At 41.3% G+C, this 57,671-nt stretch carries 35 protein-coding genes and 1 tRNA gene (2 of these 36 only partly in view); 12 read left to right on the plus strand and 24 right to left on the minus strand.

Annotated features, from left to right (window positions below):
* From HWV58_RS06505 to HWV58_RS06580, 16 genes are all read right to left on the minus strand, one after another.
* A protein-coding gene (locus HWV58_RS06505) for an alpha-L-rhamnosidase (RefSeq protein ID WP_175633312.1) crosses the window boundary here: on the minus strand, positions 1-326 show its beginning. Its footprint begins 2,416 nt before the window's first position; only the first 326 of its 2,742 coding nucleotides appear in the window; it begins with the start codon at positions 324-326; its stop codon lies off the left edge, out of view.
* A 140-nt stretch (positions 327-466) separates the two neighbouring features.
* Positions 467-3,277, minus strand: a complete 2,811-nt coding sequence (locus HWV58_RS06510) for a glycoside hydrolase family 2 protein (protein ID WP_175633313.1) — start codon at positions 3,275-3,277, stop codon at positions 467-469.
* Positions 3,277-4,698, minus strand: a complete 1,422-nt coding sequence (locus HWV58_RS06515) for a sialate O-acetylesterase (protein ID WP_235972669.1) — start codon at positions 4,696-4,698, stop codon at positions 3,277-3,279. Before HWV58_RS06515 ends, HWV58_RS06510 begins: the two co-directional genes overlap by 1 nt.
* A 116-nt stretch (positions 4,699-4,814) precedes the next feature.
* Positions 4,815-6,647: a sialidase/neuraminidase family protein gene (locus HWV58_RS06520; protein WP_175633314.1), complete on the minus strand. Its 1,833-nt coding sequence runs from the start codon at positions 6,645-6,647 to the stop codon at positions 4,815-4,817.
* A gap of 69 nt (positions 6,648-6,716) precedes the next feature.
* A complete protein-coding gene (locus HWV58_RS06525; protein WP_235972670.1) occupies positions 6,717-7,649 on the minus strand; it encodes a glycoside hydrolase family 43 protein in 933 nt (310 codons plus the stop codon).
* Positions 7,650-7,766: 117 nt separating this feature from the next.
* The gene (locus HWV58_RS06530) at positions 7,767-9,134 is read right to left on the minus strand and encodes a glycoside hydrolase family 140 protein (protein WP_235972671.1); all 1,368 of its coding nucleotides are present in this window, start codon (positions 9,132-9,134) and stop codon (positions 7,767-7,769) included.
* A gap of 35 nt (positions 9,135-9,169) precedes the next feature.
* On the minus strand, positions 9,170-12,331 hold the full coding sequence (locus HWV58_RS06535) for a DUF6298 domain-containing protein (RefSeq protein WP_175633316.1): 3,162 nt from the start codon (positions 12,329-12,331) through the stop codon (positions 9,170-9,172).
* A 101-nt stretch (positions 12,332-12,432) separates the two neighbouring features.
* Positions 12,433-14,064, minus strand: a complete 1,632-nt coding sequence (locus tag HWV58_RS06540; protein ID WP_175633317.1) for a pectate lyase family protein — start codon at positions 14,062-14,064, stop codon at positions 12,433-12,435.
* A gap of 1 nt (position 14,065) precedes the next feature.
* Positions 14,066-15,727 (minus strand): pectate lyase family protein, encoded by a 1,662-nt coding sequence (locus HWV58_RS06545; RefSeq protein WP_175633318.1) that lies wholly within the window; start codon positions 15,725-15,727, stop codon positions 14,066-14,068.
* A 396-nt stretch (positions 15,728-16,123) separates the two neighbouring features.
* Positions 16,124-17,950, minus strand: coding sequence for a RagB/SusD family nutrient uptake outer membrane protein (locus HWV58_RS06550; protein ID WP_175633319.1), 1,827 nt, complete (start codon positions 17,948-17,950; stop codon positions 16,124-16,126).
* Positions 17,951-17,962: 12 nt separating this feature from the next.
* A complete protein-coding gene (locus HWV58_RS06555) occupies positions 17,963-21,214 on the minus strand; it encodes a SusC/RagA family TonB-linked outer membrane protein (protein WP_175633320.1) in 3,252 nt (1,083 codons plus the stop codon).
* Between the two features lie 765 nt (positions 21,215-21,979).
* Positions 21,980-22,957 carry a hypothetical protein gene (locus HWV58_RS06560; protein WP_175633321.1) on the minus strand — a complete coding sequence of 326 codons (978 nt, stop codon included), beginning with the start codon at positions 22,955-22,957 and terminating at the stop codon, positions 21,980-21,982.
* 45 nt (positions 22,958-23,002) lie between these two features.
* On the minus strand, positions 23,003-24,874 hold the full coding sequence (locus tag HWV58_RS06565; protein WP_175633322.1) for a RagB/SusD family nutrient uptake outer membrane protein: 1,872 nt from the start codon (positions 24,872-24,874) through the stop codon (positions 23,003-23,005).
* 11 nt (positions 24,875-24,885) lie between these two features.
* The gene (locus HWV58_RS06570; RefSeq protein ID WP_175633323.1) at positions 24,886-28,056 is read right to left on the minus strand and encodes a SusC/RagA family TonB-linked outer membrane protein; all 3,171 of its coding nucleotides are present in this window, start codon (positions 28,054-28,056) and stop codon (positions 24,886-24,888) included.
* Between the two features lie 496 nt (positions 28,057-28,552).
* On the minus strand, positions 28,553-29,221 hold the full coding sequence (locus tag HWV58_RS06575) for a DUF3826 domain-containing protein (protein WP_175633324.1): 669 nt from the start codon (positions 29,219-29,221) through the stop codon (positions 28,553-28,555).
* 13 nt (positions 29,222-29,234) lie between these two features.
* Positions 29,235-30,872 (minus strand): fucose isomerase, encoded by a 1,638-nt coding sequence (locus HWV58_RS06580; RefSeq protein WP_175633325.1) that lies wholly within the window; start codon positions 30,870-30,872, stop codon positions 29,235-29,237.
* A gap of 227 nt (positions 30,873-31,099) precedes the next feature.
* Between HWV58_RS06580 and HWV58_RS06585 the strand changes: the two genes are divergently transcribed.
* A complete protein-coding gene (locus HWV58_RS06585; protein WP_039479064.1) occupies positions 31,100-31,969 on the plus strand; it encodes an AraC family transcriptional regulator in 870 nt (289 codons plus the stop codon).
* A gap of 51 nt (positions 31,970-32,020) precedes the next feature.
* Here HWV58_RS06585 and HWV58_RS06590 read toward each other — a convergent pair whose 3' ends face one another.
* The 7 genes from HWV58_RS06590 to HWV58_RS06620 form a co-directional block, all read right to left on the minus strand.
* Positions 32,021-32,953 carry a dihydrodipicolinate synthase family protein gene (locus HWV58_RS06590; protein ID WP_175633326.1) on the minus strand — a complete coding sequence of 311 codons (933 nt, stop codon included), beginning with the start codon at positions 32,951-32,953 and terminating at the stop codon, positions 32,021-32,023.
* Between the two features lie 41 nt (positions 32,954-32,994).
* Positions 32,995-34,581: a sodium:solute symporter gene (locus HWV58_RS06595; protein ID WP_175633327.1), complete on the minus strand. Its 1,587-nt coding sequence runs from the start codon at positions 34,579-34,581 to the stop codon at positions 32,995-32,997.
* Between the two features lie 98 nt (positions 34,582-34,679).
* Complete coding sequence (locus tag HWV58_RS06600) at positions 34,680-38,129, minus strand: malectin domain-containing carbohydrate-binding protein (protein ID WP_235972672.1); 3,450 nt, start codon at positions 38,127-38,129, stop codon at positions 34,680-34,682.
* Between the two features lie 155 nt (positions 38,130-38,284).
* Complete coding sequence (locus HWV58_RS06605; protein WP_175633329.1) at positions 38,285-41,095, minus strand: glycoside hydrolase family 95 protein; 2,811 nt, start codon at positions 41,093-41,095, stop codon at positions 38,285-38,287.
* A 1-nt stretch (position 41,096) separates the two neighbouring features.
* Entirely contained in the window at positions 41,097-42,674 is a 1,578-nt protein-coding gene (locus tag HWV58_RS06610; RefSeq protein WP_235972673.1) for a glycoside hydrolase family 28 protein, read from the minus strand.
* 241 nt (positions 42,675-42,915) lie between these two features.
* On the minus strand, positions 42,916-44,469 hold the full coding sequence (locus HWV58_RS06615) for an MGH1-like glycoside hydrolase domain-containing protein (RefSeq protein ID WP_175633331.1): 1,554 nt from the start codon (positions 44,467-44,469) through the stop codon (positions 42,916-42,918).
* On the minus strand, positions 44,469-47,204 hold the full coding sequence (locus HWV58_RS06620) for an alpha-d-galacturonidase (protein ID WP_175633332.1): 2,736 nt from the start codon (positions 47,202-47,204) through the stop codon (positions 44,469-44,471). The genes HWV58_RS06615 and HWV58_RS06620 overlap by 1 nt, the downstream gene beginning before the upstream one ends.
* Before the next feature lie 354 nt (positions 47,205-47,558).
* Here HWV58_RS06620 and HWV58_RS06625 point away from each other — a divergent pair, with 354 nt between their 5' ends.
* The 5 genes from HWV58_RS06625 (at position 47,559) to HWV58_RS06645 (ending at position 51,690) form a co-directional block, all read left to right on the plus strand.
* Entirely contained in the window at positions 47,559-48,323 is a 765-nt protein-coding gene (locus HWV58_RS06625; RefSeq protein ID WP_175633333.1) for an SDR family NAD(P)-dependent oxidoreductase, read from the plus strand.
* A 35-nt stretch (positions 48,324-48,358) separates the two neighbouring features.
* Positions 48,359-49,213, plus strand: a complete 855-nt coding sequence (locus tag HWV58_RS06630) for a fumarylacetoacetate hydrolase family protein (RefSeq protein WP_175633334.1) — start codon at positions 48,359-48,361, stop codon at positions 49,211-49,213.
* A gap of 1 nt (position 49,214) precedes the next feature.
* On the plus strand, positions 49,215-49,544 hold the full coding sequence (locus tag HWV58_RS06635; protein WP_175633335.1) for an L-rhamnose mutarotase: 330 nt from the start codon (positions 49,215-49,217) through the stop codon (positions 49,542-49,544).
* Between the two features lie 12 nt (positions 49,545-49,556).
* Positions 49,557-50,378: an amidohydrolase family protein gene (locus HWV58_RS06640; RefSeq protein WP_175633336.1), complete on the plus strand. Its 822-nt coding sequence runs from the start codon at positions 49,557-49,559 to the stop codon at positions 50,376-50,378.
* Between the two features lie 148 nt (positions 50,379-50,526).
* On the plus strand, positions 50,527-51,690 hold the full coding sequence (locus HWV58_RS06645; RefSeq protein WP_175633337.1) for an alpha-hydroxy acid oxidase: 1,164 nt from the start codon (positions 50,527-50,529) through the stop codon (positions 51,688-51,690).
* 312 nt (positions 51,691-52,002) lie between these two features.
* On the opposite strand, the gene HWV58_RS06650 is transcribed toward HWV58_RS06645, so the two are convergent.
* Complete coding sequence (locus HWV58_RS06650; RefSeq protein ID WP_175633338.1) at positions 52,003-53,154, minus strand: aldose epimerase family protein; 1,152 nt, start codon at positions 53,152-53,154, stop codon at positions 52,003-52,005.
* A gap of 200 nt (positions 53,155-53,354) precedes the next feature.
* Here HWV58_RS06650 and HWV58_RS06655 point away from each other — a divergent pair, with 200 nt between their 5' ends.
* The 6 genes from HWV58_RS06655 to HWV58_RS06680 all read left to right on the plus strand — a co-directional run.
* Positions 53,355-54,026: an HAD family hydrolase gene (locus tag HWV58_RS06655; RefSeq protein WP_175633339.1), complete on the plus strand. Its 672-nt coding sequence runs from the start codon at positions 53,355-53,357 to the stop codon at positions 54,024-54,026.
* Positions 54,027-54,028: 2 nt separating this feature from the next.
* Positions 54,029-54,730, plus strand: a complete 702-nt coding sequence (locus tag HWV58_RS06660; protein WP_175633340.1) for an NUDIX hydrolase — start codon at positions 54,029-54,031, stop codon at positions 54,728-54,730.
* Positions 54,731-54,936: 206 nt separating this feature from the next.
* A tRNA-Lys gene (locus tag HWV58_RS06665) sits at positions 54,937-55,009 on the plus strand.
* Positions 55,010-55,256: 247 nt separating this feature from the next.
* On the plus strand, positions 55,257-56,468 hold the full coding sequence (locus HWV58_RS06670; RefSeq protein WP_175633341.1) for a site-specific integrase: 1,212 nt from the start codon (positions 55,257-55,259) through the stop codon (positions 56,466-56,468).
* 68 nt (positions 56,469-56,536) lie between these two features.
* Positions 56,537-57,040 carry a DUF6922 domain-containing protein gene (locus HWV58_RS06675; RefSeq protein ID WP_175633342.1) on the plus strand — a complete coding sequence of 168 codons (504 nt, stop codon included), beginning with the start codon at positions 56,537-56,539 and terminating at the stop codon, positions 57,038-57,040.
* An 11-nt stretch (positions 57,041-57,051) separates the two neighbouring features.
* Positions 57,052-57,671: the 5' portion of a nucleotidyl transferase AbiEii/AbiGii toxin family protein gene (locus HWV58_RS06680; RefSeq protein ID WP_175633343.1), read on the plus strand. Its footprint extends 31 nt past the window's final position; the window shows 620 of its 651 coding nt (coding positions 1-620); its start codon is at positions 57,052-57,054; its stop codon lies off the right edge, out of view.

A 57,671-nucleotide genomic window follows, 5' to 3' on the forward strand; every position in this document is an offset into this window, starting at 1 on the left:
CAGCGCATTCTGCTATTCAGTACCTGTCCGTTGTATTTAACGTGGATCGATTCTTCGTTATTTACCTTCCCCGAATTCCAGAGATCACCTTCATTTTGTGCCAGTTTTTCGGCTGTTGAAGCCACCAGGACCTGATAAGCTTTTTGCGTAACATTACGTTTTGATGAAAGGATTTCCCAGCTTAACCGGGGTTGTGTTACATCAATACCTAATGGATTAACCAACATCTCGCATTTCAGGTTTTGCAGGCTTACCTGAGCCACAAGTTTCTGGAATGGCAGCAACAGCAGCAGCATGATTATCGATATGTAGGTTTTAATGTTCATTTTTTTTTGTGGTGATTACACTGATTTATGGATTACTCCGATTGTTATCTTTTATTGTAATGTTTAAAGGTTGTAATGTTCTAACGACTAACGTTTCAACATTCAAACTTTGCAACCTTTTAACTTTTTTAGTTTTATCATTAATTAGATTGCTTCGTCGTACCTCCTCGCAATGACGTGTTTCTGTCAGAAAAATCAAAATACAAGGTCATATCCAACGCCCTTGCCGGTTCTTTTTCAAAATCGTAAAACACATGCTTCATGCCCATCGGGCCGGTGGTTTCTGGTTTTTGCGTTTTGGTACCAATAGCAGATATTCCATTCATGAACGAAATATCCCCGTTAGGAAAAGTTGGGCTCATGTTATCATATTCTGTATCTTTCGATTTTTTTGGCGTAAATAACCTTAAGAAAACATCTTCCCGATCGGTTACTACCTTGAAATTTTGTGTTTTGCCAATAAAATCGCACCAGTACATGTTTGAATAATAACCTTTAAATTCAGGATACTGCCATGGCGGTTCTCCGGTTGCCGAATCGTTATAATCTTTTTTCCAGATACCCAGCTGCGTGCCTTTCATGCGGTTTTTCCAAACCCGGTAAGGGCCATTGCCTTTATAAGTTACGCCTTTAATTTCGGTTTCGGGGTAAGAAAAGTTTAGACCGACGAAAGTGGTAAAATAAGCGGCTGGGAAATATTTTACCTGCATTTTTAACCAGCCCGATGGATAAATGGTCCACTCTAAGGTGTTGTAACTCTCTTTGCGGTCAAAAGTAGAAGCAATAACCAGGTTTTGTCCGTCCATTCTGGTTGTGAAATTTTTGAAGTTATTTACACCTTCCTGTAAAACCGGACCGTTGTTAAAGGGGATAATTCCTTTGGCATTTTCGGCTTTCTGCAACAGGCCGGTAGTTTTATCAAAAGTGAGTTGGATGCCATTAGCCGAAACCTGGAAAAGCGTTGCTGATTCTTTCAGGTTCACTTTAGATGTGCCGGTAGTTACTACTAGCTTAGCGGCATCATCTTTCGGCAGGCTGATTGGGAAGCTCCAGGTAAATAATTCCTGACCGTAAACATCTTTTGCAGTTAAATATAAGGCATCGAAATTCTTCCAGTCGGCAGGAAGGTTAATTTGTAGTTTTCCTTTTTGAAAGGGTTTAATATCGGGCGCATCAGCTTTGCCTGCTTTGAAATACGTTTCGGTACCATCGCTTTTCAGGCTTTTCAGTTTCCATTCAAAGCTGCATTGATTCAGATTGGTAAAGGCATATCTGTTCTCCAGGCAAAACGCTCCGTCAAATGCTGCTGTGATTTCTCTTTTTTCGACAAACACAGGACTCCAAACTTCCTTGATCGTAAAAAAACTACCTTCTTTTTCGTGGTAAGGGCCAACAATACCATCTGGGCCATGATTGCCATCGGTATCTAAAATGCCGTTTTTATCTGTGCGTACTACAGCCTGGTCGGCAAAGTCCCAGAGAAAGCCTCCGGCCGAAAGCGGATTGTTCCACATCGCGTTCCAGTAATCCTCAATACCCGCACCGTGGCCACCATCCCACATGCCATGAAGGAATTCGGTAGGCATTAAAATGCTATGGCCATGATCGTAATTGCCAATGCCATAATTAAATTCGCGGTAATGCGTGGTTTCAAAACCACCAAAAACTTCCCAGGGATGGATTAACGGTCTTTTTTGAATGTCGTTTTCAGGGAAAAGGTGATCGAGCTCGCGGTTATGGCCACCTTCGTTTCCATTGGCCCAAAATATAATAGACGGATGGTTTTCATCATTAGCCATCATTTCTTTAAATAATTTGGTGCCGGTTGGGGTATCGTATGTGCCGTGCCAGCCTGCCAGTTCATCCATCACAAATAAGCCTAATGAATCGCAAACGTCTAAAAAGTGGCCATCAGGCGGGTAATGCGACATGCGAACGGCATTCATGTTCATTTCTTTCATTAACTTCACATCGGCAATGCTGATTTTTTTACTGGTGGTACGGCCAGATGATGGGTAAAAGGAATGCCGGTTTACCCCTTTGAATTTTATTTTTACACCGTTAACATAAACGCCATCGCGCTCGAGTAGTTCTACCGTTCTGAAACCTATTTTTTTGGTAAGCGTATGAAGTGTTTTTCCATTCTTGCTTAGCTTAAAAGTAGCGGTATATAAACTCGGGAACTCTGACGACCAAAGTGCAGGGTTTTTAAACGCCTGGTTGATCCTGGTGCTAGCCCCTGTAATTTTAAAAGCGGCACTGCTACCGAATCTATTTCCTTTTACATCGGTTAATTGCACAGAAATTTGATCAGCATCACCTGTGGTAAAAATGTGTGCATCCAATAATCCATTGGCCTGCGCATTAATCTGAACCCTATCGATATGGATTTGGGGCAAAGCTTCCAGGTAAACCGGACGGAAAATACCGCCGAAAATCCAGAAATCAGCCTTGCGTTCTGCATTGTTAACCGATTCATTGGCAGAATGCTTAGCTACTTTTACTTCAAGTAAATTATCGCTTCCAAATTTAATCAGTTTGGAAATGTTGTATTTAAAAACATAAAATGAACCTTGGTGGATCGCTCCCGCCAGCTGACCATTTATTTTGACTTCAGTATCGGTCATCGAGCCTTCAAAAACGATATTGATTTCCTTATTTTTCCAGGCAGTGGGAACATTGAATTTATACTTGTAAAGGCCTTGCTCCTTACCTTTATTTTCTTCTTTATTGAAACCGTAATTGTATTTGCCAAAGCCCTGCAGCTCCCAGTTTGAAGGAACCGGGATGCTTGTCCATTTGCCCGAATTCATGCCTTCGGTACAAAAGAATTCCCAGTTTACTGTATTGTCGTTACCCGTACCCGATAGATATAATTTCTCTGTTTGTTGTGCCTTGGTCAGGCAAAACAGTAAAATAAAGCAAAGAAATAGTGATGCTCGTTTTAACATTAATTGGTTTTAAATTGCTGGGTTAATGGATTATCGGTTCGAAAAGGCAAAGCGGGTAAACCATTGCCGTAAAAATTTCCGGTTGGGTTTTCTGTCCAGTTATAGCGCACCGCTTTAGGCAGCGCTACATCTTTAGCAGAAACCCATACCTTGCCCGCTTTGATAACTGCATTGGCTGGTACAAATTTGCCATCAGCGCCTGCCAGTGTAAAGCCGGTAACAGTGCCAGAAGCGTTTGCTTTTAAATATTCGAAATCTAGTATGGCTTTATCGCCTTTAAAGGCGACCGTTTTATAAACAGGACCAGAAAAGTCTGTTTTTTGCCTGTAAGTTTTGGCTAAAGCCCAAAGTGCTAAACGCCTGCCTACCTCCCATTTATAAGTGGGGTGTAAATCACCACCGTTATCGTTTAAATCGGAAGTTGAAACCAATCCGGTATTGGGCAAGCGTAAGATCTGATCCTGTGCCTCCCAAAAAGCAGGCTCTGTATCAGCGGTCAATACCACTTTATCGCTTTTTTGCTTGCTGTAATCGAAAGGCGCAATCTGCACATAATAAAAAGGCAAATTACTTTCGCCCCAGGCTTTGCGCCAGAGGTTTATCAGCGTTTTCATTTTATAACTGTAGCTGATCTTTTCGTTCAGAAAGCAATTGGTTTCTCCCTGATACCATAAAAATCCAGCGATTTTAAACTTTGAAAGCGGTTCAATCATCGGTGTATAAAACTTACCCGGATCGTTACCCACTTTTTCGTTTTTGAAATAGGGTTCTGCAGCAAATGCTTCCTGACTAATCCAGGGCTCGATGGCACTGCCGGGTACTGCTGAAGAAATTACACCCACCGGAACGCCGAGCTTTTGCTGTAATTCCTTCGCAAAGAAATAACCTACAGCCGAAAAGGCGCGTAAGGCAGAATCCTCGGCTACACCCCAGCTTTTATGAATAGAATCGGGTTTAATCAACGTTTTTCTATTCACCAGGAAAATTCTAATCTGTTTGTTTTTGGCCTGTGCAACTTCATCAGCCGGAAAACCCAATTTGTCGTTTTTAGGTTTCGGGATTTTGGCAAGTTTACGCATGGCATATTCCATGTTCGACTGGCCAGAGCAAAGCCACACCTCGCCAATCAGGATATTACTGAGTTCGATTGTATTGGAACCAGCAATGACCATACTTTGTGGCTCTGCCGATGTTTTTAGTGGATTTAATACCACTGCCCAGTTTCCGTTTTGGCTGGTAATCGCTTCTTTTTTCTGGCCTGCAAAAGTAACCGTTACTTTTTCGCCAACAGCTGCGAAGCCCCAGATCGTGATGGGTTTATCGCGTTGCAAAACCATATTGCTGGATAAGATTTGAGGCAACAGGATTTTGGCATTGGCGTTAAGTGAGAAAAGCGATAAGAGCGTAATGATTATCGTCATTGCGAGGAGGTACGACGAAGCAATCTTTTTAGCCTTGCACAAAGATTGCTTCGCTTCGATGAAAAATCGAAAGCTCGCAATGACGGATATCGTTGAACTGTAAACTGTCAACTGCTTCATAATCCCTCCGTTTTTAAATATTTAATCAGGTAAACAGCTTCTTTTTTCTCGGCTTCGCCCGCATTTTTTAAATCGTAGGTCTGATCGGCAGGCGTATCAACATCCGGGAAACGGCGAACATCGCCTGTGCGCAACACAATGCGCGAAACATTGGCTACGGGTTGAAAGGCCAGGCTGGTGAGCACATCTTTGCCGTTAACCGTTATGGTGTAAAAACGATTCGCGGTGGTTAGTTTTAGTTTAATATCGTAAGTTTCGCCAGCTTTATATTTTAGGAAGTTTTTGTAACGTGCACCTGCTTTCGCACTTAACACGCCTGCAGTATCGAAAGTTAAACGAACGGTAGCCATGCCTTTCTCGTCCTGCAGCTCAATTTCCAATAAGCCAAAATTATCCTGTTTCGGAGTGACTGAGAACGAAGTACTTAGCTTAGCCGATGCAGGAAATACGCGTTCAGCTTTGGCATAATCAAAGGGATCTTTGTCTTTTAAAACCAGATTGCCGTTTTCTACCTTTACTGGAGCCCACAGCGGACTGTAAATATTCCAAGATGCTAAAGCCTGTTCGGCCGGCATTTTACTAAAATCATCGTTTACATGCGTTTTTGCCGTGGTGCTTACAGGTACCGGAATACCAGAAACCCAGATATCTTCTTTATTCATGCTGTAGGTAACCCAAAGTTTCCCGTCGGCAGGTTTTCCGTTGCCTTCTTCAATGCCGCGCACATATTGTGGACCATAGGATTTGTAATTGCCGCCATAGCGCATCGGAGAGATTTCGCCGTTAACTAAGGACAGGTCGGTATAGTCTAAGCCATTTTTGCTGGTAGAGATGGCCAGCGGCCAGCGGTATTCGGATGGATTATATACTGTTGCATAATTACCATCGCTTGTTTTCTGTCCCCATATTTTGGCGTTGCTGTTTACAAAACCGGGTGCACGGAAAGCACTTTCGGGCCAGCTTTTACCATTGTCGGTACTGATAGCAGTTAATGCATTTTTCCATAAGCCTACTACGCGGCCATCAGGCAAATGGTAATAGCTAAACGCTTTGTATTGCTTCTGCAAGGTGATAAGCGGATCTTTTCGGTCTGCCTCTTCGTTCCATTGCTGGGTCATTAATTTATTAGCTAACAACTCATTACAGGCTTCAACAAAAGCTTTGCTTTTACTTTTTGTATAATAAGGATATCGGGTGTTTTTTTCTGAATAACCTGGATTGTAGTGAATGAAATAAATCGGTCCGTACTTGCCGTCTGCCTGAATTTCGCGCACTGCCCGGCCAATTCCATGTCCGTCGTTCGGATCGTCTTTGGCATCGAAACTAATGGCATAAAAGCCCAAAACCAGGAATACGTTTTTGGTGGATACATAAAAACCCATCCGTTGGTGCATCACCGCATCGAGATCTTTAGCTACATCGCTACGTCCTTCTTTTGTAGTGCCATCAGGAATCCGGTAAACCGGAAAAATTACATCGGGCTTGGTCCAGGTATAACCATCTTTTGACGATTGCAGTAAAGTTTGTCCCGGCGGGATGCTTTCTCCCACTTTATCGCTTAAATATTCTACATAAAAACGATTATTCCAGTAAGCCAGCATGGGTGCGTGGTTGTAAGTCCAGCCAAAGTTTTCGGCCAGTTCGGGGTGTTCTCTGTTCGCCCTGAAAGTTTGAATATTGTGCACGCCCACTACCGGTGTTAACTGACCATGATTATAATCGGCATTAACCAGTGTTTTGCCCGTGTAACGCACGGTATCTTGCGCTTGCGCGTTCGATATCGCCAATGCAAACAAGAGGAATAAACTAATTATTTTAAATATTTTCATTTTTATTGTTTTAACCACTAAGGCACAAAGGCACTGAGTTCTTATCTAAACCTTACAGGTTTGTACGAATTATCTATTCTTTAATAAAGCCTCAATTACTTTCTTTTTCACTTTTATAATTGTTCCGTGTTTATGCCCTTCGGGTATCGAAACTTCGGAAGTCACATCTTTAAAGGATTTAAAATCAGCTGTTTTATAAGCCGAATAAATCTTTTGTCCATAGGCATCAAAATAAATCAGCCAGTCTTTTCCGGTTTTTACAACCGTAGGGCCTTCGGTTAATTTCGGGCTAAAAGTTTCAGACACATTTTTGTAAGGCCCCAAAGCTGAGCTGGCAAAAGCTACCTTTAAATTGCGGTTCGGACGGGTATTGTCTTTCAGTACCAGTACATAATCTTTAGTTGCGCGTTTCACAATCACGGCATCGATAACACTAAAACCGGGATCGAGAAATAATTTCGGCTGAGAAAAAGTTATAAAGTCTTTAGTGCTAACCGAGTACATGCGGTGGTTATTTTCCTCTTCTTCTATTCCTTTGGCAAAGCGGAATGGTATGGTTGATGCCCAAATAATTACAAATTCTCTTTTTTCATCATCGTAAAAAATTTCGGGAGCCCAAACATTGACGGTTTTAGGTTCGTTCTCCATTACCGGTATAAATTGCTGAGCACTCCAGTGGACGAGATCTTTGGAGCTGGCATAACCAAAACCTTTATCGCCTTTCCAGCTGCAGGTCCAAACTAAATGGAAAGTGCCATCCGGACCCTGAACAATTGATGGATCACGCAATACTTTCTGAGTGCCAACTGCCGGTTTTAAGAACGTTTTGTTTAAATCGGTCCAGTGATAGGCATCATAACTATACAACAGGCGCAAGCCTTCTGTGGCCGGTTCGTGGAACGAAGTAAATAAATATGCCTGTTTGGAGCAGGAAGTTAACGCACAGCAAAGCAAACCAATTATGGCTAACCGAAATGATGATATGAACTTTGATTTTAACACGCTTTTTTATTTGTTATTTCTTTACTTCCCTGATCGTCATTCCCGCGCAGGCGGGAACCTCACATCCTTTAAATAGATTTCTCCATTCCGTTTCACTCCAGTCGAAATGACGATTATCTATAAGTTATCTAAAATCAACACCCAGTCGTTACCATTTGCAGGGGTTCCCGGAGGATTAAACTCATGAATCCCTTTGTTTTCAAATTCACCAATCGGCGTTATTTTTCCTGTTCGTGGGTCAAACCACGATGCCTTTACATCATCACCATCAATCTTACCCATTTGCACTTTGAAATTTTGGCCTGTATAGGTATAAAAGAAGGCATAGTCTTCGCCTCGTGTAGCGAGTACACGCTCGTACTTTTCTCTGTTTTTACCGGCAACCAGTGTCTGGTCGGGTACACGATCAAAATAATTATGCGATAGCATCAGCTGTTTTAAATATTGCATTTGAGTTGCCCCTTTGGCATTCAGTGCGGTAATCCACTGGTCTTTTGGACCGTAAGCAGGTTTTTTATCCGTAAACTTGTACATCTGCATTACCGAATTATGGCCGTATGTGTAGCCAAAAGCCCCCGCAAAAACCGACCAGTAACCATACCTTCTCACATCAGCATCCTGCCAGCGTGGTTGTGTAGTATCGTGCAAACCCTGAGGAATATCCTCATACGAGGGTTCGCCATCGATAGTAGGTTTAACAGGTTTTAGCTTATAATCGGCTTCAATGTATTTCCAGTTGTCTTCGCCGTAGTGCAACTTTTCGTTTTTAGAAGTATCCTGCTCGTAACGGCGGTGGCCCGATTGTACCATGTCGAAATCGCTCCACGGCGAATTGTGGAACCATTGCGAAGAGGCTGTTCTACCTCTTGGGTGAAAAGTAATTAGGTGATTCGGATCGTTGGTCCTTAGGGTCTGACCGATTGTATTCCATACTTTCAGGCCGTCAGAACCTTTAATGTCGCCACCATTTAGCCAGATGATATTCCACCTGTCACGGTATCTTTTAGCTAAGAATTCAGCATATTTTTTGGCTTGCGCTTCCTTTACTTTTCCAGCCTTAACATTGGTTCCCCAAACGGGTACTAAAGCCATGTAAAGCCCTTTTTCGGCCGCCTTGTCTACAATGTAATCTACGTGGTCCCAATAATCGTAAGCAACAGAATCTTTGGGGTTATTGCCTGGTGTAACCATTGGCCTGGCTACATCGGCATGCACTACCGACGAATCTAAATACACATTGCGCGAGGGCACATCATGCAAAACCATTACCTGGATAACATTAAAGCCTTTTTGCTTTCTATCTTCGAGGTAGGTATTGGCCTCTTCGCGCGTTAGCCTGCCAAACAGTAACCAGCCTGTATCGCCCAGCCAGAAAAAAGGTTTTCCGTCGCCGGTAGTTAAATATCTGCCGTTTTCGGAAACCAGTAAGCTCTTATCGCCAAAATGCGGCTTTTTCTTACAGCCAAAGGCGAGTAAGGATATCATTGATAAAAGAAATATTTTAGATTTAAGCGTCATAACTAAATTTTATTGATGATAATTACCTCGTCGCCTGCACCGGTTTTAGTGATTTTGGCAACTGTATTTCCGTTTATTTTCTCTTCTTTCAGTACTTTTCCGGTTTTAGGGTTCAATACTTTCAAACTGAATTTACCGCTGGTTTTAGTCAGGTCTACACTTATGGCTTCTGCAGTGGCGTTGTATAAGACATAGGTTTTTCCCACATTTTCCAAACCATATTGCTTCGTGTTTTTTCCTGCCGGAAGAAAGGCTTTGGTACCTGCAATTAGGTTAAGTGTAGCTTTATCAATATGATCTACGTTAGAAAGTGAACCGCCTGCCATCAAAATGGCCCAGCCGAAACTATCGTAGCTATCGCCCGAATAGATTACCGCTTTTTCAGGGAATTTGGTTTTATATTCAGAAACAGCATGATAAACCTCTTCAAAAGATGTTTTCTTAGGTTTTAATAAGCGTGCGTGCTGACGTGGGGCAAGGCTTAAACCTCCTTGCGGTGCATAGGCAGTACCATCGGCCTGATAGTGCCAATAGCGGATATCGATTAAATCGATTACGTTTGCGCGTTCTGGATCGGCTAAAATGGCATCCTGTACGTCTTTCGTTACGCTTAGCCCAATAATCGGGTGTTTGCCGGTTTCCTTTTCCCATTCTTTAATGGTGTCGATCCAGAATTGTACAAAATGCAGAGGGCCTGTAAATTCGGCACCAATAAGCTGGATTACGCCTGAGTTTCCGTCGAAATTTTCCAAACATTTCCGGATATAAGCTTTATGGATTTCCCTGCGGTGCGCATTGCTGATATCGTAAAACTGCTCGGCCATAAAAATGCGTTTATCGCCTGCATAAGGGACTGGCTCGGGAAAACCTGTACTGTTGATGTTGTTTGCGGTACGCCATGGGAAATCGGCATAGTGCGCACCAGCTTCAATAATGTTATGCTGAAAATAGTTCTCGTGAATGAGTACGAGACCTTTCTGATCGGCCAGGTTAGCGAAGGTTTTTAAACGGTCCCAATACCAGAGGTTGTATTTGGTGATGTCATATTTACTCAAACCATCCCAGGCTTTATCCTGGCCGCTACGGGCAAAAGGAAGTTCGTAAAATGGTGCCCAAACTTCTCCGTCCATACGGCGGATACGCTCGTGGTCGTCTCTTCTCCTATCGTACCAAAGGCCGTAATTGTGATCGATGATTTTAACCTGACCATTTTTCATCGAATCGGTTATTTCCTCTAAATTATCGGTTAAGCCATTGCCTTCACGGCCTGGTACAAAACGGGTAATGTGGAATTTAGTGTTTTTTAAGCCATGCGGACGGGCGCTGCCATTCCACCAGGGTACTTCCTGCCTGTCGCCGAGCACAATTTCGTTGCCACGGGCAATCCAGCCATTCTTAATACTCATTATACCAGCTGTTTGCACGGTGCTGCTGCTGTGAAATCCTGAGCTGGTAACAGATTTAGCCTGACCTTTATCGGTTGGGATTTTATTTCTTTCTGTTGCCGAATCGATATATTCGGATAAAGTTAACGCAGGTTTATAAGCCAGTTTGGTGAGTTTAAGGGCAACATCAACAGGCGGACTGCTCGATGCTTCGGTTTCAACCGGGAGTACAAAGGTTCGGGCATCAACGCTGTTGCCTAACCTGTCTTTTAACTGGGCATAATACAAACTACGGGGCTGGATCTGCTCGTTCGACATGTCCCAGTAACCGTTACCTGCAAATTGTGCCCAGGTACCAAAAGCCCAGTTTTGCGCAGTGGGTGGCTGGTAATTGTCGACCCTTGCTGCACTACATTGCCAAAAAACACTGTTTGCAGCACTCCAGCCTGCTCCCTGGCCATCCTGACCACGGTTGAGATAACTTAATGCCTGCCCATCAATATTGACGATATCGAACAACACTCCTGAAGCCCAGCTATCGTAAGCGCCGCTAAAACTAAATGGTAAATACGATTGGCATTGTACAAAAACATTAGGTCCGGGTGCGCAAAAACCAACCGCGAAATCGTGGTAGCCATATTCTGAATATAATCTTTGGAAAAGCGTTTGCTGGCCTGTAGTTAAAAAGGTATTGCGTCGTTCGCCACCAATTTCAGAAACCGGAGCTAAGGATTTACAATCCTCAACAGTGATTCTTTTGGCCGTTGCCAGAACATTCACTGCAGAACCTACAAAATGCTCGAAAACAACCTGGCGTACCCAGGCATCTTCTGCGTTTTCGATGCAGATAGCCGTCCAGCGATGATATTCGTCTTTAATATTGTCTTTGTGGTAATCTGATTCGAGTTTTAGGTGCTCAATACCAACCTGTGCAATCCGGCCATCCCATTTGTATTTAGCAACAGTTGCACCACCAAATTTAGCATCGAGTGCAGTAGTAATGGGCGCATCGAAAGTAATTGTTGATCCGTTGATGGCGGTAATTTTACGGTCCCAGAAAATATCTCTAGTACCGGGTTTCCAGCCGAGCGCACTTTCGCCACCACCAAATTCTACCGTTTTTAAGGTTTCGATCCACTCTTTTGTGGATGGACGTTGTATTGTAATTCTATCGCCTACTTTAAAGCCATTTGCATCGGCCAGCGTAAGTTGCATGGCATTAACAGGCACATACGTATCGGTAATGGCAACTGCCGCTTGTTGAATTTTATTGTTTTTGCCCAGGATCCTGATCAGGCCAATACGATCTAAACCGGTAGCGAAAATCCTGGTGCCATTCTCCCCCATTCCGCTCCCCCTGATGATTACACCAGAAGCCGAAATTTTTAAGGTTCCGGCAACCTGATAAGTTCCTTTTTCTAATAAAACTGCACCACGTAAACCATCCTTGCCCGGTTGCAGCGCAGAAACCATATCAATAGCACGCTGAATATACGGAGTCGCATCGCCCTCAACCACCGGAACCACAATTTTAACTGTAGCCGTGGGAATAACTTTTTCGCCAGCCATGTAACCGGCATAAGAAAAATCGGGAATGCGGTTTCCCTGGGCATCAGCAGTGTACGCCATTTTACCATCTTTACCCTTAAATATGGGCTTTGGTGGCTCAACTGGCTTGGTTTTCTGACCAAAGGATACCTGGCTCACTAAAAACGCAATCACCAGAATGGAGATGGTTTTAAGTGGTGGTGCCTTTAATATGTGGTTAGTTTTTGGCATTTATGTTTTTGTTATCGTTTACGTCATTGCGAGGCACGAAGCAATCTTAAAGCAAGCGCTATCGTAGTAGAATTGCTTCGTGCCTCGCAATGACGATTTAACTATGGCCTAACTTTACTAATATCAACTAAACTATTCAAATACACTTCAATATTGGCATAACCCGATTTTGTAATGCTTGCGGCATCTTTTCCATCTTTCGGGTTGAGGCCATGCTTAGTTTCCCAGGCATCCGGAATACCATCCTGATCGGTATCCAAATAAGGTTTTCCATTGTATTCAGGATAACCGCCAACCTGGGCAATATCCGAAATGATGCCTTGTTTATACGAATCGGCTGGTAAGCGTCGTTTAACATAACTTTGTTTAGCCGGCAGTTTCCCATCTTCTACGTGTTCTATTTTGCCTGTGCTAACCTGTTTTACAATGCGTTGGTCAACAGCATCACGAACCGGCAAGCTTGCTCCGGCATTAGCCAGTACATAATCGTAAGCTTTTTTAGTGTCGATGATTGAAATTTTCGCCATTGGCAAAGGTTTATCAACACGCATCGAATCGAGCAGTTTTTGTTTGTCGCGCTTAGTTTCTGGTTGTACACCACCATCCCAGTTGTTTTGGGTTACTTTTGGATTGCCCTCAGTAATATTTCCGGTAACGTAGGCTTTACCAAATTCGTTGGCAAATTTCTTGTCTCTCCCCGATTCTGGCTTTAAGATACGATAAGAAATCGGTTCGCCGGCAGGTGTAATAGGTCCTGGTTTGTAGTAGTTGTTAACGAAACTATAAAAAGAAGCATTATCTCCTCCATCTGCACTGCGGTTCCACCAGTTGAAGATTACATTATTGGCAAAGCCAAAGTCACCATACATACCAACTGATGGATTACGGCTGATATTGGATGCCCAGAGATTACGCATAAAAGTACTGTTCAAACCGCCGATGGTACTGCCAAAAGCATGGTTGTAAGTATCTAAAGCCTCCGAAAAAATAGAGTTTTGAATGGTTACGTTCACAGTAGGTAGCTTTTCGGGCTTAGAACCATCTTTTTTATCATAAACATGGCGGTAAATCGACATGTTTTCATCCAGTCCCCAGCTTGCCGAAACGTGGTCGATCATGATATTCCCTACCGGATTGCCCCCAATGGCATCATCCCTGCGGGTTACATCTGTAGCACCTCTGCGGAAACGCATGTAGCGGATTACTACATCATGTGTATTGATCCAAACCGATTCGCCGGCAATACAAACGCCATCACCCGGGGCACTCTGGCCTGCAATGGTAATGTACGGTGCGCGGATAATCAATGGTGTTTTAAGTTTGATGATCCCTGATACGTTAAAAACGATAATCCTGGCACCGCCCTGTTCGCAGGCTTCGCGCAGGCTGCCCTTGCCCGAATCGTTTAAATTGCTTACAACGTAAACTTTACCCCCGCGACCGCCAAATGAATAAGCGCCGCCACCCTCGGCACCCGGAAAGGCAACTAGTTTGGATTGAGGTAAATCGCTGGGTTTGGCTGCCCATGGAATATAGGGTTTGCCATGTTTGGCCTCCTCATCGATAATTGATTTTACCTTCAGGAACTGAAGATCCGATTTCTCTTCTATGCTGTTTAAAAGCGAATCGGCTTTCTTTTCCATCGCCTCAGGTATTACCGGATATTGTGCAAATGCTACATTTCCTACGGCACAAAGGGCCAGTACGCTAAAAATTGAGCTCCAGGTGCGCATATTATTTAGTGTTAGGTTTTACAATTGAAACCGGAACCACGCTATTTAAGTATACTTCGATGTTCGAATAACCACTTTTGGTGATTTTAGTGGCATCGGTAGCATCCTTAGGGTTCAAGCCGTTTTTGATTTCGTAAGCATCTGGCATACCATCATCATCAGTATCTTTGTAAGGTGTTCCTTTATATTCAGGATAACCACCTACCTGCGAAATTTCGGTAATAATGCCCTGTTTGTAAGAATCTTTAGCTAAACGGCGGTGTTCGAACTGAAAAGCTGAAGGTTTGGCTTCAGGATGAACTTCGATTTTACCGGTAGCCACCTGTTTAATTACACGGGTATCAACCGGATCGCGTTTAGGTAAAGTAGCACCAGCGTTGGCCAGTACATAATCTTTAGCCTGTAGTGTTGGGATAATGCTGATTTTAGGCATTGGGAAAGGTTTTTGTGCTTTCATGGCCGGAAAATATTTGCTTGCCGTTTCGAAAGACATTAAGCCTCCTTTTTTATCTTCCATTTGTACACCGCCATTCCAGTTATCGCGGGTTACTTTTTCGTTTCCTTCGATGATGTTGCCATTAACATAAGCCCTGCCAAATACCACATAAGGTAATTTACTACGGCCCGATTCTGGCTTTAAAATGCGGTAGCTGATTGGATCGCCAAGTTCGGTAACCGGACCTGGTTTATAAAAGTTGTTGATGATATTATATTGTGCAGTATAATCGCCGCCATCAGTTGAGCGGTTGTTCCAGTTAAATACCACATTATTGGCGAAGTTGAAAATACCGTTCCAGCCGATTGAAGGGTTACGCGCACCGTTATCGGCCCAAAGGTTACGAACAAAGGCACAGTTCTCGCCACCTAAAGTGCTACCAAAGGCGTGATTCCAGTAATCTAAGGCTTCAGAAAAGATCGAGTTTTGGATGGTGATATTTACAGTGCCCAGTTTTTCTTCGGTTTTACCAGTACTATCATTGTACATATGGCGGTACATCGACATGTTCTCGTCTAAACCCCAGCTGGCCGAAACGTGGTCGATCATGATATTACCCACCGGGTTACCACCTATGGCGTCATCCCTGCGGCCCACAAAAGTTTCGCCCCTTCTGAAACGCATGAAGCGTACAATTACGTCGTGTGTATTTAACCAAACCGATTCGCCGGCAACACAAACGCCATCGCCAGGTGCAGTTTGACCGGCAATGGTAATATAAGGTGCACGAATAATCAGCGGTGTTTTTAAGCGGATGATACCTGCTACATTGAAAACTACAATGCGGGCACCTCCCTGTTCGCAGGCATCGCGCAAAGAACCAGGCCCCTTATCGTTTAAGTTTTTTACCACAATAACCCTACCGCCATGACCGCCAAAACTATAGGCACCACCACCTTCAGCACCCGGGAAAGCCAAAAGCTCTGATTGTGGTAAATCAGTGGGACGGCCTGCCCATGGAATATAAGGTTTGCCCATTTTGGCCTCTTTCTCCATAATTGGCTTAGCTTTTTCCCAGGCAATATCCGATTGATGATAGGCCTCTTTCATCATAGAATCTGATGATTTTTTAATGTCGGCCGGGATGTTTGGATATTGCGCAAATGCATAATTTACCGGGAGCGTTAATGCTGTTGCAACCAACAGATTTAAAAGGTTCTTTTTCATTTGTGTTTTGCTTGTTTGGGAAGCGAAAGAATTTACGCAAATATTTTTGGTTAGCAGGAATGCCTGAACAAATTTATTAAAAATTGCGGCTCATTTCTTTGTTTATCCTTTGTTAGTATTTTGGTTAGAAAGTATATTATATTTCAAAGTTGCATGCAAATTGGGGTGGTTTACTGTATAATTTTGGCTATGTTTTGTATAATATTACCAATTGATAATATTAGCTGTAACAAATCAAATTCATTCTCTCAACCCTGTTACAAGATATAAATAAAATTCATATATAAATGTAACATTCTTAAATGAAAAAAGGAAACAGATTAATGTTTCCTTTTCCAAACCAATTATAAAAAAACCGGGGCGATGAGCAAACCGCCCCAAAAAAACTATCAGCGTTTACTTTAGCGGGTCGAATGCTCCACCCCAGGTATTGTTTTGCTGCAGGTTAACGTTGTTGTTTAGCGATACCGTAGGGATACCAAAAAAGTATACGCCTGATTGATAGGCAATATTATAAGTATCAAGCTGTTTTGTGCTTACCGTAAAGCTTGCGGTGTATAATGCATCCAGGTTAGTATTTGCTGAAGCATCTCTTGTACCAGAAATATAGTCTGTTTTGGTACCTGTGTTTTTGAGTACTATGGTTACACCCAATCTTCTTTTTCCATTTAAGGTGCTTTCCAATAGTTTACGTCTTCTTAAATCCCAAAAGCGTTTACCTTCAAAGGCAAGTTCAATTTGTCTTTCTTTAATAATTGCATTCACCAAATCATTTCCGCTTAAACCGGCTGTTAATCCATATAATCCATCCGCTCCTGCTTCTATACCTGCCCTTTTTCTGATATTCACCAAATTGGTATAAGCTTCCTGGCTCTGGCCGGTTTCTGCTGCGCACTCTGCCAGGTTTAGCATTACTTCTGCATACCTGATCTCTATCCAATCTGTTCCGGCATTTTGAAAAGTGGCCAGTGTTAAAGCCGGATCTATTCCTTTTCTTAAATATAAACCCGAAGAGGTAGCGCCAGAAGGTTCTGTAGTGGCCAGTACATTTTTATCGTTTGTATAATAATAGGTCCACAACCTGTATGATGAATTACCTGCAAGCGGCCAGTTACAACCATTATAAGCTATGGTTTGATCGAACCTTGGATCGCGGTCTTTGTAAAATGTAGCGAGGTTGTATGCGTATTTTGTAGAACTGCCTGCATCCTTTCCATCTTTCATTGGAAAAGCCAGGGCCATATCCCAGGTAGGTAAATTTGAACCACCTGTACTACCAATGTATTTTGGAACAGTTGCATTTGGATAGGTATTGTTGTTCTGCCCAATATCAGTTGTACCGGTATTATAAAGTGTAGCAAAAACGGCTTCCGGATTACGTGGTGTACTTCCTCCGGCGCTGCCTTCGGTGGTCCACATGCTGGCATCAAATTTATTATAAAGACCAAAACCGTTGGTAGAAAGTGTAGCTATAGCCTGTGTATTGGCGGTATAAGCATCCTGCCATCTCGAAGCCAGGTTACCCGGGTTAAATTCGGGCGAAGCAAATGTTAATAATACACGGCCTTTGAAAGCTTGTGCTGCACCTTTTGTTACACGGCCATAGTCATCATTTTTTGGCCATTTTACCGGAATGTATTTGATACATGAATCAAGGTCTCTGGCAATCTGAGCAAATGTTTCGGAAGTGGTATTGCGGGGCAAAAGTGCTGCTTTTTTTGCTTCTTCGCCAACGGCATCAAGTGGAGTTAATACCACAGGTACGCCTCCGTATAGTTTTACCAACTCAAAATACCTGAAAGCTCTCCAAAAATAGGCTTGCGCAATAAATCTTTTCTTTACAGCCGGATCCAGTGTACCAGCATTCACATCTCTGATGAACATGTTTATGGTTCTGATTTTGACATAATTACCAGCTGTATTGGTATTGCCTAAATCGGTAACGGATTCAATTGTAGCTGTTCCTTTTACAAAAACATTATCACCATATTGCTCATCGGAAAGTGAATTAACCGAGGCACTTAAACCACCAACATTACCAAACCACGAAGGTTGGTTCTGGCTGTAAATGTAATCGATACTTAATTTTGTTGTGGTAGAATCGTTGTAAACCTGATCGGCTGTAAAACTACCTAAATCTTGCTTTTCGAGCACTTTTTTACAGCTGGTAAACATGAATGATGCTGAGCAGGCTGCAACTATTAATATATAAATCTTTTTCATGACAATTAATGATTAAAGGCCAACATTTAAACCGAATGAATATGTTTTAAGCGTTGGGTAAGTACCCACCGGACTGGCAAAATCTCTGTATTTACCAGGGAAAGGATTAATAAACTGAACCGGATTGGTAGCTTGTGCAAATACCCTTATGCTTGCAATACCGAATTTTTCGGTAAACCTGGTTGGAATGGTGTAAGCCAGATTGGCATTGGTAATGCTAAGTTGTGTAGCAGAAACCAGCCAAAAATCTGTTGTTTCGTAAATACTCGAAAAATATGGATTTGGATAAGCTGCATTGGTATTGGTCGGAGTCCAGTGGTCGGTCCAGTAAGATGGCCTGTTGCCGTAAGCCGAAGCACTTGTTCCACTAGGTTTTAAACCGCCAATACTGGTTTTGCCACCCCACGACATGCCCATTACCACATTTAAGCTTAAACCATTATAGCCAAGGTTAAAATTCAAACCTAAGTTATTGTGGTTGTTTTGTCTGGTGGTAACAAACTGTCTGTCTTTCGTATCAATAACGCCGTCGCCGTTAACATCCTCGTAGTTAATCATACCAGGCTGCAAAATGTCGTTCAGGATTTTAACTTTTTTGGGATCATTTTGTACTGCCGAGCCGTTAATTCTTTGTGCAATAATGGCATCAGCTTCTGCCTGTGTGCGGATAATGCCCAAAGATTTGTAACCAATTATACCTCTGTCGCTCGAATATCCTGTATTGTCATCAATAGTGCCCAACTGCGCTGCAGAAACATCATACTTAATGTTTCTATTGTCGTTCCAGGTGTAAAATGGTGTAACACTGTAGTTAAATTTACCTGCCTGATCGCGGTATGTAGCACTAAACTCGTAACCAAACATATTGGCTTTGGCAAAGTTTTCGGTAGGCACTGCAGCACCAATTAGCGCAGGTACTGAGGAAGTTAGCGTAGAGAGTAAGTTGTAACCATGTGTCCAGAAATAATCTCCGGAAATGGTTAGTTTATTTTTAAGGAAACCCAGGTCAAAACCGTAATTGGTTTTCAGGTATTTGTCCCACACTACCAGTTCGTTCGGAATGGCAATGTTGGTTTTGATGGCAATACTTCTATCGATTTCGTTAAAAACAGCGCCCCCACTGCTTCCTGTACCTAAATTATACGAAGCAAGGTATTGATAAGCTTTAGTTGCATCAGTACCGGTTAAGCCTACCGAAGCCCTTAATTTAAAGAGATCGATAAATTTAACGTTGTCTTTGAAGAATTTTTCCTGCGATACTACCCATCCAGCTGATGCTGCCGGGAAGCCGCCCCAATTATGCCCTGGTGCAAACCTCGAACTACCGTCTCTGCGATATACCAGTTGCAACAGGTATTTATTATCGTAATCGTAGTTTAAGCGGGTAATTAGCGATTGGAAACCTGTTTCGCTAACCTGACCAGACTGATTTGAGGTTTGCGTACCCACGGTGAAATTTTGGTATGGTAAGCCACCGGTTACAATACCTTCGGCCATTGCAGCAACACCTTCTGATGAAAGTTCGCGTTGCTCGAAAAGCGCAAGGGCAGATATATTGTGTTTACCAAAAGACCGGTTGTAGTTTAGGCCCGCGTTTAACTGATAATTGTCAGAGAAAACCGGATTAAGTCTGATCCTATCGCCATTTTTAATTGGGAATACCCCCTGAAGTGTTCCGCCCGGGATGTGGTTATTGGCACCTAAGCCCGAGTATTTATAATAGTTAAAAGTTGTACCGTACTGTTTGCCATTAGTACTGTTGATGTTTTTATTCAATGTAGCTGTAGCGGTTAAGCCTTTAACGCCAGGAATTTCATAATTAACCTTACCCAGCATATTCATTACATACGATTTGGAACTCGTAAAGTTGTCTGAATTCTGGATCAGGAAGAAATTAATGTTCTCTAAACCACCGGTATTACTAGCCCCCAGGATTACCGGATTTCCATTGATGAAATATTCAGACCATGGGTTAACATTTTGCAAGGTAGCCACATCGTTATCTAAACTTTCTGAAGTACTGTTTAATTTGTAATAATAACTGCGTGAAGATGAAACGTCGGCACTGATTGAGGTCGATACGGTTAAACGTTTCGATAGTTTAGCATCAATGCTTGCCCTTAAACCATATTTGCTCGAATTAACACCTTTGAAGTTCGAATTTTGAGTAATATAATCGCCACCAACAAAATAGGTAACCTTATCGGTACCGCCGCTGATGTTTAATGCCTGGCGATACATATTTGAAGTTTGAAAGGCCTCTTGTAACCAGTTGTGGTTGTTTTGGGCATAATAGTCAAGTTCATCCGGTGTATTCCATTGTGTAAGGGTTCTTGTTGGCTCGGCAACACCTGCTGTTTCGATATAACCGTTGGCATTTACAATTTTATTGGTTAATACCCCGGCGCTGGTTTGCTGATAAACCTGGGCATTTAGGTAATCGTTTACGAAATTACCCAATTGTAAACCGGTCATCATGGTAGGGAGTTTGGTGGCATCAGAAAAACCTACAGAGCTACTGAAGTTAATGCGTGGCGCACCCATTTTCCCTCTTTTGGTTCTTACAATTACCACACCATTTGCACCCGAAACCCCATAAATGGCTGCCTCAGCATCTTTCAATACCGAAACGCTTTCTACCACGTTTTGATCCAAAAGGTCGAAATCGGCCTGGGTTCTGATTACATCATCAATTACAAAGATGGGATTAGTACCTTGCTGACTATCTTTAGAATATACCACAGGATTACGAACCTGAATGGAAGTTCCCTGCCCCGGACGCTGCGTACCACCAGAAATAGATAAGCCGGGAACAGTTCCACGCAGTGCAGCACTCAAAGATAAGGCCGGCACATCTTCTATCGTTTTCATGTTTACGGTTGAAACAGCACCGGTTAAAGTAACTTTTTTCTGTGTGCCGTAACCTACAACAACAACATCTTCGAGATTTTTATTGTCGGATACCAGTTTAACGTTAAAATTGGTTTGGGTGCCAACGGTAATTTGCTGGCGTACGTAACCAATGTAAGAGAAAACCAATACATCGCTGTTTGATTTTACCTGTATCGTAAATACACCATCAGAGTTGGTGCTCACGTTGCTCGGTACTCCTTTTAAGCTTACGTTTACGCCGGGAATCCCCTGCCCGTCTGCCTGATCAACAACCTTACCGGTAACCTTTCGGTCTTGTGCAAAGAGTATTGTGCTTGCCAGCAACGTAAATAGCAAGGACAAAGAAATTTTTTGCAAAAATTTTAAGTTCATCTTATTATTTGGTTAGTTTTTAATTCTTTTACACGATTTGTTCCGATCAACATACCGGTGTATTTCTTCGTTTAATTTTGCTTGTTAATTGGAGTGCGCTAATCTGAGATAGAGAAAATAATGTTTGCTTTTTCTTGTCTTATTTGATTTTAACAAAGCATCAGAAATAATCAGATTTTTTAGTTCTTCGCAAAAACGGCTAAAAACAGAATTGATGATTTGGCTCATGTTTTGTTTTGATCTCAGTATTTAATTTTTGGTTAGAAAGTATATTTAATTCAAATTTGCTGACAGATTATACTCTTTTTCGACAGAATGTTATCTAATTGTTATAAGATATTATCAGTCGCTAGTTACTGGTATAAGCTGTACTCAACAATATTAAATGCTAAGTACAAGGTAAGTATTAAATTCATATATAAATTTAATATTTAAATAAAAAAGTGTTAAATCGATAAATTTAACATTTAGAGTGTTTAAAAACGTTGTTTGGACGTTTATTTTGAAGTTTTGGTAAAGAAAGATTTACAAAGGAAAAGCAGGTATTTTTTAATCTATTCCGGAGAATTGATCTTCAATGCATTGTTTTTGCATCGCAGAAATGCTATTGCTGCCTGAACTGGCTGTAGCTAAAGGGCTTTTGCTAAGCGCATATTATTTTTTAATATCGGTAACAAACAAAAAAAGAGAGCACTCGCTGCTCCCTTTTTCTTCTAACCAAATATATAAAATTGTGGCGGTGCTAACCGCCGTGATAAAGCTTGTCTACCGTTGTACTTTTATGCTCACGTTAATGTATGGCCGTTTTTCATAATCGGAAGTAACGGAATTAATTAACAACATGCCGTATTTACCCTCTGGAGTCAAGAAAAAGACGGCATTGCCCGCTGCCAAACCTGCAGCTGCAGTAGTAGCAACTGTTGCATTTAAATTAATGGTTCGTGCCTTTGCAAGTGTTTCTATAGTTGATCCGGAAATGGCACTTGTTAAAAATATTGTTCCCTGACTGGTAACCGGAGCACTAAATTTGGTCAAGCGTTTTTGCCAGGTACTTACATCATAAATGGGGAATGTTGTTGCCGGTGCGCTGGTGTTATATAAATTTACGGCATACAATGTATTTCCCTGCGCATCTTTATACATCGTCCTGTAGATGCCAAAATCTATTTTTGCTGAATTAGCGGATCCATTACTATAACTGTATGTAGAAGCATCGTTCAGTGAAATGAAAGATGGGAGCACTTTACCAACTGTATCTGGTAAATAGATATCTCTGTTAGCATAAATCATATAACTCGGATTTACATCAATGGTTACTTTTTTATAACCATCTCCAATATATATTCCCTTCTCATTTAAGGCATAAATTCTGAAACTTTGCTTTCCGTCGCGTAGAGCTGGATAAGAAGTGTTTGGAATTTTATAAATGAATGAAAAACTTCTGCGTTTAGTTGCATCTGTAATCGGATAGGTAATACGTGACGGTTGCGCTGTTCCGGCGGAAGTTTCTACCACATAAGAATACATATCTTCATTTGCTGAATTGATGGTGAAATCAATCCATACCTCTTCTTTATCATTTACCACTTTATAATCGGTAACACAGCGTGGATCGCTGTTATTAAAAGTTACAGTTACATCCGTAAACATGGTAAATATGTTTTCTGCTTCCTTTTTGCAAGATGCGAATAGGAACGCACTTAATACAATCAGGAATAGCTTTTGAATATTTTTAGTTTTCATTTTTAATCTTTTTAAATCAGATATCTGAGTTGATTATTTCCTGGTTTAATCTAATGGATCGAAAGTACCTCCAGGCCATCCAATTGTTGGAAGGATGTTAGCTCCGAAATTCACAAAATCATTATGAAAAGTATAGAAATAGTGAAATTCCGGAATGCTGTATGCCCCAAAATTTGGCGTGGTAGTAATGTTTCTGAAATATTTTTGATAAGTAGTTTTATCGTTGATATTTAAGGTTTCTCTAAACATTACACCATTGGTTACGGCTTCTAAAACACCTTTGTCTTTCAGGTCAGCGCCTGCCGGCGGATTAACCAATGCTACTTCTAACTTAGACATGTTTCCAGTTAATAAATGGAAGGTACGCGATCTTCTCAGATCAGCATTCCGTTTATTTTCGAACGCAAATTCGATTTGACGTTCGCCTAAAATCAAAGTGCGTAAATCAGCTGTACTACCTGCCAGTCCTAAACCGTAATCAGCATCACCTTGTACAATTCCTGCCCTCACTCTGATCTGTCTAACCAGATCTTTTGCCCCTGATATATTCCCGGTTTCATTCAGGCAGTCTGCATAATTTAGCATCACTTCTGCAAATCTTAAATCAATCCAATCCATGCCACTTCCCCCTACACCATTTGAATAACTTACTGCACCTGCTGTTAATGCCGGGCTAGTGAAGCGTTTTACGTAAACTGCATTTCCGTTTGATTCATTTATAGCAGTATTGTAAGTCCATTGTTTTCTGGTTGTATTGCCACTTAGCGGGTATAAGCTTCCATTTGTAGCAAAAGTTGCGTCAAATCTTGGATCGCGATTTTGCCAGAACATTACAGCATCGTAAGGATAGGTTGCAGATGTTCCTCTTGGTTTACCATCTTTCATCGGATAGGCATCGAGCATTTTTGTTGTTGGCGTATACAAGGCGCTATAAGAACCTTGCTCTGATGTAGGTCGGTTGCGAGACTCGCCGTTATGCCCCCTATTCGCAATCGTATTCGAATAGGTTCTTACCAGAATAGCTTCTGTGTTGGCAGTTCCTTCTACTCTGAAAATATCAATGTAATTAGGCATTAGCTTTTTTCCGGCAGCTATACATAAATCATAAGCTTCCTTATTAGCTGTTAATGCATCAGTCCATCTCGATGCCTGATAAGGATGCTTCCCATCATTAGTAGGATTGAATTGTGGACTAGCCCAGTAAAATAAAACCTTAGCCTTTAGACAAGCAGCAATGAGTTTGGTGATTTTACCTCTTCCATCACCATCTGCCGGGTTAAATCCTTCTAGCATTTGCATGGAGGTATTTAGGTCTGAAATAATTGCTGCAAAGCATTCTCTGGCACTTTTTCTACCGCCAGCGTAAACATTATCTGCAAGCTGTTGCTCTAAAATTAACGGAACACCACCATACACTTTTACCAATTCAAAATAGGTCATTGCCCTTAAAGCATAATATTGACCTAATAAGATGCGCTGCCTGTCGGCTGCCATGGTTCCTTTTGGAATGTTGGTAATGGCATCATTACATCTGGCAATATCCCAATACTTATTGTCTCCTGGGTTACCACGGTATTGGTTTCCCACAAATCTAACGTCATTAACGCCAACTACACCTTCCATACCCAATGCAGCACGTTCGTTAGCATCTCCATTTGGAAAATAATTTTCATCACTGGCCAAATGCACTGCATATCGGTCTGGAATCACCTGTAAGGGAAATGCAGGAATAACGACATCATATACCCTATTGAGGTGTAATTGTACAGATCCTTCGTTATCCCATATCGCCTGGTCTATGCCTTCGGTATCAGGTAAAAGGAAAAATTCATCTTTGTTTACACAAGCTTGCAAACATGCGGCAAGCGTTAGTACAATTGCTGCCCTTTTTATGTTATTTTTAATTTGCTTAATCATTACTCAAAAAATTATAAGTTAACACTCAAACCCAGCGATAGCGTCCTCAATATTGGATAATCCCATGCACTCGAAGTATATGGATCCTTATAAGGGAGCGGGTTAACAATTGTCCATAAGTTATTTCCAGTTAGCATGATACGTACACTGCCAATACCTAATTTATTGGTAAACGAGGTCGGTGCTTTGTAACTTAATGTCATGGTATTAATCCGAATCATTGTTCCATCTACCGCCCAGAAATCAGAGTTTTTAGATAAAGAAGGGTCGTCAAAACGTGGATATTTACCAGCCATTGGATTTTCTGATGTCCAGCGATCCTGCCAGATAGTTAACGTATTTCTATTGGCTGCAGGTGCTGTTCTCGCTCTGCTGTCATAAAATGCCTTCCCGCCAAATTGTGCGTTAATATTGGTGCTTAAAGCAAAATTCTTATAGGTTAAATTAAGCGAGATGCCTGTTGCCAGAAATGGATTAGTGCTCTTGTAAATCGGTAACATATCGCTGTCAGAAATTACGCCATCACCATTTGTATCTTCGTAATACAACCAGCCTGGCTGAGGTACGCGATCGTATAATCTGTAATTAGGATATTTGGCCATCCATGAATCAACTTCAGCCTGGGTTCTGAACATTCCGATTGATTTTAAACCAATGTTGTTAGAGTTGTATACCCGTGGATCCGTGCCAAACCCGATCAGCCAATCGTTAGCTATGTTATTAAATAAGTTACCTGGAGCGTATAATGTTCTGGTGACAACTGAATTGCCATAGCTAAAATTCACATTGGTACTCAGTTTAAGATCTGATGTGAGATTTGCTTTGTATCCAATGCTGAATTCTGATCCCCAGTTGTAAGTTTCTCTGTAGTTAATAATTGGTGCCGCAGTACCAAACCATAACGGATAACTGTTATTGCCTCCCAAATCAAAGGCATCGTAATTTCTGTTTTGGAATACCTCAACACTAAAATCAAGTTTATTATCAAACATCGATGTTTCTAAACCAATATTAATGGTTCTTTTCTTCTCCCAGGTAATATCAGGATTAGCCAAACGTGAACGGTTTAAACTGTTTTGAGTAGAGTTGCCATATAAATAACCGTTGGTTACATCGATTAAGAACCTATCCTGCCATAAACGGTTTCCAATCCTGTCATCACCGGTAAGTCCAACATTTGCCTTAATTTTTAAGAAATTAATGAAACTTAGTGCTTTACTGTTTTTAAAGAATTCTTCCTGACTAACTACCCAGCCCAAACCTGCGTTTGGAGAAACGCCCCAGCGATTTCCAGTCGCAAATTGAGATGATGCATCAACACGCGCAATAACCTCTAATAAATACTTTTTGTTGAAATCATAATCAAAACGACCAAAAAATGAACGTTTTGATGTCGCTGTTCTTGAAAAATCCTGACGGGTTAAAGTTGAAGCGTCAAATGCCCAGTATTGATCTGTTCCAGGAATTAATTGGTTCGTATAACGAACAGTAGATGCCTGCGAATTACCTTCGCTCTGTTCACCACCTACCAGCAAATTTGCCGTGTGTTTGCCAAAGGTTCTTCCGTATTGCAATGTTAAAAATCCCTGATAACTATTGTTTTCTGAAACACCTGGGGTGATTGTTGCGCTAGCTGCATTTGTTGGCTCAACATAAAAAGATGTTGGAGAGGTATTAACCAGCTGATCAGTGAACAATTCATTATTATTCCCCATTCTAGCATAGTTATATAGCCTATATGGAGGAATATACTGCGTGCTCTTAGCAGATCCACTTGCCTGAGAGATCTGAAATTTAGCAACAAATCCTTTTAAGAAAGTCGGTTCATACGTTAAACTCGTATTAATGCGATATCCTTTATTGCTCCGGTTATTGTAATAGCCTGACTCAGCTACTGCTTGTGGGTTTAAATTATTATTATTAACCCCGTTATAATTGACAAAGTTTCCATTAATACTAATAGGTACCCACATTGGGGTGGTTATAATTTTCTCGAAAAAGTTGTTATCCTGATCGTTTGCGTTATGATGTTGCTCTCTTGTGCCATAGTCAACATTAAAATTCACATCTGCCTTTAAGCCTTTGGCTACCGTAGCCACCACACCACTTCTGAAACTATATTTATCAAATTTCATTCCTGCGTAGTTAGCATTTTCACTTTGATAACTACCTCCTGCAAAAAAAGTAATTTTATCACTTCCACCAGAAATACTCACATTATGCCGTTGAGTAGCTGCTGCCTGCCAAACTTCATCGTACCAGCTTTTGTAATTTAATGTTTTAAGGTATTCCAAATCTGCAGGGGCAAAAAACAGTGATTGAGAAGCACTCTGCATTCTGTAAGTGTCGTTTAAAAGTACAGCCTGATCGTATGCGGATAACATTTCTGGTACTTTTGCCGCATCCGAAACACCTAAGTAGCCATTGTAGGTAATACTTGGTTTGCCAATTCTGCCTTTCTTCGTGGTAACCAAAATTACACCCTTTGCACCAGAAGCACCATAGATTGAGGCCGAAGCATCTTTCAGAAAGGTTAGATTTTCTACCATCGAAGCATCAATGTTATCAAAGGCGTCGCGGCTAACTATTATTCCATCTACCACATACAAGGGCTCTGCTGTAGCGCCATTCAATCCTGCTTGCTCTGAAACGGTTGAATTTCTGATATTAAAGGTAATTGGTGCACCAGGTCTGCCTGATGCTTGACTAACGCCAACACCCGCAATTCTGTTTCGCATAGCACCTGCTAAATTTGGGGCCGGAACATCTTGAATTTCAGCTCCGGTTATAGTTGCTACTGCTCCTAATACTTCGCTCCTTTTTTTTGTTCCATAACCAATAACCACAACTGCGTCTTCATCTAAACTTTGTGCATCTTCTACAAAGCTTACCATTATATTGGTTTTGCCGGCCAGCGGAATTACCTGTCTCACGTAGCCCACATAAGAAAAAACTAGTGCATCAGTTGATGGATCGGCTACCAACGCGAATTCGCCTTTATCGTTGGTGCTTACATTATTGGTTTTACCGCGTATACCAACGGTTACGCCGGGGACAGGCTGGCCGTCTTTCTTGTCGACAACCTTACCCGTAATTTGCCGTTGCTGTGCAAACAACGAAATACTGATAATTGTCAGGAGCGCTAACACCCAAGATAATTTACGTAGAAATTTTAAGTTCATATTAGTTATTTGGTTAGTTTTTTAGTATTAATTATATCCATATCAATGAAGCCGCGCATAGCATGCAACATTTTAGCTGGTAGTGATAAATGTGCTGAGCAGGATCTGAAGCTGCTGAGTACTGTTTAATTAATAATGTTTTCCGGTAAAGGTGGGTGTTTGTTTTTTGCTTTTTACGGCTTGCTAGTTAGGCAATTTTTCAGATTGCGTTAAACAGATCTTTCCTAATGTGAGTTTTTGTAAAATTGGCTCATAGTTTTTGATTTTGCGTTAAAAATTTGGTTAGGAATACGCCTTATCGCCAAGGAGTATAGTTATTGTTTTAAACTTAAAGCGATGGAATACTAAGCCGTTTTATGCTTCCGAACTAATCTCCTCGCTTCAAGTTGTTTAATCAATTATTAGTTGATACAATATAAGGATAAATTCATATATAAATGAAATATTCTTAAATAAAAAATGATAAAAAATTTTCAGGCACCGGGCCTGATTAAAATTAGTTGCCCTGAGCCTTTAATTTACGCCTTTTTTCCCATTCAATACCTTCTTTTTTAAGGTCGTAACCTGCTGCCGAAAGGTAATTATTGATGCGGCCTTTGTACTTTCCGAACCAGGCATGTTTTTTATCCGACGATTCTGCATCCATGGCGCGCTCGCGGGCTTCGGTTAACCAAACCAGAATTTGTTTTTTCTGCTCGTCGGTTAATGTAAGTATCTCTTCCTGATAAGCTTTGTAGGTAAGCGGCAGTACGCCATAAGTCATTCCGTTTTTAACACCTTCAATTTGCTCGCTGTTTAATTGCGCAGATAGTTTACTGATGTATTTTTTATGAAGTTTGGCCAACGATGCCTCTACTGCACGGTTTTGTTTGGCTAGCGCCGAATCCCTCAATACTTTATTGTCTTTGTTCTTTTCTTTAATTTCTTTAACCTCAAGATCTCTCGCGGTATAAATATCATTCAGGTTACTGTATTGATCTCTGATGATTACCGTAACTTTCTCTGCTTTTTTAGTATCGGTAATACCCAGGGGTACTACAATTTTAGCAGCACGCTCGGTAATGGTTTTGGTATAGGCGGTCTTATCGGCAACGGCATTGTTTTGAGCAAAAACCGTGGTTGCAGCTAAGCACGTTAACAACAGGGCTAAAATCTGTGATTTCATTTCTTTATATTTTTTAATTAGCATTTCTTTTTTTTTCAAGGTTTACATCTCCGCAAAAATGCACTTTTATGCCCAGTTCGTCCATTGCAGCAGCTTTAATTCTGCAGGCTTCGTGTGCCCCGGCTTCGTAATTGGTATACACAACCTGTATGTGGTTGGCTTTGTGGCGGGCCATTAGCTGGTCGCGACTTACCCCCTTTAAAATGGCTTGCATAATTGGCCACTCGGGTGTGGTTCCCTCCCATCGTCTTTTCGTTTCGGCTTCTGGTAAAGATACTACTTCGCCTACACCTAAATCGCAATGTAATTCATTATCCTTTATATATACGCGGCTCCATACAATAAAACCGGGTTTGCTAATGCCTTTTAACGAGCCACCACCCAAACGGAAATACATGGCCGGTTGCCTCTCGCTGCTTGCGCCGGCATAACCATTTATAAAATGTGCAGGCGGTGCTGCCCCCGAAATGAGAAACAGCCATACGAAGCCGTCAATTTCGCCATCTTTGTAATATTCGCCCCAGCGGATATCGTGCAGGGTATTTTCGCCTGTAATACCCAGTTCTTGCCAAAGCTGGTAGGTTAGCAAAGCGTCCAGGCCGGCACATTCATCTACTTCATTAAAATGAGGCAAAGCCTTTTTGGCATAAAGTTCTTTGCCGTTTAACGCATATACAGGCGGACGATCTTCATTGTTTAATAATCCTTCAACCAGATCACTTGAAACAGTTAAATCTTTTAATCCCTGCTGGTATTGTATGCCTATAGTATCGCAACTAAATTCATCAGCAATGCGCAGTGCTGCAATATACATGCGGCATTGTTCGAGGGTTTGCCTTTTCGTTAACTGTGTAGCTTCTTCATTGCCCCAGTTAAAAGTCATTCCTTTTTGCAAAAGCCAGTTTAAAACACCTTCAGCTTCCTGATCAGTTACCTGAAGCATAGCCGCGTATAATGCCGACTGGCTAAGGCGCTCTTTAAAGAAACCAGTGCGGTGCAGCAGTTCATCGGGAATGATAGCATTGTACATACCCATACACCCTTCATCAAACACACCCATAATTACTTTTCGTTCTTTCAGGCTTTTGGCAAAGTCGCGACCTTTTTTATCATCGCTTGATGGAATTTTATTTAGCGCAAAACTTTTAACGTGACTTTGGTCATAACTAACTTTGCCGGTAGTGAGCCATTCCTGTAAACCGTCGTTAAAAAAATCGTCGGTAAAATTCTCGCTCCATAAAGTGCTGTACGGAATTTGTGCTTTGGTTAAGCAGCCGTTCAGGTTTAGCATACCCACCAATCCGGGCCATTGTCCGCTCCAGTTGGCAACCGTTAATATCGGGCCGCGATGGGTAGTTAAGCCGGCCAATACATGGTGTGAGTATTGCCAAACGCTTTCTGCAACGATTAAAGGCTGCTCAGGATCTATTTTCCTGAAGATATCCATACCCATTCTTTGCGAATCGATAAAGCCATGTTTTTTATCCGGATCGTAAGGGTGTGCACGTTTAACCGTCCAGCCAAATTTCTCAATTGCGGCAGTTAATTTTTGCTCCATTTCGGCTTGTGCTTCCCAGCAACTCTGGTTTGCCGAAAGGCGTAAGTCTCCGCTGGAAACGATAAGAATTTCGCTTGGTTTATCTGGTCTCATATTTTATTAATGAACATAAAATTTACAGGAAAATAATTTGTTCGTTTGTAATTTGGTTATGACATTGTGCCTCTATACAAAACTCAGCAATGAAATACAGCATTTTATAATGTTTTTTATCAAATTAATATAGGATATTATCATTTATCTCCCTAAATTAGGCTCTTGCAATTGGTGTAAGCACAAACATCAAATGGCAGACCTAACCAAATTTTTTAATTAAAATCATGAAACCTCATTTTCATAAAGTTCCCATTACCCTGCAAAGTTCTTTCAGTATCCGTCACGATATTAAACCCGATTTCGGCAACATCTGGCACTACCATCCGGAGCTGGAATTACACTATGTGATTAAGGGTGAAGGTGTGCGTTTTATCGGCGATAACATCAGTAATTTTGTGCCTGATGAAATGGTATTGCTGGGTGAAAACCTGCCACATACCTGGCGCTGCAAGGATGAGTATTTTCAGGGTAACCCCGATTTAACTACCGAGGCAATGGTGATCCACTTTCTCCCCGATTGTTTGGGCAAGTACATGCTCACTTTGCCAGAGGCTTACCTGATTCCAAAACTATTTGAAAAGGCAAAAAGCGGAATGGTGATTAAAGGAAAGGCGAAGGATAAACTGATTGATTTAATGCGGGCTGCAGTGGATGCTACTAATCTCGACCGGATTATTATCCTGTTATCGATTTTAAAAACATTGGCCGAAACTGATGAATATTCGACCATTGTAACGAGTAAAAATACTTTTTACCAGAGCAATGAGTCTGAAACATTGCGCATTAATAAGATTTGCAATTATACTTTGAGTAATTATAAAAAGGATATCACTTTAGAAGAAGTGGCTTCCTTAAGCAATTTGAGCGTGACTTCTTTTTGTCGTTACTTTAAGCTGATGACGAAAAAGACTTTCTACGATTTTCTGATCGAAATCAGGGTGAGTCATGCCTGCCGCTTCTTAATCGAAAATAAATTGCCAACTGAGATGATTTGCTTCGATTGCGGTTTCAATAATGTTTCTAATTTTTACAGGCACTTTAAAAAAGTAACCGGAATGACCCCGCTGGATTATAAAAGGAAGTATTTGAATTAAAATTTTAAAACCTTACAGGTTTTAAAAACCTGTAAGGTTTAACTATTTCTTTTATATAAACACCTCAATATTTAAATCACTTCTTAAGGCAGTATAATCATCAAATAATTTTTCTACTTCTTTAACTACATTTGGTGTAAAGGTGCCTACGTTTCTACGGGTAAATGTAGAAATGTTTAAGCCACGTTTTTGCAGGAAATATTTAGAAACTACCGGATAAACGTTGTGCATCACATCCATGTTATCAATTAAAAATTGTTGTACTTTTTGTACTTCATCTTTAACGGCTTCATCATTATAGTGGTCGCAAAGCCACACAATCAACTCTGGGAAATAATTGCCCTGAATACACGATAAACCAGCAGAGCCAGCCTTTAAAGATGCTACGGCATGTACCACATAAGCATCATAAAGTCCAAAAGCGTTACCATCAGTCAGTTTTATTTTTTGCTTAATGGCTTCAATATCGAGCGAAGTATCTTTATGGTAAATTACCCGGCCTGTAGCAACAAACTCAGCAAGTTGTTCAGGTTTTATTACTCTTTTGTAAGGCACCGGACATTCGTAAAAACCCAAAGGGATATCGTTTGTTTGTTTTAACAGGTCGAAAACACGGTCGTTAAAAACAGCATCGCTTTCGTCTTCATCGGCCAGTAAGCTGGTTATCGCAATAACTGCTTCAACGCCCGTATCGCTCACTTCTTTTACAAAATCGGCTTGTTTGGAAATGGCTCCGCCAAAAGTTCCGGTAGCCACCACCGGTACCGCACCATTAACCACTTTTACGACATGTTTTATGGCCTGAATACGCTCTTTATCACTTAATTCGAACATTTCGCTCGAAAGGCAATTGGCAAATAAACCCGACGAACCGGCCTGCAAATAAATTTCTGTAAGCTGGGTAAGTGCCGGATAATCGATATTTCCGTTGCTTAAAAAAGGCGTAAGCATAACCGGGATGAACCCTTTTTGTGAGTTTTCCATTGTATTCTGATGGGATAAAATTGTTCTAAATAATTGCCTGGTTAGACCTTAACCGGGGCCTGGCTGGCCGTTTTAATTTTTCTGTTTTTAATTTTCGTCAGGAAAAGCCCTGTTAAAAAAATGGTTAAAGTACCGGTTACAATAATCATGTTTTTATGCAGCGGATTTCTAAAAGCTTCATATTCCGGAGGAAGAAGTGAAGAAAATGTCATCCATATAATTACGGCTATGCCGATAATGGTTGCGGTTATGGCCTCATGGTTTTTGGTTTGCCTGCTGATAATGCCCAGTAAAAACAAGCCCAGCATACCGGCTGCAAAAATACCAGATAGCTCCCACCACACATCGAGTATGCTTTTTACCCCAATCATGGCAATACCGGCAATCATGCCTAGTAAGCCAAAAGCTACTGTTGCGATGTGTAAAAGCGATAAGTTTTGCTTTTCGCTAATTGCAGGTTTAAAATACCTTTTATAAATATCGACCGAAAATACCGTTGCCGAAGCATTCATGCCCGAACTGATAGTGCTCATGGCTGCCGATAAAATAGCCGAAACAATCAAGCCTACTAAACCTACTGGTATTTTTGTAACCATAAAATGCGGCATAATTTTATCGCCGTAATCAGCAGGTTGTAGCGCATTTTGTACTTTCAATATTTCAGCTGCTGACGCATGTAAAGGCAAGCGTTCTACCGCTACCTGGTGTTTAATGGATTGAACCAGCTCCGGGTTAATTTCGTAATAGGCGAATAAGCAAGATCCTATAATAAAGAATAATAAGGATGCCGGAATATATAACCACACACACAACCAGATTGATTTCGATGCCGCCTTGCTTGATGAAGCGGTATGGTAGCGCTGAATGTAGTTCTGGTCCATACCGAAATTGTTCAGGTTAATGAAAAAACCATAAAGCAGTACCACCCAAAACGACGAACTGATAAAATCGGGTTTGAAACTACCCAGACTAAATTTGTTGGCCGTTTTTCCAATCTCTACAATTTTAGCTACCCCGCCTGGCATATTGCTGATGATCAGATAAAGGATGAGCAGCGCGCCAAATGTTTTCACAATGGCTTGTACTACTTCTGTCCATATTACCGCTTCAATTCCTCCTAAAACGGTATATACAATGATGCAGATGCCCATTACAATCATAATCAGCTGCATCGAGTAGCCGGTTAAAGCCTGTAAACTTAGCGCAATACCAAAAAAAATGGAGCCCATCCGTGCCAGTTGCGTCAACAGGAAGCATACTACTGCATATACTCTCGCCCAGGCACCAAAGCGCTTTTCGAGGTGGGTATAAGCCGATATTTCTCCTGTATTTCTGTAAAAGGGTACAAAATATTTGGAGGCTACCCATGCGGCCAGGGGCATAGAAATGCTAAATACAAAAGCATTCCAGTTACCGCCAAAAGCTTTTCCGGGTACTCCTAAAAAGGTGTTGCTGCTTAAAAACGTTGCATAAATAGATAAACCTATTGCCCATCCGGGAATGAGGCCCGAAGCTTTTGTAAATTGCTCGGCATTTTTATTTTTCCTCGAAAAATAAACACCAACTAATATCATTCCAACCAGATAAATGGCGATAATCGCAAGATCGAATATAGGTAGACCCTTCATTATTGGTTGGCTCGTTTATTAATTTGGTTAAAACAAATATGCGTGTCTAAATAGCTGTATTCATATAAGATTTTGGCTACATATTGTACCATCTTATCTTATTGAACATCCAAAGCGTCGATACTGAGCCCTTTGGTTTCAGTAGCCACAATTCTCAATTGATAGGAACCCGCATTAATCATACTGCCGGTATTGGTACTGTAATAGTTCCATTTACCAGCCTTGGTTGGCGCAAATGCTACCTGTTCTGTTTTCATTAAAGTTCCATCTGCTGCTAAAAATTCGAGTTTTGCTTTCAGCACCTGTTCAAACGGATTGTGGTATTTAATGGTTAAAGAGTAAGTATCGGCAACACCTACAGCAATATGCCAGGTTAAAACGGCATCAGTATTGGCTTTAAAAGTTACCCGTTCTTTGCCCATCAGTTCTTCTTTTGCAATGTTGCTACCTTTTAATGCGGCATCAGTTGCTTTGTAGGTTGCGGTGCTTTTTAAATCGTAAGCGGGTTGTAAATGGGTAACAGGTAAAACGAAAACAGTTGCTGTGCGGCTATCAAAAATAATTCGTTCGCGTGGATTAAGCCTTTTGCGATACAGTTGGTAGATTTCTGCCTTACTATTGGTTAATGCGGTTTTGGTATCTTCGAAACCTTGCGGCACACTGCTGTTGCGGTTCAATGCCACAAAAGTGTCTACCGTATCTGTTGCGGTAAATTCGATACTCTCCTGTCCACGAGAAGCTTTAAGCCATTCGGCACCGAACAAATTGGATGGCAAATTGGTAAAACCTGTATTTTCTCCGATAAACTGCTCCTCGCCTATATCGAGCCAGTTATGCAGCTCTGCGTTTTTTATTTTAGTTAAAAGCGATGGGCTTGCTGGCGCAGGCTTAATGTTCGGGTTTAAGCTGGCAATGGCTATAGCCGAAATAACTGCCTGCCCAACTTTTACCTCCGGGAAATTGATGCTAAGCGCGCCACCTTTAACCGTAGTTTTGATAGTTTTCTTCAACAAAGCATTGCTGCCGGCTTCTTTCCAAATGTCTAAATCATGGATTACCGTTTTACCGTTTAAAGCTACATCGAATAAGCGCATTCCTTTCGCATCTAAACCTCCGCCAATGCCCAACCAAGGCTCCACAAAATACAGTTCAACCAAATATTCGCCATCAGGCAATGGGAAGTGGTATTTAAGCTGATCACGGCCATACCTGAAAGTTTGAAATAATTTCCAGTCGGAAGTACCGGCTATGGGTTGAAAAGTACGGCGCTGACTGGCAAAAAAAGTGGGTACACCGGGGAAATCTTTTGTCCAGGAGCTTGATCCAAAACAGTTGTTCGCCGTTAAATTCCTGTCGGCCGACCATTTATTGCCCTTAGTGTCGGTATAATCATCGCCGCCACAATTCATTCGGTAAACATAATGATAGTTTTTTTCTGGGATTGTGATTTGCTGCTCGCTAACCAGCAAGTTGAAATTCGGGCTTTGGGGTAAATTTTGTAAAACGATCTGATCTTTAGCCACTGCTTTCCCGTTAACATAACCCACAGCGTATAAAACATTGTATTGAACATCAGGCTTATCCCATTGGAAATGTGTACCTATAGCACCGCGTTTTCTTTTGCCTAATGATTTGCCGTTAATGTCGTTAAAAAGCTCAACTTCATCACAGTTCGAATATACTACCACACTATCTTTTACCCCGGCTTTGCTCCAGCGGTTTGGCCAGGTGTGCGATACAATGTAAACCATTGGTTGTGTTGCCTTTGGCGCATAATTAGCCCTGAACATGTAAAAAACATCAGTAGGTTCTTCCCAGGGGGTAAACATGCCTTTGTAATTTACCGGACCAATCCGATCTAAATCGCGAAGCCCCTCGCCACCCTGAACCCGTCCCGGATTATCGTGAGAATTGTACAGCCAGAAAAAATGACCAGCTGTTTTATCTTTCACCGATTCGGCCAGGCGTACTTTGGTTTCCATTAAGTCGGTCATTTTGTTTTCGGTATAACCTTTACCAGCCGCATCAACATCATGCAGATCAATGGTTCGCCAGGCACCATACTCGCCTACCAAAACCTGTCTTTGCAAATCTTCGCCATAAGTTAAAGGATTGCCGCCGTATGTGCCTGTCCAGTTTTGGGGCACATCCCAATCGGTGCCTTTGCCGCCATTACAGGTAGTTACTTTTCTTTGCGATGAAGCTGTTGGATCGAGTTTGCGGATTAATTCGGTGCACTCACGGGCAAAATCTTCAGGCAAGGTACTTTCGTTTTCAAGTCCCCACAGAACCACTGCGGGACTGTTCCGTCTTTCTTTTACCCAATCGGTTAAAAGTGTTTTGAAATTTTTTCTAAACTCAGGCGTATCGTACCATATATGAGCTGCCATTTGCGTCCAGCACAAAATCCCCTCCTTATCCCAGTAATCTGAGTACAGTAAATTGTGCGGCTGGTGCGCATCACGGAAAGCATTAAAACCGGCCGCTTTAATCTGCATCACCCGCGAACGGATCTGCTCAGGGCTAAAAGCATGGCTCTGACCAATTAAATGCTCATATTCGGCTATACCATTGATAAAAACAGGCTTTCCGTTTAATAGAAATACCTTTTGACTGGCCTGTTCGCCTATAGGCCAGCTAACCCAACGAATGCCATAAGGCGTTAGCTGTTCGTCGAGTATCTTGCCGTTTTCAAGAATTGTTGTTTTTAAAGTATAGCGATAGGGATTTTTAAGCGACCACAGTTTAGGATTAACAATGGTAGCGGTTTTTTGCGCCACATCTATTTCTTTTCCTGCCACCAGATTAACATTGTGTTTTAATAGCTGGACCACTTTTCCGGAGGCATCAAGCAAGGTGTTGGAAACTGTGACGAACCTGTTTTTGGAACTGTAATTTTTTAAGGTAGTGGTGAAGTTTAAAACAGCCGCTTTTTCCGAAACTTGATTATCGTTCCAGATGTGTACGCCAAAGGGCATTACGCGTACTTCGTTGGTAACAATTAAATGTACCGGCCTAAAAATGCCCATGGGTTGCGAGCCTTCTGAAAAGCCACGTTCGGTAGAACAACCACCATCAACCCAGGGTAAATCCTGGATATTGGATGGATGATCGGCTCTTACTGCCAGTATATTTTCACTGTTATTGAGTTTAATTGCCGCCGTAACATCGAGCGTAAATGTTGTTCTTCCGCCAGCATGGTAACCTACCTTTTGACCATTGAGCCAAACTGTTGCATAAGAACCCACACCTTCAAAATATAAAAAGAACCGCTTGCCTTGCTTCAATTCATTGGTTTTGAAAGTTTTGCGGTACCAGGTATAGCCATGCTTATTGCCATGAAGTTTGCGTTGGTAGCCTTCGTATTGATCCCAGTTATGCGGCACATTAACTTTTTTCCAGTTTCGAGTTTGATAGGTAAACGCCTGAAAGCCATCAAAAGCAGTGCTGCTTTTCTCGTCGGCAACCGTAAGCCAATTGGTGTTTAAGGAAATGTCTTTGCGAATTTGAGCTTTAGTAAAGTTTATACTCCATAAAGTTAAGATCAATAAAACAAATACACGTTTGTTAAATTTTAGTCCGTGCGGACACGGACCAAGGCGCGTGAAATTTTTTAACCTAATATTCTCTTTTGCCAGGGTACGTGTCACCACGGACCTTTTACTACTCAAAATATTATTAAAACTATTCCTGAAACTCCTTATCATTTCAAATCTCCGTTCAGTTTATAGGTTTCGCCTGCTTTGGTATGCAGTTGCACAACCAGGTTTTTGTAATGCAGCGTGCAATCTCCACCGGTTTTAGATTTAAGTGTAAATGAAGTCAATGTCCCGTTCTCCCAGCTCAAATCCACCTCAAAACCACCCCTGGCCTGTAAACCTTTAATGCTGCCCGTAGGTATGGCTGTTGGTAAGGCTGGCAAAATATCCAGATACCCTTGATGACTTTGTAAAATCATTTCAGCTATGCCTGCTGCACCGCCAAAATTGCCATCGATCTGAAATGGCGGGTGTGCATCGAAAAGGGTTACGTAAGATCCCGCACCGTTGTTGGCAGGGTTCATTAACATTTTTACGAGTTTCATGGCGTGGTCGCCATCTTTAAACCGGGCCCAAAAGTTTATTTTCCAGGCCAAACTCCAGCCCGTAGCATCATCTCCGCGATATAACAGCGATTGCCTTGCGGCCTGCATCATTTTGGTATCACTATCCCAGGTAATGTCGTTACCCGGATAAACACCCCATAAATGCGAAACGTGACGGTGCTTATTGGTGGTATCGTCTTTATCTTCAAGCCATTCCTGTAACTGGCCGAATTTGCCAATCTGGTTGGGAGCCAGCTGTTTTAGTTTTTCTTCCAATGTTTTTTTTAAATCGGCATCGGTATGAAGCACATTGGCAGCTGCTATACAGTTTTTAAAGAGCGATCTGATAAGCTGATGATCCATGGTTGGGCCGGCTACTAAACCACCATTTTCAGGAGAGTTGGAAGGTGTACTGATTAACCAGCCCGTTTTAGGATCCTTCACCAGAAAATCTACAAAAAATAAAGCCGCCTGTTTCATCGCAGGGTAAGCTTCTGTTTCCAGGAATTTGCGATCCTGACTAAACTGGTAATGTTCCCATAAATGCTGACTTAACCATGCCCCGCCTGTCATCCAGATGCCGTGGTTAGAAGCGTTTATCGCCGCGGTTCCGTTCCATAAATCGGTGTTGTGGTGTAAAACCCAACCGCGAGCATTATAATATTGTTTGGCCGTTTCGCTACCTGTTTTGGTTAAGCCTTTAATTTTTTGGAATAAGGGCTCGTTTAAAGCAGAAAGGTTGAGTATTTCTGTTGGCCAGTAATTCATTTCCAGGTTAATGTTGGTGGTATATTTACTGCCCCATGGCGGGGTTAACAAATCGTTCCAGATTCCCTGAAGATTAGCAGGCTGTGTACCTGGTCGTGAACTTGAAATTAACAAATACCTCCCATACTGCATGTACAAAGCCGCAAATGCAGCATCATTTGAACTTGCAAATTTGGCCAGGCGCTCATCAGTTGGCAGCTGCTCATTTTCTGAACGTCCAAAACTTACCTCAAATTTGTTGTAGTACTGCTGGTATTCTTTAATGTGGGTTTGTTTAATTTCAGCATAGGTTTTCCCTTTCAGGCTGTTTAATGTTTTAACATTGGCAGTAGCAGGCAAACCTGAAACATCCTGTGCATTAATAAAATTGGTGCCAGCCGTTAAATAGAGCGTTACTTCATCGGCCTGATTGATGCTGATCTTGTTGTTAACGATTTTTAAAGTTCCCTTCTTAACAATGGCCGTTAGCCTACTCTCTCCTTTTAAGGCCCCATCTTTTACCTGTACGCTTAAAGACAGTGTTTGGTTATCAAGCATCTTTACCGACGATTTACGGTGCGAACTTGATAGCACGGCATCAAAACTAATTGCTTTGGGTTTATCGGCCGTTAAATGAATTACTATGGCCTGGTTAGGCTGACTAGCCAGATATTCGCGCTGATAATTTACACCATCAATCGTAAAAGTGGTTTTAGCTATCGCAGTACTCACATCAAGTGAGCGCTTATAGTTGCTAACCAACGATTTACTTTGCCTGAAGTATAAATTTAAATCGCCAAAAGGCTGATAACTTGCCTGATATTGCGGTATAGCAGGCGGATTTTCGTCCTGTATTTTATATTTCCATTCCTTTTCCAGCGAAACGCCTTGCGAAATGTCAGCGCCAACGGGATAAATTCCAATCTTTTTGCTGGTATCTTTATAACCTACCAATCCCCCTTTATCGGCATAATTGAGTACCTGGATGGCGATTATATTTTTGCCTTTTTTGACCAGCTTTGCTGGGATGGTATATTTTCTGGGTTCGGTGTTATCGGTGTTGCCCACCAACTCACCGTTGATATAAGTGAAATCCTGATCACGAACGCGGTTGAGATCGAGTACGAGGTCTTTTCCTACCCAATTCTCTGGAACATCAAAACTTGTTCTAAACCAAACTGCTCCGTCTAAATTGGCTAAACCCACAGTCTCCCAGCCATCAAAAGCAGGCACTTTAATGGTTTTCCAAAGCTTATCATCAAAACTGGTTAATGCAGGGTTGCCCTGAATGCCCTTCCCCGCTTTCATCTGACTTACCCAGGCATTCCTATCACCTGATTCGCTCTGCAGGCCCATAAATTCTGCCTGAGCAAGGGCTTCTGCCTCTTTTTGCTTCCCTTTAAAAAGCAGGTCTCTAATATCGTTTAAATATTTATAGGCACCTTTTCGGTTGTAATCTCTTGGCTTGCCGGTCCACAGGGTTTCTTCGTTAAACTGGATGTGATCCTCGGCTGTTCCGGCAAAAAGCATAGCACCTAAGCGGCCATTACCAATTGGTAAGGCATCGGTCCATTTTTCTGCAGGTTTGTTGTACCATAAAGTATGATTATTTTCCTGCGCCCAACCATTCGATTGAATGGTTACCGCTAAAATTAAAGTGCCCAGTAAAAATTTAAATTTCATGTTATTGTCCTTTGTCGCCAGATATAATTTCGATGGTAGCCGTTACTTCCTTTTCTTTTTTAACCGGCGTTTTTATCCTTCTGAAATTATTGTTCCCTAAAAATATGTTTTTGGTTTCAGCGCCACTCAACTTTAGGTAATTATTTATTTCGGCCGAAGGAAAAGCATTGTATAAAAACAAATCAGAAACATTGGTAAGATCTACTACAGCGGCATTTACAGGTGTTTTATTGCTTTTTAAGCCATCAATAATGAGGTTGTTTACTTTTAAGGCTTTTACAGCAGCACCAATTTGTGTATTTATGGATACATTATGCAGTTCAATATCAGTGGCGTTGCTGATCGAAAAGCCGCTTTTGGCTTCGAGGTTAATATCGTTAAAAGTAATATTGCTGATAGGCATTTCCTCCAAACCGTTTAAATAGGCAGCCTGATTTACCTGCCCCGTAATATTGGCGAAATGGATGTTCCTGAATGTAGGTGTACGCTCTGAAACTGGCTCGGGACTGGTTTTGGCGTATTGCATATCCAGTACAATGGCCTGCTCCCTGATGTTTTTCATGATGATGTTGCTTACCCTGATCTCCTCAACCACACCTCCTCTTCCACGGGCAGTCTTGATACGGATTCCCCGGTCAGTTCCGTCAAATACACAATTGGAGATGGTAATTTTGCGCACATCGCCCGACATTTCACTGCCGATTACAACTCCGCCATGGCCTGATAGCATGGTGCAATTGGTAATTACGTAATTCTCAGCAGGAACAGCCATCTTTCTACCCGGAGCGTCTTTGCCCGATTTGATGGTGATACAATCATCGCCTACGCTGATGTGGCAATCTGAAATGTGTACATTTTTACACGATTCGGGGTTGATCCCGTCTGTATTGGGTGAATGCGGATTGTTGATGGTGACTGCATGGACCTTAACGTTTTCGCAGAATTCTGGATTAACCGTCCAAAATGGGGAATTACGAATGGTGATACCATCTATCAATACATTTTTGCAAAACATGGGTTGTATAAATGGCGGACGCAAAAAGCCACGTCTCATTTGCTTCGGATCATCAGGTAGGATTATATCCTTGTTCAGGCTGGCAAAGGTGGTTTGCCATTTCGATATCGGCTGACCTTCTTTATAACCTTCTACAAAATCCCACCATTTTTTGCCGTGCCCGTCTATAATACCGCGACCAATTATAGAGATATTTTCGGCTTTATAGGCGTAAAACAATGGCGAGAAACTGGTTACATCTACCCCTTCATAGCGGCTCTTCACCATCGGAAGGTAATCGTCGAAGTTATCGCTAAAATGAAGCTCAGCGCCAGCATCGATCAAAATCGTGATGTTGCTTTTTAAATGGATTGCGCCAGTTAAATATTTACCTGCAGGGAAATAGACGGTACCACCACCTGCTTTTGATGCTGCTTCGATGGCATTTTTAATGGCTGTAGTGGCGAGTTTGCTGCTGTCGTTTTTAGCGCCATACTTGATTACATTATAGTAGCTCTGGGCACTAAGGCTTACGGAAGCTGTTATCGCAATTACAAAAGTTAAAGTCCTGATTAAATATTTCATCTGCTTCATTAATAAATTTCGTCAAGCTGATCCGATAACTATCGGATTTATTTCAGCATCTCTATATCGTCCTCGTTTGTAACGAGGACGGGTGTGATCAGCGATTTTATCGCCTATTCGTATAATTTATCTCTACTTGTTGAGTTTCAAACTCAATCCTATTTACTAATCCGTAGTGACGCGGTGCTTAACACTACGGACAGGGCTTGTATGTGATCAGCGATTTCATCGCTTCATCCCCTTAATTCAGCTGCACTTTTACTGGCTTCAAATCTTTGCCTTTAAAAATCACTTTACCATCTGCAAATACCAGAAATCCTTTGCCTTTATTGTATTTAGTTCCGGTTTTATCCCACAATACCGTTAAAGTTTTGTTGTGGTACGAAACGTTATCGAGGATAAACCAATCCCATTGGTTTTTAGGGATTAGCGGATATATTTCCAAAGTATTGTCTGTTCGTGGTTTAATGCCAACCAGGTCGTTGATAATTAAATCGCAAAAAGTAGAATGGTTATAAAAACTACTTCTCGGATTATCACCTTTTAACCATTCGCCATTCTTTTCATCCTGATATTCACCAACATAAGGCTTGCCGTTTTTAGTGTGCGATGCAGCGAATTTATGTAACGCCGCATAAAATACGCTGGCATTCATTTTACCATGCTGCTTGTAATTGGTAAGCAGGTTCGCCAATCCTTTTAGGGTTTGAGAACTGGCAAATGGCCAAAGCGCGCCGTCCCATTCGCAGCTGTGGCCCGAGCCCCGTGTTCTGAAAGTTGGGTTTCTCCGTTCAGCTGTAGTTAAGCCCCAGGGCGCATTAAAACCTGCGGTATCCAATAGCTGATCCCAGGCTTTTGCATAGGTAGCTTTATCATCAGGCAAATTAAAATCCCATGGAATAAAGCCAATGGCTTCGCGAACTTCGGCATGACCTCCCTTTGCTTTCCTGGTTTCAAAAAAGGCCGAGGCTGGGTTCCAAAGGCTATCCTGAACCAGTTTCTTAACCGAATCTGCCTTGAGATTGTATTTGCTAACTAAGGTGTTGTTACCAAGCATTTTACCAATCTTACTTAAAGCAATGGCATTTCCATACATGTAGCTGTTAATGGTTGGTCGCTGGTTCTGGTCTTTCCGCGATCCGCTTATCGATTCTTCCATCCCATCTTTCACATCATTTTGCCAGAACAATCCGTTTTTAAGTTTACGTTCAGCTTCCCATTTGGCATAATCTTTATCCAATGCAGGCAGAATTTCCTTTAAAAATTCCTGATCAGGCTTTACCAGATTGTTTTGATATACCGCATCGTCGATCCAGCTGCTAAATTGGTGAAAACGCTGCTTCGTTTGACCTACATCAGCATGGTACAACCAAAATTTCACATAATCCTGTAGGTAACTGTTGTCTTTTAACCACCTTCCCTCGTAAAGGTGATGGCCTAATGCACAGCTAATAGAATTGTATTTGCCAGCATGTTTAACCGGCTCAATAAATTCGGTAAAAATGAAACCCTCGGGTGTTTTTACCAGATGCTTGCGGTAGGTCCACCAACGGTAATAATAATTTTGTTCCAGCACTTCATCCGGGCATTCGAATAAAGGGATTTGCTCTGCCAGCCAGGTAAGTGCTTCGGCATTAGGAACATAGTTTTTTACCGCTTCCGTATCAATTGAATTGAAATAGGTAACGTATTTCTTCAGCTTTTCTGTTCCTAAAATAGTTTTTTGCTGTGCAAAACCGGTAATAGTGCATAACGAGAGTGTCGCAGCAGCTATCAAATTTCTTGTATTTATCATTATTCAAATAACCAATCTATGTCTTTTCCCCTGCCATCTAAACCAGCGTTAAAAATCCGCAGTTCCTGTTTATCATCAATAAAACCTAAAACCAAACAAGCCCCTTTGCCTAAAGTTAAGCTATGTGTTCCGGCTGCAAAAGCATAAGCGTGCACATTTACCGGAGGGAAACCATAAGGCACCAGGGCATTCGATATTTTAATTTCCGACTGACCATAATTATTGGCGCTTGCATCGGTTTCCAGCTGTGGTGGCGCAAGGAACTGAGAATTCTTCTGGTTGAAAAATCCTACCAGTAATTTTACCGGCACAGCTGTACTGAACTTAATTTCAGTTCCGTTTTTGATTTGATCTGCTTTAGCCAGTTTAATGCCTTTTAAACCCAGCAATTCATCGGCAAGCTCTTTAATTTTAACGGTTGTGTCAGTAAAAACAACAGCACCTTTGGCTAAAATATAGCTTTCAGGGTGGTTTAAAATCTTTACATCAGCAGGTTTATAGGTTACCGTTTTAGCTGTTGCTCCTTGTTTAACCGATTTTAGCGAATCGATACTATGTTTAAAATGGTTGAGCTCTTTGGTAAAAACCGGTAACATTTCGCGCCAGTGTATAAATGTTTTATCAACCCCGCGCATCGGGATTTTGCGTTGTTTGGTTTGCATGCTATTGGCATACAGGTAGCTTTTCTCGGTGCGTTTAACCAGTTCGGCATAATGTGTTACGCTTTTTTCGAGAAACGGAAGTGCCTGATCAAGGTCTGTAACACTGTTAGAATATTTATAACGTAAAATCCAGAGTGCCGCTTTTACCTTTTCGGCGTAAAAGTTCGCCATGGCATCGTAACAATACATGTCGTTTTTAAGGCGGTTAAATTCTGCGGTATCTTTGCTTACCGTTGGTGCTGCATTTTGTATGGCGGTTAATGCTTTCTGACCATGCGCGACCACTTCTTTAGCTATTTGTACAGGTGTTTCGCCAATGTGACCTTGCTTTCTCCATTCTTTTTCGGCGTAATCGATAATCATTTCGCCTTCAGGAGCTTCCGATTCGTACATTAAGGTAAATACACCATAACGGAAAGGGTTAATTAATTGGGTCATCAACATGCCCAGTGTTAAGGTTTGGCGGTTTCCATCGGTGATGCCATATCTGCGCAAGAGTTTGGGCGATATTTCTCCCGATTCTTCATAAGCATTTAATATTGCTTTGCCGCCAGTTAATGTGGTGCCATATTTATTGGCGAGTGCCTTACCCCAGTAATTAACTTCCTGGTTGCGGTCTCTTTGCGAATTCCATGCGTACCTGGCCCATTCTTTATACCAGATCCAGTCGCGGTCTACCTCCAGCAAGCGTCCTTTTACTTCGTCGGCAGTGTAAGGCCAGTCCCAATAGCTGGCTTGCGGGTACAAGTGTAAACCTTTAGCGCCATAAATTTTGTTCATGGCCTGCACCGATTTCTGAATAAAATCAGCCGAACCATATCTGAAAGGCTCTAAATTGGCCAGAATGTGTACGTTAGAGATGTTTACTGTACCGATTGAGGCCAGTTTACGGTTCAGCTCTGCCCAGGCACCGCGTGGTGTGTAGGTGGTTAAAGCTTCGCCGTTGAATTTATTTTCGGTGTACAGGTTTTTATATAGCGGTAAGGCAGCTTTCATTACGCTTGGGGCATCGGTATCGTGTGCGCGTAATACAATAGGTGGCTCTTCTTTTATGCCGGCAGCTTTTAATCCGTCTTTTACACCCGGGATAATGGTTTTGGTAAACCAATCGATATCATCCTGCCCCACGCCTTCCATAGCTTCGCCCAATGCAACCATTAAGCCTACATTTGGATATTTTTCTACAAATGCTGCGATCGATTTTTGGGTATAATCGGCAATTAAGGGAATAATCGGACGGTTACGGTCCTGAGTTTTTAAACCATGTTTATCAGCAAATGGCTTTGGGATAATGATATTGTAAAACATCTGAATTACCCAAATACCCCGCTTATCGGCTTCGTGGGTTAAAAACCTGAAGATTTCCTCGTTCTTTTTAAGTGTGGCATCGTCTACTTCTACTGCGTAAGGATAGGCTTTCAGTCTCAATAAAGAAGAAAATGGATGGCCGTTCCAGAGATAAAGCGAATTGTAACGGTTTTCTACCATCATGTCCAGATATTTAATCCACAAGGCTTTGTCGTAAAGCCAGGGGAAAGTTTCTGGTGTGTAGGGATATTCGTAAACATCGTGACCAGGAAGATAATCGGGCTTTTGCAAGCCAATACAAGTTCCGCGGAGTACCATTTCTGGCTGATCGGAAATGGCTAGTGCAGTTGGTAATTTACCGGTTTCGTTAATTTTATCGGCCAGTTCAATGCAACCATATAAGGTGCCCGATGCATCATGACCTGCTATATATAAGGTGCCACTTTTATCTGTATAAATGGTATAAGCTTCTTTTTTGGCATTGGCTATTTTGCTTTTTAAGGCAGCCGGAAGTTTGCTGGCCAAAACCGCATCAGTAAATATGCCGATGATGATACCTGGCCTGCTTGTAGCCTTTTGGCCTTGCGCTGTTATGCTTGCCTGATAACCAATTTTATTTAAAGCTTTTAAAACCTGCTCGGCGCCAAACTTTACCCTTACATGCGCAGTTGCTGGTATTAATATATTTTTTTCGGTGCGACTTGCGGCACTTGAAAAAGAGATCGATAAAAAATAACAGGAAATAAAAATCAGAAAATTTCTCATGCAATTGGCTCTAATAACAAACCCTTAAACATTAGGATTTTGTGTAATATTCGGTTGTAATATTATTTAAATATAAAAATAATATTCAAATATAAGTAAATTAGCCTTTGGCTTTTGTAAAATTTATGCAAGGTAAAGCCCTTTTAAAGGTTTATGGCAGGTATGACAATATCTGTTAATATTTAGACAAGAAGATAAAATTTTTAATCAACAATATTTATTTTATTTGTAGTCGTATTCTAATCAATTATAACATTAAGTCCGTTTTTTAGGCGCTGGTAAGCTCAATTTATAATTTAAGAATGCCAAATCAAAATACGTATATTACATTATCAATCAATTTAAACAACAAACATGTTTTCACTCAAAAATAAAAGAGCAGTAGTTACAGGCGGCGGAAGTGGAATTGGCAGGGCTATTGCAACTATTCTGGCCAAACAGGATGCTGAAGTACATATCATCGAACTAGGTACAGCACAGGCACAAGATACACTTGATGAAATTAAGGCTGCCGGCAAACAAGCTTTTAGTTATGCCTGCGATGTTTCAGACCACCAGGCGGTTAAAGCTGTTTTTGAACAGATTGGAAGCATAAATATTTTAGTAAATAATGCCGGTATTGCACATATTGGTAAAGCCGATACCACTGAAGAAAGCGATTTTGACCGCGTAATGCGCGTAAATGTTAAAGGTGTTTACAATTGTTTGTATGCTGCTATTCCGCAAATCCGTTTGGCTGGCGGTGGCGTTATCATTAATATGGCTTCAATTGCAGCACTAATTGGTTTGCCCGATCGTTTTGCTTACAGCACGGCAAAAGGTGCAGTAAAAGCCATGACCATGAGCGTAGCGAAAGACTATATCGGCGAAAACATCAGGTGTAATTCAATTTCTCCGGCAAGGGTACATACGCCCTTTGTAGATGGCTTTTTACAGAAAAACTATCCGGATAACATCCCCGAAATGTTCGAGAAATTATCTAAAACACAACCTATCGGCCGTATGGCTAAACCTGAAGAAATTGGCGCGCTTGCTTTATATTTGTGTAGCGACGAAGCTTCGTTTATTACCGGCTGCGATTACCCGATTGACGGTGGATTTACGACCCTGAACAATTAATACCCTATTTTAAATACAATAAAGAACCTTTTAACATGAAATTAATAAGATTTGGCGAAGCAGGAGCAGAAAAACCAGGAGTAATTATCAACGATAACTATTTCGATGTATCTGCCTTGGTTAGTGATTATAACGAAGAGTTTTTTGGTGGCGATGGCCTTGAAAAATTAAAATCAGCTATTGCATCGGCTGATTTACCACAGGTAGATAAAGGTGTGCGCTTAGGTCCTGCTTTGGCACGTCCCTCTAAAATTATCTGTGTTGGTTTAAATTACAAAGACCATGCGGCAGAAACTAATGCCCCTATTCCAGCCGAACCCATTTTATTCTTCAAAGCCACCAGCGCTATTGTAGGCCCGAATGATGATTTGGTGATCCCTAAAAACAGTAAAAAAACAGATTGGGAAGTAGAATTAGCTATTGTTATTGGTAAAAAAGCCAGTTACGTATCAGAAGAAAATGCCTTAGATCATATTGCTGGTTATGTATTGCACAACGATTACAGCGAGCGCGAATTCCAGCTGGAGCGTAACGGACAGTGGGTAAAAGGAAAAAGCGCCGATACCTTTGCACCAATCGGGCCATTTATTGCTACACAGGATGAAATTGCTGATGTACACAACTTACGTTTGTGGTTAACCGTTAACGGCAAAACTTTACAGGATGGAAATACCTCGAACCTGATTTTCAATGTGCCGTTTATGATTGCTTATATCAGTCAGTTCATGACTCTTTTACCTGGCGATGTAATTACTACAGGTACACCTGCTGGTGTAGGTTTAGGACAAAAACCTGAGCCATGGTACTTAAAAGCAGGCGATGTAGTGGAATTGGGTATTGATGGCCTGGGTACAAGTAAACAGACTGTTAAAGCTTACAGCGAAAACTAATATGAAGAGATATTGCCTGGCGCTCGATCTGGTTGATGATGAGCAGCTTATTGCAGAATATAAGCAATATCACCAATCGGTTTGGCCTGAAATTAAAGAAAGCATTATTGCTTCCGGGATCGAAAACCTCGATATATATTTAACGGGTAACCGGTTATTTATGATTATGGAGGTAAACGAAAGCTTTTCCTTCGAAGAAAAAGGAAAGGCCGATTTAGCCAACCCCAAAGTGCAGGAATGGGAAACTTTGATGTGGAAATTCCAGCAGGCATTGCCAGGTGCCAAACCGGGCGAAAAATGGATCTTAATGGATCAGATATTTAAACTTTAGTGCTTTTACAATATGATTGATACCCACGTACACTTTTGGAATTTCGACCCGGTTAGAGATAACTGGATTAATGAGGATATGCAAACCATCCGTAAAGATTTTTCTCCTAAAAACCTCTTAAGGGTGTATAGCGATTTGAATATTACCGGATGTGTTGCAGTGCAGGCCAGTCAATCGGAAGAAGAAAACGATTTTCTTTTAACCCTGGCCGGACAGAACGAAATTATAAAAGGCATTGTAGGCTGGGTTGATTTGTTAAACCCTGATCTTGACGAGCGATTAAGCTACTGGAACAATCATAAAACCATTAAGGGCTGGAGGCACATCCTGCAGGCTGAGAATCGAGATTTTATCCTCAATCCAGCTTTTATTGCTGGTGTTAAACAGTTAAAAAAATACAATTATACATACGATTTGTTGTGTTATCACGACCAGTTGGAAGCCATTATACAAATGGTTGATCAAATTCCCGATCAGCCATTTGTATTGGATCATTGTGGCAAGCCAGATGTAAAAAGTCAGGATTTGAAATTGTGGGCTGAAAACATTAAAACTTTAGCTGCAAACCCCAATGTGCAATGTAAAGTATCGGGTTTGTTAACTGAAGCAGACTGGAAAAACTGGACAGAGCAAGAACTGTTTAACGCCTTTGACGTAATATTTGAGCATTTTGGCCCTGAACGCGTAATGTATGGCAGCGACTGGCCGGTAATGTTACTCAGCAGGCCTTACGAGGATTGGTTTAATTTAGTAAATAAATATACCGAACGTTTCACTGTTGCAAAAAGAAGATTGATCTTTTCTGATAACGCGAAGGTTTTTTATAGTCTTTAAAGACTGTTTTTAAGCCCCGTGTGGCTATTACCTGGCGCTTAAATTCTCCAGAAACCAAACATGGCCGATAGTGCAGGATGGAGATTAGAATATATAGTGTTAGTTTTCGGTTTTTAACACCCCTGCGGCCAAGACAATAAATTTAATAATGAGCAAAAAAATTACCTTTCCTTATCACTCTCAATATCCTTCGGTAGCTGACCTTAGAAGTAAAGCAAAAAGAAGAATACCAAAATTTGCATTCGATTATCTGGAAGGCGGCTGTAACGAAGGGCTAAATCTGGTCCGTAATGAAACTGATTTCGATAATATATATTTAAAACCTAACTATTTACGTGTTGGTGGAGATATTGATATGTCGGTTGAGCTTTTTGGCCGCAAATACAGTGCTCCTTTCGGTATTTCTCCTATCGGTTTGCAAGGCTTAATGTGGCCCAATGCGCCCGAAATTCTAGCTAAGGCGGCAGCTAAACACGATATCCCCTATACATTGAGTACGGTATCGACCAGTAGTATCGAACGGATTGCTGAAGTTTCGGAAGGAAAAGCCTGGTTTCAGCTTTACCACCCTACTGAAAATAAACTTAGGGATGATATTTTATCACGCTTAAAAGCAGTTGAATGTCCGGTTTTGGTTGTGCTGGTAGATGTACCTGCCTTCGGATTAAGGTATAAAGAAATTAAAAGTGGCCTTTCAATACCACCTAAAATGTCGGTAAATAACATCTTACAGGCATTTGCAAGACCATTATGGGGTATAAAAACACTACAGCATGGTATCCCCTCTTTTGCCACCTTAAAACCTTATATGGAAAAAGGGATGGACATGTCGCAGCTCGGACAGTTTATGAACAGAACGTTTACAGGCAAGGTGGATATAGAAAAGGTTTCGGCCATCCGCGAAATTTGGAAAGGACCTTTGGTATTAAAGGGTATAGCTACCGATGAAGATATGCAGGCAGCTATACAGATTGGTGTTGATGGAGTTATTGTTTCGAATCATGGTGGCCGTCAAATTGATGCGGGCGAATCATCGATTAACTCTTTAATTAAACTCGCCGGCAATGAAGCCTATAAATCAAAACTCAAGATTATGCTGGATGGAGGAATCCGTTCAGGGGTTGATTTGGCCAGGGCACATGCAGTAGGTTCTGAATTCAACTTTATGGGCCGCCCGTTTATGTATGGCGTTGGAGCATTGGGTAATGAAGGTGGAGACCATACCATCAATATGTTTAAAACCCATTTATATCAGATTATGCAACAGCTCACGATCGAAAAAATTTCGCAATTCCCCGAAAGGTTATTGTAATTTAAGCGAGATATCTCTTTGCACGATCGTCATTGCCAGCTTGACTGGCAATCTTTTCTTACTAGTTGGTGTCGCATCAGCCAGTTCATAGCGTTTTTGCATGATCAGTGCTAGTTCATCCCCCTGCCCCCTTCAAAAGGGGGGCGAGATAGGCTACTTGATTAGCTCTAAGAATCATGCTATTCCGTCATTATCCGTGCTTCCGTGGCAAAAAGCCTTACGCATAAAAAGACCTCACAGATTTCTAAAACCTGTGAGGTCTATCCAGTGTTTCGGTCGGTGAGACACCAACCGATAGATGAAACAGTTAACCTATTTCGAGAACTTATAAGTTGTACTGGTCTTATACGTTTCGCCCGGTTTAAGTACCGTAGATGCAAAATTCGCGTGGTTTGGTGCATCAGGGAAGTGTTGCGTTTCTAAACAGAATGCCGAACGGTGAGGGTAAGATTTACCACCTTTACCATCTTTATCAGCGCCCGTTAAAAAATTACCACTGTAAAACTGTAATCCAGGCTCTGTTGTAATCACCGATAACACAATACCTGTTTTAGTGCTTTTAACAACCGCTACCGGTGCTTTACCATCGTGATGGGTTAATGCAAAGTTATGGTCGTAACCTTTACCAAATTTTAATTGCTCGTCGTTATCGCCAATTTGTTTGCCAATCAATTTACTTTTGTTAAAATCGAAAGCAGTACCTGCAACAGGTTGTAATTTACCGGTTGGAATCAAGGTAGAATCTACCGGCGTATAAGCGCTGGCATCAATCATTAATTCGTGATCTAAAATGGTGCTGTCGCCTTCGCCGTTTAGGTTAAAGTAAGCGTGGTTGGTTAAGTTTACAATAGTGGTTTTATCTGTAGTGGCTACATAGTCGATTTGCAGGGCATTATCGTCGGTTAGCGTATAAGTAACCTTAACGTCCAGTTTACCCGGATAACCAGCTTCCCCATCCTGAGAAACATAGCTCAGTTCCAGTTTGGTACTGTCTACTTGCTTCGCTTCCCACACTTTGCCAAAAAAACCATCGGTACCACCGTGCAAGGTGTTTACACCATCATTAAGCTGCAATTGATATTCCTTTCCATCTAAAGCAAATTTACCTTTGCCAATCCGGTTTCCGTATCTGCCAATCAGCGCGCCAAAAAACGGTTCGCCTTTTTTACGGTAAGCCCCGATGCTATCGTAACCCAATACTACATCAGTTAATTTATTGTTTTTATCGGGTACCAGTAACGAAACCACCCTGCCTCCGTAATTGCTAATCGAAACCGAAGCCCCCTGCTTATTTTTTAATGTGTAAAGTTTAACGGCTTTGCCATCAATGGTAGTCTGGTATTTTAACGAATCGTTTTGGGCACCGGCTTCGGCTGCTTTATTCGATTTGGTATTGCACGAAGTAATAACCAGCGCTACACACAAGGTAGCCAGCGGCAAAGCCTTTAAGAATGTTTTTTTCATCTTTATTATTGGTTTTAGGGTGATGAAGCATTCGTGATTTGTACAGATTAAAACCCGCATGCTTTCATATAGATTTATTTTTGGTTAACGCTAAAGTAGTAAAAAAATAATTAACGTTAAGTTAACGATTATAATATTATTTCTCTTAATATTGATCATCATTCCCTACATCAAAAAAAATCACATAATTTAGCAAGAATATGCACGATTTGAATTTCAGACCTAAAGCTTTTCTTTTCGATTTAAACGGAACCATGATTAACGATATGGAATACCATACGTTGGCCTGGTACAGCATTATGACCGAAGATTTAGGTGCAGCACTGGATTACGAAAGTGTTAAAAGGGAAATGTACGGTAAAAACCACGAAGTACTGGAACGTGTTTTCGGCAAAGGTAAATTTAGCCCTACTGAGGTAGAACGCCTTTCAGTAGATAAAGAAAAGCGCTATCAGGCAGGTTATTTACCTCACCTGGCCTTAATTGATGGGCTGGCGAACTTTTTGGAGCGGGCAAAGGCTGCACATATTCCAATGGCTATTGGCTCGGCAGCCATTCCTTTTAATATCGATTTCGTGGTTGATGGTTTAAGCATCCGCCATTACCTGGATGCGATTGTAAGTGCCGATGATGTGCAAACAAGTAAACCCGATCCGGAAACTTTTTTAAAGGCTGCAGCGGCACTGGGTATTGCTCCGGCTGATTGCCTGGTTTTTGAAGATGCACCGAAAGGAGTAGAATCGGCCCTGAATGCAGGCATGCCTTGCGTGGTATTAACCACCACACATACCATTGAAGAATTTGATGGTTATCCGAATATTTTAGGGTATATTACTGATTACAATGACACTAAATTAAATATGCTTTTTTAAACATGGGAAAATATTTAAATCAAAAACCTGTACTGGTTGCCGTAGACTGCATTATTTTTGGTTACGATGGCGAAGAACTGAAACTTTTGGTTATAAAAAGGGCCATTGAGCCGGTTAAAGATCAATGGAGCTTAATGGGAGGCTTTATCGGCGAAAACGAAAACCTCGATGGTGCCGCGAAACGTATCCTGCTGGAACTTACCGGACTGCACGATGTATATTTAGAGCAGTTACATGCTTATGGTAGCCCCGATCGCGATCCGATTGAACGCACCGTATCAGTAGTGTATTTCGCCCTGATCGATATCAATAAATACAGCAAACAGATTAATGATCAATACCATGCCGAATGGTTTAAAATTAAAGATGTACCTGAACTGATTTTCGATCACAACATTATGGTAAAAGCGGCTATGGATAAAATCCGTTATCAGGCAGCCCTCCACCCCGTTTTGTTCGAACTTTTACCTAAACGTTTTACCATCCCGCAACTACAGGCTTTATACGAGCAGGTGTACGATGCACCGATTGATAACCGGAATTTTATACGCAAAATTACCGCCAGTGGTTTGCTCATTAAACAAACCGATAAAGATAAATCGAGTTCCAGACGTGGTGCTTTCTATTTTAAACTCGATAAAAACAAGCATAAAGCCCAGTTTCAATCGTTTTTGAACTTTATACCGAAGGCTTCAAAATCGTAATTTGGTAAAGCATGGCGATCTGTTTTTGTTCTGCTTATTTTTTTAAGAAAAAAGATGAAAAATATTTTCAGATCTTACAAATTTAAAATCAGCAGGTTACAAACAGATAACATTATTTTAACGCTAAAGACCAAAAACATTTTATAAAAACATTTGCAAAGAAAGGATAAATCTCTATATTTGCACCTCCTTAAACAAAGGGAAATGATTCCGTAGCTCAGCTGGTAGAGCATTACACTTTTAATGTAGTGGTCCTGGGTTCGAATCCCAGCGGGATCACAGAAAATAGTATCAAAACTACGTAAAAGCTTGCAAATCAAATGATTGCAAGCTTTTTTGTTTTGATGGAAAAACTAAAATACTTACCGATTCTCATATTAAAAGTGTGTAATTCGGTGAGTAATTTAGGTACTAAAAGAACTCACCGAATTATTTATAACCACTTGTTTAACAAGACGTTCGACCATCGAACGTCTTGACGTTTTCAGACTGCAGGGCTAATTTTGTTAACCTTAATTCAGTTTATATGAAAACTAATTTTAGCCTGCTTTTTTATCTTAAAAAGCAGAAAAACTATCGTGGCGGCAATGTCCCAGTTTACTTAAGAATAACTGTTGGCGGAAAAAGGGCAGAAATGACCAGCGGTCTTGAGTGCGATCCTGAAAAGTGGAATACCAAATCAGGCAGACAGGATGGAAAAAAGGAAGATGTCAGAAGCTTTAATGCTCATCTGGACAATCTCCAGTCAATGATCAACCAGATTTACAGGGATCTTTTTGGCGCAGGCGAAGTTATTACATCCGAAGGCATTAAGTGCAGATTTATCGGTCGGGAAGTCCGGAAGCACACCTTGATGGAAGGCGTCAAAATTCACAACGAAAAGATGGAGGTTTTGGTAGGAAAGCAGTATGCCATTGGTACCTTGAAGCGCTTTCAGGTTTTGGAAAGACATCTTACCGCTTTCATGAATGAGAAATACCAAATAACAGATATTAACATCAAAAATATTGACCATGCGTTTATAAGAGATTTTGATTTTTTCCTAAGGTCGGTAAATGGTTGCGCCAACAACACTACGGTAAGATATCTAAAGAGCCTTGGAAAAATTTTGCGCATTTCAATGAGCCTAAAATGGATCGACAGCGATCCAATGTTCGGGTACAAACTAAAAAGCAAGAATGTAGAGCGGTCGTTTCTCACAGAGGAGGAGTTGACAAAAATTTCTGAAAAGCAGTTCTTAACCGAGCGGTTAAGTCAGATACGTGATGTATTTATCTTCTGCTGTTTTACAGGTCTTGCCTATTCTGACATAGAAAAATTAAGCCTATCGAATATTAAAACAGGTGTAGATGGCAAGAAATGGGTTTATACAAACAGAACCAAAACGGGAACCCGGTCGGCTGTTCCCCTATTACCACCTGCAATAGCAGTATTGGAGAGGTATAGCGACCATCCATATTGCATCACCAAAGACAGGGCATTGCCAGTTTCGAGCAATCAAAAGCTAGATGAGTATTTGAAAGAAATCGCTTCTGTATGCGGAATTGATAAGCCCTTAAGCTCACATATTGCAAGGCACACATTCGCTACCACGGTTACTCTCCTCAATGGGGTGCCGATGGAAAGCGTATCGAAGATGCTTGGGCATACAAATATCAGGACTACACAGATATATGCAAAGGTCTTGGATATCAAGGTAAGTGCAGATATGGCGCTTTTAATTGATAAATATAATTAGATAAACAACCAACAACTGACAAATATTTAAAAATATTAGGCATTGACTTCTGTTTTGGTTAAATTTGTATGATGTTAAAGGAATTGAACAAAAGAGTTATCGTTGTGCACTGGAAGAGATTTGCCAGTACGGACATCGACGTGTTTTCAAGTCTAAAGGGATTTTGCGACAGCTACCCCGCTTATAACTATCATACATTGAACAACTATCTTTCCAAAAAGAAGGTTCCATTCGAAAATGACGAAATCAAAATCGAAAGACAGCCACTGATACAAAAGGTCAGAAGACCCGACCTTCCAAAGGTATTGTTCTGGGACTTTGATTTTGACAAACTTGACTGGAACAGAAGTTATAGAACCGTTATGGAACGAGTGCTTGATAAAGGCGACCCTAAGGATTGGGAGGAGATGATCAGGTTTTATGGGAGAGAAAATGTGGTATATGCCCTGAAAAACGACATTACCTATCTTTCTGACATGACCCTGAAAGCCGTTTGCGAATATTTTCAGTTGAGCAAAGAAAAACTCAGATGTTACACAAAGAAACAGTTAAATCAGGGACACTGGATCTAATCCAGACGTTGATGAAAGATCATCAGCTCAATTCTTTTTACCTCGTAGGCGGTACCGCTCTATCTTTGAGGATTGGGCATAGGGAATCCATAGACATTGACCTATTCAGCTCTTCGGATTTTGATGGAAACGAACTTGCCGAATACTTACGAAATAAATACGGCGCAGACGTAAAACGCCACAAGGAAAATTATGCCAGCGGAAGCATTGGGGAAGTAGATTTTGATTTTATTTCGCACAAATATCCATCCATCAAACCCATCGAAAATATAGAGGGAATTAGGATGATGTCCAATCAAGACATATCGGCCATGAAAATCAATGCAATCGTTAATAGTGGACAACGGATCAAGGATTTTATCGATATACATTACCTTTTAAAGGAAATACCATTGGATGAAATTATTGGTTTCTACTGCCGAAAATATCCAAATGTAGATCCTAACACCGCCAAGTCGTCTTTAATGTATCATAACGATATCGATTTCAGCGTTCCAGTAAAGTTGATGAATGGAAAGCTAAAATGGCAGGATGTTCAGGGTAGTATAGTAAAAGCAGTACGGGAATATACCCGTATTCAGGAAATCAAAGAGCTGAACAATAAGTTGAAAGAAACAAAGAACGACAATAA

Source organism: Pedobacter ghigonis (assembly GCF_903166585.1).
In the GTDB taxonomy this organism is placed as follows: Bacteria; Bacteroidota; Bacteroidia; order Sphingobacteriales; family Sphingobacteriaceae; genus Pedobacter; species Pedobacter ghigonis.

Coding starts and splice junctions, on each gene's coding strand:
- HWV58_RS06510 (WP_175633313.1), bottom strand. CDS start 3,277: ATGTTAAAACGAGCATCACTATTTCTTTGCTTTATTTTACTGTTTTGC.
- HWV58_RS06515 (WP_235972669.1), bottom strand. CDS start 4,698: ATGACGATAATCATTACGCTCTTATCGCTTTTCTCACTTAACGCCAAT.
- HWV58_RS06520 (WP_175633314.1), bottom strand. CDS start 6,647: ATGAAAATATTTAAAATAATTAGTTTATTCCTCTTGTTTGCATTGGCG.
- HWV58_RS06530 (WP_235972671.1), bottom strand. CDS start 9,134: ATGATATCCTTACTCGCCTTTGGCTGTAAGAAAAAGCCGCATTTTGGC.
- HWV58_RS06535 (WP_175633316.1), bottom strand. CDS start 12,331: ATGCCAAAAACTAACCACATATTAAAGGCACCACCACTTAAAACCATC.
- HWV58_RS06540 (WP_175633317.1), bottom strand. CDS start 14,064: ATGCGCACCTGGAGCTCAATTTTTAGCGTACTGGCCCTTTGTGCCGTA.
- HWV58_RS06545 (WP_175633318.1), bottom strand. CDS start 15,727: ATGAAAAAGAACCTTTTAAATCTGTTGGTTGCAACAGCATTAACGCTC.
- HWV58_RS06550 (WP_175633319.1), bottom strand. CDS start 17,950: ATGAAAAAGATTTATATATTAATAGTTGCAGCCTGCTCAGCATCATTC.
- HWV58_RS06555 (WP_175633320.1), bottom strand. CDS start 21,214: ATGAACTTAAAATTTTTGCAAAAAATTTCTTTGTCCTTGCTATTTACG.
- HWV58_RS06560 (WP_175633321.1), bottom strand. CDS start 22,957: ATGAAAACTAAAAATATTCAAAAGCTATTCCTGATTGTATTAAGTGCG.
- HWV58_RS06565 (WP_175633322.1), bottom strand. CDS start 24,874: ATGATTAAGCAAATTAAAAATAACATAAAAAGGGCAGCAATTGTACTA.
- HWV58_RS06570 (WP_175633323.1), bottom strand. CDS start 28,056: ATGAACTTAAAATTTCTACGTAAATTATCTTGGGTGTTAGCGCTCCTG.
- HWV58_RS06575 (WP_175633324.1), bottom strand. CDS start 29,221: ATGAAATCACAGATTTTAGCCCTGTTGTTAACGTGCTTAGCTGCAACC.
- HWV58_RS06580 (WP_175633325.1), bottom strand. CDS start 30,872: ATGAGACCAGATAAACCAAGCGAAATTCTTATCGTTTCCAGCGGAGAC.
- HWV58_RS06585 (WP_039479064.1), top strand. CDS start 31,100: ATGAAACCTCATTTTCATAAAGTTCCCATTACCCTGCAAAGTTCTTTC.
- HWV58_RS06590 (WP_175633326.1), bottom strand. CDS start 32,953: ATGGAAAACTCACAAAAAGGGTTCATCCCGGTTATGCTTACGCCTTTT.
- HWV58_RS06595 (WP_175633327.1), bottom strand. CDS start 34,581: ATGAAGGGTCTACCTATATTCGATCTTGCGATTATCGCCATTTATCTG.
- HWV58_RS06605 (WP_175633329.1), bottom strand. CDS start 41,095: ATGAAATTTAAATTTTTACTGGGCACTTTAATTTTAGCGGTAACCATT.
- HWV58_RS06610 (WP_235972673.1), bottom strand. CDS start 42,674: ATGAAATATTTAATCAGGACTTTAACTTTTGTAATTGCGATAACAGCT.
- HWV58_RS06615 (WP_175633331.1), bottom strand. CDS start 44,469: ATGATAAATACAAGAAATTTGATAGCTGCTGCGACACTCTCGTTATGC.
- HWV58_RS06620 (WP_175633332.1), bottom strand. CDS start 47,204: ATGAGAAATTTTCTGATTTTTATTTCCTGTTATTTTTTATCGATCTCT.
- HWV58_RS06625 (WP_175633333.1), top strand. CDS start 47,559: ATGTTTTCACTCAAAAATAAAAGAGCAGTAGTTACAGGCGGCGGAAGT.
- HWV58_RS06630 (WP_175633334.1), top strand. CDS start 48,359: ATGAAATTAATAAGATTTGGCGAAGCAGGAGCAGAAAAACCAGGAGTA.
- HWV58_RS06635 (WP_175633335.1), top strand. CDS start 49,215: ATGAAGAGATATTGCCTGGCGCTCGATCTGGTTGATGATGAGCAGCTT.
- HWV58_RS06640 (WP_175633336.1), top strand. CDS start 49,557: ATGATTGATACCCACGTACACTTTTGGAATTTCGACCCGGTTAGAGAT.
- HWV58_RS06645 (WP_175633337.1), top strand. CDS start 50,527: ATGAGCAAAAAAATTACCTTTCCTTATCACTCTCAATATCCTTCGGTA.
- HWV58_RS06650 (WP_175633338.1), bottom strand. CDS start 53,154: ATGAAAAAAACATTCTTAAAGGCTTTGCCGCTGGCTACCTTGTGTGTA.
- HWV58_RS06655 (WP_175633339.1), top strand. CDS start 53,355: ATGCACGATTTGAATTTCAGACCTAAAGCTTTTCTTTTCGATTTAAAC.
- HWV58_RS06660 (WP_175633340.1), top strand. CDS start 54,029: ATGGGAAAATATTTAAATCAAAAACCTGTACTGGTTGCCGTAGACTGC.
- HWV58_RS06670 (WP_175633341.1), top strand. CDS start 55,257: ATGAAAACTAATTTTAGCCTGCTTTTTTATCTTAAAAAGCAGAAAAAC.
- HWV58_RS06675 (WP_175633342.1), top strand. CDS start 56,537: ATGATGTTAAAGGAATTGAACAAAAGAGTTATCGTTGTGCACTGGAAG.